At 32.4% G+C, this 57,671-nt stretch carries 51 protein-coding genes and 1 other annotated feature (2 of these 52 cut by a window edge); of the genes, 41 read left to right on the top strand and 10 right to left on the bottom strand.

What is annotated here, in order from left to right; all coding sequences use genetic code 11:
• The 5 genes from pheT to aroA form a co-directional block, all read left to right on the top strand.
• Positions 1-2,084: the 3' portion of a phenylalanine--tRNA ligase subunit beta gene (gene pheT, locus ACQY63_RS03425; RefSeq protein WP_428244724.1), read on the top strand. Its footprint begins 334 nt before the window's first position; only the last 2,084 of its 2,418 coding nucleotides appear in the window; its start codon lies off the left edge, out of view; its stop codon occupies positions 2,082-2,084.
• Positions 2,085-2,293: 209 nt separating this feature from the next.
• Positions 2,294-2,740, top strand: a complete 447-nt coding sequence (gene dtd, locus ACQY63_RS03420; protein WP_302690369.1) for a D-aminoacyl-tRNA deacylase — start codon at positions 2,294-2,296, stop codon at positions 2,738-2,740.
• A 125-nt stretch (positions 2,741-2,865) separates the two neighbouring features.
• Complete coding sequence (queA, locus tag ACQY63_RS03415) at positions 2,866-3,909, top strand: tRNA preQ1(34) S-adenosylmethionine ribosyltransferase-isomerase QueA (protein ID WP_178061767.1); 1,044 nt, start codon at positions 2,866-2,868, stop codon at positions 3,907-3,909.
• Between the two features lie 27 nt (positions 3,910-3,936).
• The gene (locus tag ACQY63_RS03410) at positions 3,937-4,194 is read left to right on the top strand and encodes an NUDIX hydrolase (RefSeq protein ID WP_428244723.1); all 258 of its coding nucleotides are present in this window, start codon (positions 3,937-3,939) and stop codon (positions 4,192-4,194) included.
• A 274-nt stretch (positions 4,195-4,468) separates the two neighbouring features.
• A complete protein-coding gene (aroA, locus tag ACQY63_RS03405) occupies positions 4,469-5,746 on the top strand; it encodes a 3-phosphoshikimate 1-carboxyvinyltransferase (protein WP_428244722.1) in 1,278 nt (425 codons plus the stop codon).
• Between the two features lie 256 nt (positions 5,747-6,002).
• Here the strand turns inward: aroA and ACQY63_RS03400 are convergent, their stop codons facing one another.
• On the bottom strand, positions 6,003-6,407 hold the full coding sequence (locus ACQY63_RS03400) for a MerR family transcriptional regulator (protein ID WP_428244721.1): 405 nt from the start codon (positions 6,405-6,407) through the stop codon (positions 6,003-6,005).
• A gap of 102 nt (positions 6,408-6,509) precedes the next feature.
• Here ACQY63_RS03400 and ACQY63_RS03395 point away from each other — a divergent pair, with 102 nt between their 5' ends.
• From ACQY63_RS03395 to ACQY63_RS03375, 5 genes are all read left to right on the top strand, one after another.
• Entirely contained in the window at positions 6,510-7,397 is an 888-nt protein-coding gene (locus ACQY63_RS03395; protein WP_428244720.1) for an aldo/keto reductase, read from the top strand.
• 970 nt (positions 7,398-8,367) lie between these two features.
• On the top strand, positions 8,368-9,327 hold the full coding sequence (locus ACQY63_RS03390) for a ketopantoate reductase family protein (protein WP_022164943.1): 960 nt from the start codon (positions 8,368-8,370) through the stop codon (positions 9,325-9,327).
• A 209-nt stretch (positions 9,328-9,536) separates the two neighbouring features.
• Entirely contained in the window at positions 9,537-11,546 is a 2,010-nt protein-coding gene (locus ACQY63_RS03385) for a hypothetical protein (RefSeq protein WP_117999462.1), read from the top strand.
• 154 nt (positions 11,547-11,700) lie between these two features.
• The gene (locus tag ACQY63_RS03380; protein ID WP_428244719.1) at positions 11,701-11,853 is read left to right on the top strand and encodes a hypothetical protein; all 153 of its coding nucleotides are present in this window, start codon (positions 11,701-11,703) and stop codon (positions 11,851-11,853) included.
• A gap of 14 nt (positions 11,854-11,867) precedes the next feature.
• Positions 11,868-12,557 carry an MATE family efflux transporter gene (locus tag ACQY63_RS03375; RefSeq protein ID WP_428245275.1) on the top strand — a complete coding sequence of 230 codons (690 nt, stop codon included), beginning with the start codon at positions 11,868-11,870 and terminating at the stop codon, positions 12,555-12,557.
• Positions 12,558-12,876: 319 nt separating this feature from the next.
• On the opposite strand, the gene ACQY63_RS03370 is transcribed toward ACQY63_RS03375, so the two are convergent.
• Entirely contained in the window at positions 12,877-13,983 is a 1,107-nt protein-coding gene (locus tag ACQY63_RS03370) for a prephenate dehydrogenase/arogenate dehydrogenase family protein (RefSeq protein WP_428244718.1), read from the bottom strand.
• Positions 13,984-14,270: 287 nt separating this feature from the next.
• On the opposite strand from ACQY63_RS03370, the gene ACQY63_RS03365 reads away from it, so the two are divergent.
• The 12 genes from ACQY63_RS03365 (at position 14,271) to leuS (ending at position 30,080) form a co-directional block, all read left to right on the top strand.
• Positions 14,271-16,349 carry an elongation factor G gene (locus tag ACQY63_RS03365; RefSeq protein WP_118436408.1) on the top strand — a complete coding sequence of 693 codons (2,079 nt, stop codon included), beginning with the start codon at positions 14,271-14,273 and terminating at the stop codon, positions 16,347-16,349.
• 283 nt (positions 16,350-16,632) lie between these two features.
• A complete protein-coding gene (locus tag ACQY63_RS03360) occupies positions 16,633-17,070 on the top strand; it encodes an Rrf2 family transcriptional regulator (protein WP_428244717.1) in 438 nt (145 codons plus the stop codon).
• Positions 17,071-17,192: 122 nt separating this feature from the next.
• On the top strand, positions 17,193-18,335 hold the full coding sequence (locus ACQY63_RS03355; RefSeq protein ID WP_412334705.1) for a trans-sulfuration enzyme family protein: 1,143 nt from the start codon (positions 17,193-17,195) through the stop codon (positions 18,333-18,335).
• A gap of 12 nt (positions 18,336-18,347) precedes the next feature.
• The gene (locus ACQY63_RS03350; protein ID WP_428244716.1) at positions 18,348-19,535 is read left to right on the top strand and encodes a MalY/PatB family protein; all 1,188 of its coding nucleotides are present in this window, start codon (positions 18,348-18,350) and stop codon (positions 19,533-19,535) included.
• Between the two features lie 65 nt (positions 19,536-19,600).
• Positions 19,601-19,855: a binding site (T-box leader), on the top strand.
• 397 nt (positions 19,856-20,252) lie between these two features.
• Entirely contained in the window at positions 20,253-21,710 is a 1,458-nt protein-coding gene (trpE, locus tag ACQY63_RS03345) for an anthranilate synthase component I (RefSeq protein WP_412334710.1), read from the top strand.
• Positions 21,710-22,288: an anthranilate synthase component II gene (locus ACQY63_RS03340; RefSeq protein ID WP_418261787.1), complete on the top strand. Its 579-nt coding sequence runs from the start codon at positions 21,710-21,712 to the stop codon at positions 22,286-22,288. Before trpE ends, ACQY63_RS03340 begins: the two co-directional genes overlap by 1 nt.
• A gap of 73 nt (positions 22,289-22,361) precedes the next feature.
• The gene (gene trpD / locus ACQY63_RS03335; RefSeq protein WP_428244715.1) at positions 22,362-23,372 is read left to right on the top strand and encodes an anthranilate phosphoribosyltransferase; all 1,011 of its coding nucleotides are present in this window, start codon (positions 22,362-22,364) and stop codon (positions 23,370-23,372) included.
• Positions 23,373-23,381: 9 nt separating this feature from the next.
• The gene (gene trpC, locus ACQY63_RS03330; protein ID WP_412334715.1) at positions 23,382-24,167 is read left to right on the top strand and encodes an indole-3-glycerol phosphate synthase TrpC; all 786 of its coding nucleotides are present in this window, start codon (positions 23,382-23,384) and stop codon (positions 24,165-24,167) included.
• The gene (trpB, locus tag ACQY63_RS03325) at positions 24,160-25,344 is read left to right on the top strand and encodes a tryptophan synthase subunit beta (RefSeq protein ID WP_302689536.1); all 1,185 of its coding nucleotides are present in this window, start codon (positions 24,160-24,162) and stop codon (positions 25,342-25,344) included. The genes trpC and trpB overlap by 8 nt, the downstream gene beginning before the upstream one ends.
• Positions 25,337-26,107 (top strand): tryptophan synthase subunit alpha, encoded by a 771-nt coding sequence (gene trpA, locus ACQY63_RS03320; RefSeq protein ID WP_302689535.1) that lies wholly within the window; start codon positions 25,337-25,339, stop codon positions 26,105-26,107. Before trpB ends, trpA begins: the two co-directional genes overlap by 8 nt.
• 120 nt (positions 26,108-26,227) lie before the next feature.
• A complete protein-coding gene (locus ACQY63_RS03315) occupies positions 26,228-27,550 on the top strand; it encodes an immunoglobulin-like domain-containing protein (RefSeq protein WP_428244714.1) in 1,323 nt (440 codons plus the stop codon).
• Between the two features lie 115 nt (positions 27,551-27,665).
• A complete protein-coding gene (gene leuS, locus ACQY63_RS03310; protein WP_428244713.1) occupies positions 27,666-30,080 on the top strand; it encodes a leucine--tRNA ligase in 2,415 nt (804 codons plus the stop codon).
• Positions 30,081-30,145: 65 nt separating this feature from the next.
• On the opposite strand, the gene ACQY63_RS03305 is transcribed toward leuS, so the two are convergent.
• The 3 genes from ACQY63_RS03305 to ACQY63_RS03295 form a co-directional block, all read right to left on the bottom strand.
• Complete coding sequence (locus ACQY63_RS03305) at positions 30,146-30,436, bottom strand: hypothetical protein (RefSeq protein WP_022165351.1); 291 nt, start codon at positions 30,434-30,436, stop codon at positions 30,146-30,148.
• A 105-nt stretch (positions 30,437-30,541) separates the two neighbouring features.
• The gene (locus ACQY63_RS03300; RefSeq protein ID WP_428244712.1) at positions 30,542-30,907 is read right to left on the bottom strand and encodes a hypothetical protein; all 366 of its coding nucleotides are present in this window, start codon (positions 30,905-30,907) and stop codon (positions 30,542-30,544) included.
• A 195-nt stretch (positions 30,908-31,102) separates the two neighbouring features.
• On the bottom strand, positions 31,103-31,357 hold the full coding sequence (locus ACQY63_RS03295; protein ID WP_117999479.1) for a chorion class high-cysteine HCB protein 13: 255 nt from the start codon (positions 31,355-31,357) through the stop codon (positions 31,103-31,105).
• Between the two features lie 276 nt (positions 31,358-31,633).
• On the opposite strand from ACQY63_RS03295, the gene ACQY63_RS03290 reads away from it, so the two are divergent.
• The 3 genes from ACQY63_RS03290 to ACQY63_RS03280 all read left to right on the top strand — a co-directional run bounded on the left by ACQY63_RS03290 (position 31,634) and on the right by ACQY63_RS03280 (position 35,941).
• Positions 31,634-32,557 carry a S8 family peptidase gene (locus ACQY63_RS03290; protein WP_428244711.1) on the top strand — a complete coding sequence of 308 codons (924 nt, stop codon included), beginning with the start codon at positions 31,634-31,636 and terminating at the stop codon, positions 32,555-32,557.
• Between the two features lie 327 nt (positions 32,558-32,884).
• Positions 32,885-34,096 (top strand): NADP-dependent isocitrate dehydrogenase, encoded by a 1,212-nt coding sequence (locus ACQY63_RS03285; protein WP_428245274.1) that lies wholly within the window; start codon positions 32,885-32,887, stop codon positions 34,094-34,096.
• Between the two features lie 111 nt (positions 34,097-34,207).
• Complete coding sequence (locus ACQY63_RS03280) at positions 34,208-35,941, top strand: ABC transporter ATP-binding protein (RefSeq protein WP_428244710.1); 1,734 nt, start codon at positions 34,208-34,210, stop codon at positions 35,939-35,941.
• Positions 35,942-36,183: 242 nt separating this feature from the next.
• Here the strand turns inward: ACQY63_RS03280 and arcC are convergent, their stop codons facing one another.
• Entirely contained in the window at positions 36,184-37,116 is a 933-nt protein-coding gene (gene arcC / locus ACQY63_RS03275) for a carbamate kinase (protein WP_117999483.1), read from the bottom strand.
• Between the two features lie 450 nt (positions 37,117-37,566).
• Positions 37,567-37,866, bottom strand: a complete 300-nt coding sequence (locus ACQY63_RS03270; RefSeq protein WP_022166017.1) for a metal-sensing transcriptional repressor — start codon at positions 37,864-37,866, stop codon at positions 37,567-37,569.
• Positions 37,867-38,061: 195 nt separating this feature from the next.
• On the opposite strand from ACQY63_RS03270, the gene ACQY63_RS03265 reads away from it, so the two are divergent.
• Positions 38,062-40,323, top strand: a complete 2,262-nt coding sequence (locus ACQY63_RS03265; protein ID WP_428244709.1) for a heavy metal translocating P-type ATPase — start codon at positions 38,062-38,064, stop codon at positions 40,321-40,323.
• Positions 40,324-40,422: 99 nt separating this feature from the next.
• Here ACQY63_RS03265 and ACQY63_RS03260 read toward each other — a convergent pair whose 3' ends face one another.
• Entirely contained in the window at positions 40,423-42,336 is a 1,914-nt protein-coding gene (locus ACQY63_RS03260) for an ATP-binding cassette domain-containing protein (RefSeq protein ID WP_428244708.1), read from the bottom strand.
• Between the two features lie 149 nt (positions 42,337-42,485).
• Between ACQY63_RS03260 and ACQY63_RS03255 the strand changes: the two genes are divergently transcribed.
• The 12 genes from ACQY63_RS03255 to ACQY63_RS03200 all read left to right on the top strand — a co-directional run bounded on the left by ACQY63_RS03255 (position 42,486) and on the right by ACQY63_RS03200 (position 53,490).
• Entirely contained in the window at positions 42,486-43,124 is a 639-nt protein-coding gene (locus ACQY63_RS03255; protein ID WP_117999485.1) for a redox-sensing transcriptional repressor Rex, read from the top strand.
• 13 nt (positions 43,125-43,137) lie between these two features.
• Positions 43,138-44,610 carry an NAD(P)H-hydrate dehydratase gene (locus ACQY63_RS03250; protein ID WP_428244707.1) on the top strand — a complete coding sequence of 491 codons (1,473 nt, stop codon included), beginning with the start codon at positions 43,138-43,140 and terminating at the stop codon, positions 44,608-44,610.
• A gap of 52 nt (positions 44,611-44,662) precedes the next feature.
• Complete coding sequence (gene alr, locus ACQY63_RS03245; RefSeq protein WP_022166012.1) at positions 44,663-45,844, top strand: alanine racemase; 1,182 nt, start codon at positions 44,663-44,665, stop codon at positions 45,842-45,844.
• 70 nt (positions 45,845-45,914) lie between these two features.
• Positions 45,915-46,262 (top strand): type II toxin-antitoxin system PemK/MazF family toxin, encoded by a 348-nt coding sequence (locus ACQY63_RS03240; protein WP_117999487.1) that lies wholly within the window; start codon positions 45,915-45,917, stop codon positions 46,260-46,262.
• 81 nt (positions 46,263-46,343) lie between these two features.
• Complete coding sequence (locus tag ACQY63_RS03235; RefSeq protein WP_428244706.1) at positions 46,344-47,072, top strand: YebC/PmpR family DNA-binding transcriptional regulator; 729 nt, start codon at positions 46,344-46,346, stop codon at positions 47,070-47,072.
• Between the two features lie 12 nt (positions 47,073-47,084).
• Entirely contained in the window at positions 47,085-47,822 is a 738-nt protein-coding gene (locus ACQY63_RS03230) for an HAD family hydrolase (protein WP_428244705.1), read from the top strand.
• Positions 47,823-48,013: 191 nt separating this feature from the next.
• Positions 48,014-48,829, top strand: coding sequence for an ATP-dependent sacrificial sulfur transferase LarE (gene larE / locus ACQY63_RS03225; protein ID WP_428244704.1), 816 nt, complete (start codon positions 48,014-48,016; stop codon positions 48,827-48,829).
• Positions 48,830-48,842: 13 nt separating this feature from the next.
• A complete protein-coding gene (larB, locus tag ACQY63_RS03220; protein ID WP_428244703.1) occupies positions 48,843-49,601 on the top strand; it encodes a nickel pincer cofactor biosynthesis protein LarB in 759 nt (252 codons plus the stop codon).
• A gap of 18 nt (positions 49,602-49,619) precedes the next feature.
• On the top strand, positions 49,620-50,873 hold the full coding sequence (gene larC / locus ACQY63_RS03215) for a nickel pincer cofactor biosynthesis protein LarC (RefSeq protein WP_428244702.1): 1,254 nt from the start codon (positions 49,620-49,622) through the stop codon (positions 50,871-50,873).
• 3 nt (positions 50,874-50,876) lie between these two features.
• Positions 50,877-51,869 carry an energy-coupling factor ABC transporter permease gene (locus ACQY63_RS03210; protein ID WP_428244701.1) on the top strand — a complete coding sequence of 331 codons (993 nt, stop codon included), beginning with the start codon at positions 50,877-50,879 and terminating at the stop codon, positions 51,867-51,869.
• Positions 51,870-51,909: 40 nt separating this feature from the next.
• Complete coding sequence (cbiQ, locus tag ACQY63_RS03205; protein WP_428244700.1) at positions 51,910-52,677, top strand: cobalt ECF transporter T component CbiQ; 768 nt, start codon at positions 51,910-51,912, stop codon at positions 52,675-52,677.
• Positions 52,678-52,785: 108 nt separating this feature from the next.
• Entirely contained in the window at positions 52,786-53,490 is a 705-nt protein-coding gene (locus ACQY63_RS03200) for an energy-coupling factor ABC transporter ATP-binding protein (protein ID WP_428244699.1), read from the top strand.
• A gap of 157 nt (positions 53,491-53,647) precedes the next feature.
• Here the strand turns inward: ACQY63_RS03200 and ACQY63_RS03195 are convergent, their stop codons facing one another.
• Complete coding sequence (locus ACQY63_RS03195; protein WP_428244698.1) at positions 53,648-54,202, bottom strand: hypothetical protein; 555 nt, start codon at positions 54,200-54,202, stop codon at positions 53,648-53,650.
• Positions 54,203-54,341: 139 nt separating this feature from the next.
• On the opposite strand from ACQY63_RS03195, the gene rlmH reads away from it, so the two are divergent.
• Complete coding sequence (gene rlmH / locus ACQY63_RS03190; RefSeq protein ID WP_117999495.1) at positions 54,342-54,821, top strand: 23S rRNA (pseudouridine(1915)-N(3))-methyltransferase RlmH; 480 nt, start codon at positions 54,342-54,344, stop codon at positions 54,819-54,821.
• Between the two features lie 216 nt (positions 54,822-55,037).
• Here the strand turns inward: rlmH and ACQY63_RS03185 are convergent, their stop codons facing one another.
• Complete coding sequence (locus ACQY63_RS03185) at positions 55,038-56,327, bottom strand: polysaccharide deacetylase family protein (RefSeq protein WP_428244697.1); 1,290 nt, start codon at positions 56,325-56,327, stop codon at positions 55,038-55,040.
• A gap of 119 nt (positions 56,328-56,446) precedes the next feature.
• Between ACQY63_RS03185 and ACQY63_RS03180 the strand changes: the two genes are divergently transcribed.
• Both ACQY63_RS03180 and ACQY63_RS03175 read left to right on the top strand, forming a co-directional pair.
• Entirely contained in the window at positions 56,447-57,286 is an 840-nt protein-coding gene (locus ACQY63_RS03180; RefSeq protein ID WP_428244696.1) for a stage III sporulation protein AA, read from the top strand.
• Positions 57,277-57,671, top strand: the 5' portion of a protein-coding gene (locus tag ACQY63_RS03175; protein WP_412622620.1) for a stage III sporulation protein AB. The gene runs 124 nt beyond the window's last position; 395 of the gene's 519 nt are visible here — the first part of the coding sequence; its start codon is at positions 57,277-57,279; the stop codon falls past the right edge of the window. Before ACQY63_RS03180 ends, ACQY63_RS03175 begins: the two co-directional genes overlap by 10 nt.

Here is a 57,671-nt window from a genome sequence, read left to right as displayed (position 1 = left end):
TCAAAATCAAAAAAGGAAAACTTCGTGGTGTTGAATCAAACGGAATGATGTGTTCTATTGAAGAATTAGGTTCAACTACAGAATTTTATCCTGAAGCACCTGAAAATGGTATTTATATTTTTGATGACAGTGTAGAAGTAGGAGCTGATGCTGTAGAAGTATTAGGTTTACATGATACAGTTTTTGAATATGAAATTACATCTAACAGAGTAGATTGCTATAGCGTATTAGGAATTGCTAGAGAAGCTGCAGCAACATTTAGAAAGCCATTTGTTGCTCCTGAAGTTAAGGCTGTTGGAACAACAGGTGATGTAAATGACTACATCAAAGTAGAAGTAAAGGATGCAGAGCTTTGCCCAAGATACTGTGCTAAGGTTGTTAAAAATGTAAAGATTGCTCCATCACCTGAATGGATGCAGAGAAGACTTAGTGCCTGTGGTATCAGACCAATTAATAACTTAGTTGATATTACAAACTATGTTATGGAAGAATTTGGTCAGCCAATGCATGCGTATGATCTTTCAACAATCAAAGGAAACAAGATTGTGGTACGTCGTGCAGAAGACGGTGAAAAATTCACAACATTAGATGGACAGGAAAGAACATTAGACAGAGATATGCTTATGATTTGTGATGAAGAAAAAGCAATCGGTTTAGCTGGAATCATGGGTGGAGAAAACTCAATGATTACAGATGATGTTCAGGATATGTTATTTGAAGCTGCATGCTTTGATGGTACAAATATCCGTCTTTCATCTAAGAGAGTTGGTCTTAGAACTGACGCATCAGGAAAGTTTGAAAAAGGACTTGATCCTAACAATGCAGAAGCAGCTATTAACAGAGCATGCCAGTTAATCGAAGAATTAGGCGCAGGTGAAGTAGTTGAAGGAATGGTTGATTTCTATCCTGAAAAGAAGGAAGAACATCAGATTAAATTTGATCCTGATTATGTAAATAATCTTATTGGATTTGATTTAACAGAAGAAGAAATGATTAGCTACTTCCCAGCTTTAGAATTAGAATATGATAAAGAAACAAAGATGATTACAGTTCCTACATTTAGACAGGACTTAATCGGCATGTGTGATATTGCAGAAGAAATTACAAGATTCTACGGATATGATAAGATTCCTACAACATTACCTTCAGGAGAGGCAACTTCAGGAAAATTATCAGAAAAATTAAGAATTGATGAACTTGCAAGAAGTGTTGCTTTATACTGTGGTTTCTCACAGGGAATGACATATTCATTTGAAAGTCCAAAGGTATTTGATAAATTACTTTTACCTGAAGACAGTGAATTAAGAAAAACAGTTACAATCTCAAATCCTTTAGGAGAAGACTTCAGTGTTATGAGAACAACATCTCTTAACGGTATGCTTACATCACTTGCAACAAACTACAACAGACGTAACAAAGATGTAAGATTATTTGAAATGGGTAATATTTATATTCCAAAGGCATTACCTGTAACTGACCTTCCAGATGAAAGAATGCAGTTTACATTAGGATTCTACGGAAATGGAGATTTCTTCACAATGAAAGGTGTTGTAGAAGAATTTTTAGGACAGGTTGGAATTGACAAAGACATTTCTTATGATGCAAAGGCTGGTAAGACATTCTTACATCCTGGCAGACAGGCAAATGTTGTATACAATGACACAGTTATTGGATACTTAGGAGAAGTTCATCCAACAGTTTGCGAAAATTACAATATGAAAACAAGAGCATATGTTGCTGTTATTGATATGCCATACATTTACGAAATGGCTAACTTTGATAAGAAGTATGAAGGAATTGCAAAATTCCCTGCTGTTTCACGTGATATTTCAATGGTTGTACCAAAAGAAATTTTAGTTGGTGACATTGAAGCAGTTATTAAGCAGCGTGGTGGAAAAATCCTTGAAAGCTATAGCTTATTTGACATTTACGAAGGTGATCAGATTGAAAAAGGATTTAAGTCAGTTGCTTACAATATTGTATTTAGAGCAAAAGACAGAACTCTTGAAGAAAACGATATTGCAGGAGCAATGAAGAAAATTCTTAACGGATTAGAGCGTTTAGGAATCCAGTTAAGAGGCTAGGGTTTGACTATTATCCGATAAATGTTTATAGTCGAATAGTTATATTAAAAATATAAAAAAGATGAGTATTATTTTTTCCATATGAAGTGGGAGAGAAATATTCATCTTTTTTTGCTAGAAGAAATACTTTATTCCACCAACTAATGACAAAAATATAAGAATAGTGTAAAATAGATTAGTTGAAAATAATATGCAAGGAATGGTTTAATATGAAATTTGTAATTCAAAGAGTAAATAATGCAAGTGTAACAATTGATGAAAAAATTGTTGGAAAAATCAATAAAGGTTTTTTAGTGTTTATTGGGGTGTCAAATGATGATACAAAAGAAATCGCTGATAAGATGATTAAGAAATTAATAGGTATGCGTATATTTGATGATGAAAACGGAAAGACCAATTTGGCTTTAGCAGATGTTGATGGAGAACTTTTATTAGTGTCTCAGTTTACATTGTATGCAAATTGTAAAAAAGGCAACAGACCATCTTTTATTAATGCAGGTGCACCTGACATGGCAAATGAAATGTATGAGTACATAATTGAAAAATGCAGGGAAATGGTTAAGGTTGTTGAAACAGGCGAGTTTGGCGCTGATATGAAAGTTAAACTTGAAAATGACGGTCCATTTACAATAGTATTAGATAGTGAACAGCTATAAAAATAGTCCGTTTAATGTTGGAATATATTATTTAAAAAATTTAAAGTTAGTTTAAAAACAAAAATTAGATTTGATAGTTTTAAGTATAGATGAAAAGAGGAACAGTTATGAGTGACGCAGATAAAATGAGTTTACATGATTATTATTATGATTTACCGGAAGAATTAATTGCACAGGATCCATTAGAAGACAGAAGTAGTTCAAGATTAATGGTTCTTAACAAGAATACAGGTGAAGTGCAACATCATATTTTTAAGGAAATAATAGACTATTTACATGAAGGTGACTGCCTTGTTATAAATGACACAAAGGTGTTGCCGGCAAGACTTTATGGTAGCAAAGTAGGTACTAATGCAAAGATTGAAGTTTTATTATTAAAGAGACGTGAAAATGACGTTTGGGAAACTTTAGTAAAGCCTGGAAAGAAGTGTAAGCCGGGAACGGTTATTAGTTTTGGTGATGGACTTTTAATGGGTGAAGTAATTGACGTGGTTGAAGAAGGCAATCGTCTTATTCAGTTTAAGTACGAGGGAATATTTGAAGAGGTGTTGGATCAGCTTGGAGAAATGCCACTTCCACCTTATATTACACACAAGCTTGAAGACAAAAACAGATATCAGACAGTTTATGCAAAGTATGAAGGTTCCGCAGCTGCACCAACAGCAGGTCTTCATTTTACAAAGGAGTTGCTGGAGCAGATTAAGGAAAAAGGTGTAAAGATTGCACACGTTACACTTCATGTTGGACTTGGAACTTTTAGACCTGTAAAGGTAGAAAATATTCTGGAACATCATATGCATTCTGAATTTTATATGGTGGACGAAGAAGATGCCAAAATGATAAATGATACAAAGGCAAATGGTGGACGAGTTATTTCTGTTGGAACAACCAGCACAAGAACTCTTGAAACTGTGGCAGACGAAAATGGTGTGATTCATGCCGGCAGTGGTTGGACACAGATTTTTATTTATCCAGGTTACAAATTTAAGGCAATTGACTGCCTTATTACTAACTTCCATTTGCCAGAATCAACATTATTAATGCTTGTATCAGCGTTAGCTGGAAGAGACAATATCCTTAATGCTTACAAAACTGCTGTAGAAGAAAAGTATAGATTCTTTAGTTTTGGTGATGCAATGTTTATTACTAATGAAAGTGATGTAAAGTAATAGAATAAACTTTATAAGGGTGAAAATATGAGAGGATACAATGTAATAGTAGTATATAATGAAAATGCAGATAAAATATTGATGTGTAAAAGAAAAAAAGATCCGTATAAGGGATTAGCAAATTTTGTGGGTGGAAAAATAGAAAAAAACGAAAATGGACTTGATGCTGCATATAGAGAACTTGAAGAAGAAACAACCATAACAAAAGATGATATTATGCTTTTACATATAATGGATTTTACATATTATATTGAAACACTTAAAGGCGAGCTATTACAATTTTAAAACTAAATAATCAATTAATTAGGCGAAAATATTATAGTATCTTCTTAAATTTAAAAAACTATGATATTTTCGCTTATTTTTTTCATAATATATGTAAATACCACTTTCGAAAATGAAAAAAATTTAAAGTTACGAAAGTGATACCTTGAATAAGAAGTGTATTAAATGATATGATAGTAGCAGTTTGTAGGTTAAACGGATGATAGAAAATATATGACGTTGCAAATAGGTTATTAGAAAACGAATAATTTATCAAAAGAAAGAATAAGAAATTATGGAAAAATATACAGTAAAAAAAGTTATAAATAAGAAAGATATAAATGTTGAGGTACCGGGGTCAAAAAGTATTACAAACAGAGCATTAATGTTAGCTGCAATTTCAAATGGAAAATGTAAGCTTAGTGGCGTTTTATTTAGTGATGATTCAAGAGCTTTTTTGGACTGCCTGGATAAACTTGGCTTTAAACTGGAAATTGATGAAAATGCAAAAACAGTTGTGATTCAAGGGGAGAACGGAAGAATTCCAAATAATGAAGCTACAATAAATGTTAGAAGTGCAGGAACTGCAGCAAGATTTATGACAGTGTTACTTGCCGTATGTGGTGGAAAATATACATTAGAATCTTCTGAGCAAATGAAAAAAAGACCAATGAGTGAGTTACTTAACAAGCTTATGGAAAATGGTGTAGAAATAGAATATTTAGAAAAAGAAGGACATTTTCCTTTTAAATTAAATTCAAAGGGGATAGGTGAAACAAAAATATCAATCGATACCTCTAAAAGTAGTCAGTATGCAAGTGCATTGCTTATGGTAGCTGCAGTTAACGGAATGGAAGTTAATCTGACAGGTTCGAGACCAAATGGTGCTTACATAAAGATTACCCTTAGAATGTTAGAACAGTTTGGCATTAAATTTGAAAAAAATAACAATACATATAACATAAAAAAACAGGAAGTAAAATTGGATGCTTATGAGGTTGAGCCTGATATGTCGGCAGCATGCTATTTTTATGCCATGGCAATTTTACTTAAAGTGAAAAGTGTTGTAAAAGGTATTCATTTAAACTCTATGCAGGGTGATATTAAGTTTTTAACGGTTTTGGAAAAGTTAGGCTGTAAATTAACAGATACATCTGCTGGTGTTGAAGTTGATGGAGCAAGTATTGACAGCTATCCGGGAATCGAAATTGATATGTCTGACTTTTCAGATCAGGCACTTACAATGGCTGTTGTAGCTGCATTTGCAAACTCAAAAACTATTATTAAAAATATAGATCACATTAGAGGTCAGGAATCAGACAGAGTGGCAGTAATTGCAACAGAGCTGAAGAAACTTGGTTGTAAGACAGAAATTATTGAAGAGCCAGAAACGGACGTAGTTATTGAGCCGGGCGTTCTTCATGGATGTGAAATTGACACTTATGAGGATCACCGTGTGGCAATGAGTTTTGCAATGGCAGGGCTTGTAATTGATGGTGTCATTATAGACAATCCAATGTGTTGTAGGAAAACATTTGAGAATTATTTTGACGTATTGGAGAATATTTATTAAAATATAAGATTTAATATAATAGTAGTGCTATGAATTAAAATCAAATTTAATCTTAATATTAAAATTAAAACGTACTAAAGTATAAATAAATTTAAATTATAAGGAATGTCACTGAAACATTTTACATACTGAATGCGTGCTCATTTGCATCTAATTTATATTTGCACTAGGGGGGATTCCCAGTGGAATGTTTTTATGTAATAGAAAAATTAGAGAATTTATTATTATATAGAAATAGATGCGTAAAAATTTGTTGTTATTTTTTGTGCATTTCAGGAATAAGATTACTATAGTATTGAGTTTTACCAGATAAAACTTCGTCATAAAAGTTCTGTTTCCAATCTATATATTCAACTGCCTGTTGAAGCTTATTAATAGATTGAATCAGAGCTTCTTTTTTGTGGTTAAGTATGATTGTTCTCTCTGGAATTGAGGATTCTCCTTTTAAACAAAGTGCAAGATATTCTTTCATTTCAGCAATACTCATGCCACAGTTCTTTAGACAGTTTAAACTTTGAATCCATTTAATATCATGGTCATCGAATATTCGATAATTTCTTTTATCTCTTTTTACATTAGGTACAAGTCCTTCATTACAATAGAATTTTAAAGTCTCGTAGGTCATATCTGTCAATTTGCAAGCTTCTTTCATTGAATACATAAAATCCCTCCAAAAATTTAAAAAAAAACTTGACCGGTAGTAACTACCGACTGCTAGAATTGTATCATGACATAAATAGCAAATCAAGAAGGAGGTCAAAAAATGGAGTATATTACTTTAAGTAATGGTGTAAAAATGCCACAGCTGGGATACGGTGTTTATCAGGTAACAAAAGAGGAATGTGAGAGATGTGTTTTAGATGCTTTGGAAGTTGGCTATCGTAGTATAGATACAGCTCAAAGTTATTTTAACGAGGAAGAAGTAGGTCATGCGATTGAAAAATCTGGTATTGACAGAAAAGAAATTTTTTTAACTTCAAAAGTATGGATTGAACATTTTGGTTATGAAGAGTGTAAAAAATCTGTTTTGGAATCAATGGAGAAATTGCGTACCGACTATTTAGATTTAATGTTATTACATCAACCTTTTGGAGATACTTATGGAGCATGGAAGGCACTGGAAGAACTTTATGACGAAGGAAAACTCCGTGCTATTGGAATTTCTAACCATTATGTAGATAGAATGGTAGAGTTTGCAAACTTTACAAGAGTAAAACCTATGGTAAATCAAATGGAAACACATCCTTTGAATCAACAAAATAATTTAAAAGAATGGGCAGACAAATATGACGTTAAACTGGAAGCATGGGCACCATTTGGAGAGGGTAGAAATGGTCTTTTTGAAAACAAGGTTTTACGACAAATTGGTGAAAAGCATGGTAAAACAACTGCTCAGGTTATGCTAAGATGGCATATACAACGTGGTGTTATTGTAATTCCAAAATCTGTACACAAGGACCGTATGATTGAAAATTTCAATGTATTTGATTTTACATTGGACGAGACAGATATGAATAAGATTGCACAGATGGATACTGCTACAAGTTCGTTTTTCTCTCATCAGGATCCTGCAATGGTTGAATGGTTTGTAAAAATAGTAGAAGAGCGTAAAACACAACACGACAGTAGTAAAGAAAAGAAGAACTGGTAAGCAAATAGTGTATTTATGAAGTTTTTTGATTTTAAATGCTCATAAAGCATAATAAAGAATTTAATATAGACATTCAAATAATATTAGGTATAGAATGTAGGTGTTAAGTAAAGCACCTACATTTTTTAATTAGAAATAAATTGTAGGCATTGGTAAGTTTATATTTAGGAACTCTTTAAATATAAAATTGAGAAAGAAACGAATTAAAAAAATCCAGGGAGTACGACTTGTATTCTCAATATTACTTGCTATCGTTTTAAATCTTGGAGTAATTGGAATTGCCTATGCAATGTGTCTTGACTGGATTACAAGAGGCATAATTTTCTGGATTAGATTTAGAGGTGGAAAATGGAAGCAATTTAAAGTTATATAAATTAAAAGGTGAAAATTATGAAATTTAGAGTTTTAAAAATTTTTTAGCAGTTGCAATATGAAACAAATATTAGGCATTTATGTTTAGTAAATTAAATATTACAAGGAGGATTTGAAATGAGAAAATTAATTATGTTGTTATTGGCAGGTGTACTTATAATATCTATAGTAGGTTGCGGTAATACCCAAAGCAAAAATCAAAAAGTAACTACAGAATCGTCATCAGAATAAACATCAAAATAGGAAAATGCAAAAGATGATTCGACAAAAGATACAATAGCTGAAAATCAGAAAAATGCAAAAGCAGATAAGAAAGATATTGTAGTTTATTTTTCAGCAACGGGAACTACAAAAGGTGTAGCAGAAAACATTAATTTTTGTTCCGGGAATTATTACGTTAATCCCATTTTGTTATTGGTTGTGGATATTGGTATGTATGATGATTTCACTTGTGGTACATACTTTACAATAAGTCATGAGATTAAGTAAATTAAAAATAATTTCCACAAATTAGAAATACGAGATAATATATTTAATAATTTAACCTAGCATTTATATTACGGAATTACGATATAGAAACATTAGGAGAAAACTAGAGATGAAGATTAAAAAAGCAGCAATATTAGGAGCTGGAGCTGTGGGTTCTTATGTTATATGGGGACTGTCAAATAAGGACGGCATTGAATTAGGTGTTGTTGCAAAAGACAAACGAAATAAGAGATTAAAGAGTGAGGGCATTACAATAAACGGCGTTAAGTATAAGCCGAATGTATGGACACCTGAAGAGGCTGAAAATATTGACCTTTTAATAGTAGCTTTGAAATATGGCAATTTACCTGATACATTAGATGATATAGAAAAGATTGTAGGTGAAAACACAATTGTAATGAGCCTTATGAATGGTGTGGATAGTGAGGAGATTATTGGAAAAAGAATTAACCCTAACAATATTTTACATTCTTTTATTAAGGTTGCTTCCCAAAAGAAGGAGGATGGCTTTCATTTTGATCCTGAAACAACAATTGGGATAATTTTTGGAGAATTACAGCCACCTTATGAAAGTGAGCGAATAAAAGCAATAAACCATCTTTTTGATAATACGGGAATTCATTGGAGAGTGACAAAATTTATACAGGAAGAAATATGGGGAAAATTCAGACTTAATGTTTGCAACAACTTACCACAGGCAATTCTAGGTGCAGGTGTTGGCTGTTATCACGACAGTGAGCATATGAGTTTTATTAGAAAAGCCTTAAGAAGAGAAGTTGAAAGTATTGCAGAGGCTAAGGAAATAGATTTAAGCGTGATTGATGATTCCTCAGGTCGTGGAAGTGCAGTAAAAGCATCGGCACGTTATTCAACATTGCAAGATATAGATGCAGGCAGGCACACAGAAATTGATATGTTTTCAGGGGCGTTGGTTCGTATGGGAAAGGAACTTGGGATTCCTACACCGCACAATGAGTATACTTACCACATAATTAAAGCATTAGAAGAAAAAAATGACGGTATGTTTAATTATGAGGGTGATAATGACAAAGTTACATGGTCAAAATAAAAAATAAGTCAGAAATATTTTGAGTTAGATATTACTTTTCTTACCGGTTTGTCCGGTAAAAAATTTACTTATCAAGCATATAAAATATTTCTGATTTTTTTAATTTTAGCTCTTTTTTAATTTTATGCAATAAAAATTATTTTTTGTGAGTATAACAATTGAATAAGAAAAACTTACAAAAGTATTAGGAGAAAAGGGAGGAGTTTATATTGAACAAAAAATTATTAAAGTTATGCATTTCAATAGGGGTACTTTGTGGGATTATATTTATATCAAGTGGTAACGTACAGGCAAAAAATCAAAATTATTATGTGAACGGGAGTACGTTAACAGTGACAGGAAAAATTCCTAAAAATGCAAAATTTAAAAATGCAGGGAAAATTAAAAAGGTTGTTGTGAAAAAAGGGGTGAAAAAACTTCCAATAGAACCTTTTAAGAGTTGTAAAAAAGTAAAAGTGTTAGAAGTTCCGGGTGATTTGAAATTTTATGAATCATATTATACTCATTATTATCCGATAACAGTGAATATGGTAAAGTTTAATTCACCATTAACGTCTGAAAAAATGGTATGTTATTACAAAACAAAGACATACAAGGTTAGTAGTAAAGACAAAAAATACAAAAGTTTTAAAGGGATAATATACACAAAAAATGGCAAAAAATTCGTAGCAATGCCAACTGAAATGAAAAAATTAACAATACGAAAAGGGTGTAAAATAATAGATGTGAGCGGAATGACATATGAGTGTAATAATTATGCTAAGTATAATGATTGTGATGATGAGGGAGAAGATACTTCGTGTAAAAAGTTAAAGAAGATTGTATTACCTTCTTCTGTAAGTAAGTATGTTGGAAATGTTGAATTTAATCACATTATACAAGATGCAAAGGTAGTAATGAAAAATAAAAAATTAAAGCATGATAGCATACAGGTATTATTTAACTTTTTAGGTAAGGATAAATTCTTTTCAACATTAAAAAAGTACATAATTAAAAAAGGAGACTTTTATATTTACAACAAAAGTATATTGGTGGGATATACCGGTTGTATGTCAGTGGTTAATATTCCAGAAGGAGTTAAGTATGGAATCTGTCAGGCGCTAGGAAAACCATATGCAACATATGTAGTTTATGACCCAACGTATGCTATGATAAAGAAAGTAAATTTCCCATCATCGTATAAAGGAAAAAAATCTGATATTTGGAAAAAAAATAAGGATTGTTATGATTTTAATAATGAAATTGTAAAATGTGATCCTAAGCTATTTAAAATAGAAAGAGAATTATATTATTGCAAACATTACAAATCAAAAAAGGTAAAATTTGTAGCAACGAATGATTGTATAATGTCGTTTGACACAGGTGGAGGTATAAAAGTTTATGACATAAATGGTAATCTTTTACCTGATGCATCTTATTATAGTATAAAACTCAAAGAAGGTGAAAGTTTTACAGTACAGGTACCAGGGGATAAATTCTTTAAAAAATATGATTTTTTTGAAATTGGCGAAGTTGAAATGAAATTATATAATCAAAAAAATATATTTGAGTTTACTGATACGTATGACGAATTAATTATTGGTACAGGAGAACCACAATATTGGAATTTTTCTGTAAAAAAACAAAGAGCATATGTATCTCTAGTTTTTGGAGAAAACATAACCGGTAAAAAAATAAATGTTAATGTTAAATTACAAAAAAAGGAGAATAACAAGTGGAGCGATGTTACACATAATATAGGTAATTGGGAAGAAAATAAAAAATTAATAGAATGTGAATTACCAAAAGGTGAATATAGAGTTTACTTAGAAAGTCCTCTTGATTCTCAATACGAAATAAATACTCATCTGTATGGTATTAATAGAACACCAATATGCAAAGACAGGGGAAAGGCTGCTGATATAAGCGGTAATGATTATAACGAATTTCGTTTCTCATATAATGACGGAAAAGATGCATGGTTTAAATTAAAAAATAACAAAAAGAAGAAAATAATTATTAGTATTAATTCTATATGGGATGGTAAAGTTAAAGCTGAAGTGTTTAAGAAAGGTAATAATGTTGCAGAAAAGACAGTTACTCTTGATTGTACAAATCAGCCTGATAAATCAATTTCTAAAAGTATTACAATAGATAAGGGTGAATATTATCTTAGAATCCAGAGAGAAGATGTCTTAGATTATACTAAAGTAGGAATAGAACAAAATTCAATAAAGTAATCTTGAAAGCAAGTAACAAATTATTAATATAGTTGTTACTTGCTTTTCTTGATATATAAGTAAATAAAGAATAAAATAAATATGTTTATTAATAAATATGTTTATTTTATTATATTATGGAGGAAAAGAAATATGCCTGCAAAAAAGAAAATTTGTGGAACAGTTTTTACTAATGTTTGTTGGTATAGCTGACACTTTTGTTGTAAGTTTTTCCAGTGAAGCAGACATTTCAGGTGTGTCATTAGTTACATCGTTTAACACAGTGTTGATTTTTTGTTTACAGCAATATCATCAGGTGGTGCTGTAATTATTAGCTAATATATAGGAAGTAGAAATGAAAAGAAGGCTTCTCAATCATCAAGTCAGTTACCTTTAATTTCAATAATTATATCAGTGGTTTTGTCAGCATTAATTATAATATTCCATTCTCAATTATTAAGACTGCTATTTGGGAAAATTACAAAGGAAGTAATGAGTGCATGTGACAGTTATCTTATAATTACAACATTTTCTTTACCGGCATTAGCAATTTATGATGCAGGAGCAGCTTTATGCAGAAGTATAAAGAAGACTAATGTAACTATGTATATTTCCGTAATATCAAATGTACTTAATGTGGTTGGAAATTGTGTTGGGGTATTTGTTCTGCATATGGGAGTTGCAGGTGTTGCATATCCATCTCTTATTACAAGAATTATTTCAGCAGTTGCAGTGACAATTTATTGTTTTAATGGTAAATTGCCAGTAAGTTATCGTCTGAAATATATCGTTAAATGGATGGGATCATACCAAAAGAAAATTATGCGGATAGCAATTCCAAATGGAGTAGAAAATGGTGTGCATCAGTTAGTAAAAGTAGCCCTTTCAAGTATGGTTGCATTGTTTGGTTTAGTACTTGATATGGGGGTAATTGGCATAGCTATTGGCATGAGCATGGATTTAGTATTTAGAGGAATAATTTTTATTGGAAGATATAAATCAAAGAAGTGGACTCAATTTAAGTTAATATAATTCTTTAATTTTAAATAAAATTTGTGGAGCAATACAAAAGAACATGAATAGAAATAATAAAAATAAATATAATAAATAATTAAAAAACCATCAATACAAAAATAGTTTAAACAATTATTTTGTATTGATGGTTTTAATTTACATAATTAATTAACAACCAATGTTAAAGAAATTACAAATAGCGTTAAATAATTGAGTACAGTTACTAAATTTAAAACACATAGTTATGTCCTCCTTATTTCAAATTTGTCTTGGCCAATTACAAAAAACAGTGTAACAATTTTGTAACATTTAGACAATAGGAGATTACTGGAAAACATTAGTGTTTAAAAACTTTGTATCTGTGTCTTTCTAACTGTTCCATAGCTTTCTCTGATGAAGCCTGGTCATAAAATGAAATCTTTAAAACGCCTTCTTCATATTCACGGTTATGAATAATACCGATGTTCTTAATACTAACACCATTTGTAGCAAGAATTGTAGCAATAGTGGCAATGGCACCTGATTCATCAATAATATCGCAGAATATGTTGTAACTTCTTTGAATTATACTGTTGTTATGCTCGTCAATATTATCTCTATAATCTCTACTTTCTGCAATCATGTGATTAATAGCTTGTCCGTTCTTTGTGTCTAACTCATTCTTAACTTTTTCTAAGTCTTTTATGTATAAATCAAGGATTTCACTTATGTTATTATTGTTTGTCATGCATATCTGCTCCCACATTTCAGGAGAAGAAGAAGCAATTCTTGTAATATCCTTAAAACCGCCGGCTGCTAATGTTTTCATGTATTCTTTGTTACTGTCATTATGTTTTACCAAATTAACAAGGCTTGAAGCAATTAAATGTGGCAAATGACTAATGGCTGCAACAACTCTGTCATGTTCCTTGTATGAAATTCCTACAGGAATTGCACCAATGTCAGAAACAATTTCAGTGTATTCTTTAACATATTCCTGTTTAACTTTTTCGGTAGGAGTAATGGCATAGTAGGCGTTTTCAAGCAAACGGTCACTTGCATGTTCGTAACTTGTTTTTTCTGAACCTGCCATTGGATGGCCACCTATGAAATTATCTTCTAAAGAAAGAGCCTTAACTGCTTCGTGTATATTTGTTTTTACACTGCCAACATCTGTAATAATGCATGTTGGTTTTATTATATCTTTTAAAATAGTTAAGTATTCTACATTACGTTCAACGGGTGTACACAGAAAAATATAATCGCATTCAGAAAATCTTTCATCAACAGTATCTAATGCAATGTTTGCTGTGCCGTCATTTATTGCTAAAACACGAGGTTTCGCCCCTCTATTATAAACTATGATTTTGCAACTTGGATAGACACGTCTTAAAGACTTTGCAACCGAGCCACCAATTAGTCCAATACCTACAAAACCAAATGTTAAATCATCTTTTCTTCTCATTATGTTCTCCTGTCATGTATAAATTGCTTAGTTAAGTCTAATATAGATAATTATGTTAAGCAAGCTTAAACTTAAAAACTTTAAGGTGTAAAACTTCAACGCTTTAAAGTTTAACACTTTAAAGTAAATATAGCAACACTTTGTTAAAAATATAACCTTTCTTGTATTACGTTTATAAGTAAAGTAAAATAGTATTTAAGTAATAAAACCTTAATAAAATATTAAATAAGGAGGAAAGTTAAGAGGTTTTAGTTCGGTGAAAAGACAATTGAATAAGGAGGCTTGTTATGAAGATTTATGAAACACAGAATATTAGAAATGTTGTTTTTTTAGGACATGGCGGAGCCGGAAAAACAACATTTGCTGAGGCAGTAGCTTTTGCTACAAAGACTATTTCCAGAATGGGACGCATAGATGATGGAAATACAATTTCAGATTATGACAAGGAGGAAATCAAGCGTAAGTTTTCCATAAGTGCATCTGTTATACCAATAGAGTGGAACGGATTGAAAATTAATATATTAGATGCACCGGGATATTTTGATTTTGTCGGTCAGATGGAAGATGCCATGAGTGTTGCGGACGCTGCTGTAATTGTGGTTAATGGAAAGACAGGAGTAGAAGTAGGAACGGTTAAAGCCTGGGAAACATGTGAGCGTAGAAAAATCCCATGTATATTTTTAGTTACCAATATAGATGATTCCAATGCAAAATACATGGAAATTGTAGAACAGTTAAAGTCAAGATTCGGCAAGAAGATAGCACCATTTCATTTGCCAATTATGGAGAATGACAAATTAATTGGTTATGTAAACGTAGTGAAAATGGGTGGTAGAAAGTTCATTGATAATTTGGGTAATTATGATGAAATGGAAATTCCTGAATCAGTTACAAGTAAATTAGTTCCGGTTAGAGAGCAGTTAATGGAGGCTGTTGCAGAATCTGATGAAGAATTAATGGATAAGTATTTTTCAGGTGTAGATTTTACATACGAGGAAATATCAAAAGCATTAAGAAAGAGTGTAATTAATTGTGATATTGTTCCCGTACAAATTGCATCAGGAGTAACCTGCCAGGGTGTAAATAGTTTCTTACAGACCTGTGAAAAATATTTTCCATCAGCAGATAAGGCAGAAGTTTTGAAAAAAGCAACAAACATAGAAAACGATGAAGAAGTGGTTGCAGATTTTGACAACTCAAAACCTGTTTCTGCTTATGTATTTAAAACAATAATGGATCCATTTGTTGGAAAATATTCTTTAGTAAAAGTAAGAACAGGCATATTAAAAACAGGTGATGTTGTTTACAATCCAACAAAAAATATAGAAGAAAAATTAAACAAACTGTATGTTATTTGCGGAAAGAATGTTACTGAAGTAAGTGAATTGCACTCAGGAGATATTGGGGCAATAGGTAAGCTTACAAGCACAAGAACAGGAGATACTTTATCAACGAAACAGTGGCCAATTGTATATCATCCAACAACAATGTCAAAGCCTTATGCGTATATGGCATATAGAGCTGAGAAAAAGGGGGATGAGGACAAATTAGCTCAGGCACTTACTAAATTATGTATTGAAGACTTGACTTTGAAGTCAGTTATTGATGCGGAAAATAAACAATCTCTTCTTTACGGAATCGGTCATCAGCAATTGGAAGTTGTTGCATCTAAACTGAAAGACAGATACAAAGTAGATGTTATTTTAGAACGACCAAAAGTTCCATTTAAAGAAACAATAAGGAGTAAGGCACAGGTTCAGGGTAAACACAAAAAACAGTCAGGTGGTCATGGACAATATGGTGATGTTGTAATTGAGTTTGAACCATCAGGTGACTTATCAAAACCTTATATTTTTGACGAAAAAATATTTGGTGGAGCTGTGCCAAAGAATTATTTCCCGGCAGTTGAAAAAGGAATTCAGGAATGTGTAAAAGAGGGGCCATTGGCAGGTTATCCTGTTGTCGGCATTAAGGCTACATTAACAGATGGTTCATACCATCCTGTTGATTCTTCTGAAATGGCATTTAAGATGGCAACAATAATAGCTTTTAAGAAAGGCTTTATGGAAGCTAATCCTGTACTGTTAGAACCAATTGCTATGGTTACAATTACAGCACCGGAAAAATATTCAGGTGATATTCTTGGAGATTTGAATAAAAGACGTGGTCGTGTATACAATATGAATTCTGATAATGGAAAACAGATTATAGAAGCTGAAATACCATTACTTGAAATGTATGAATATTCAACTTCACTTCGTTCAATGACAGGGGGAAGTGGTGAATTTGAATATGTTGTATCCAGATACGAACAGGCACCACCTGATGTACAGGAAAAAGAAATAGCAAAATCCAAACAGGGTTAAGATTTTAAATAGAAATTATATAATCACTCCTTAAGGGCAGGGGATTAGTTGTATTGATTATAGTTGCAAGGCAGCAATGATTAGTGCAATTAACCTCCTGTTTTTTTTGTAATAAAGTATATACTTGGTATCTGGAGTGTTACAAGCAGTATTTTATAATTAAAATATTTAATTCATATAAAAATAGTATGTTTTAGTTGACATTTATATAAAATAAAGGTAATATACTTCATATCCTACTAAAGATATAGGATTAATTCAAAAAAAGGAAAAGAGATGTAATATGAAGTTATCAAAGAAAAGCAGATATGGAATAATAGCATTAATAGACTTATCTATTAATTCAAAAAACGGTCATGTGAAACTTAGCAGTATTGCAGAAAGAAATGATATATCTTTACAGTATCTTGAACAGGTTTTTGCAGGACTAAGAAGACATGGAATTATTAAAAGTATTAAAGGTGCCCAGGGTGGATATTTATTAAATCAGAGTGCTAAGGACATTACTGTGGCATTAATTATTGAAGCACTTGACGGAACTTATAAGATTGAAAAAGAGTATGAAGGCCAGGGCAATATAGCAGAACAGGTTATTGAAGAATCAGTAATTGATAAAGTAAATGAAAAACTTGATGAAGTATTACTTAATATTTCATTAGAAGACTTAGAAAAAGATTATTTACAAAGTAACGATTTTAGTCAGTACATGTATTACATTTAAGCTTATTTAAAAATCACAGTTATTAAAAATGAACACATAACACCAATGTGATTAAGTTGGAAGGTTCCACCCCCCCTAGTATATTTAACTAGAAAACAAAATAAGAAATAGGAGAAAGAAGGATGAATTACAATATAGCAACAAAATGCATACATGGAGATAATGAAACCAATAAGGACGTATTTGGTTCAGTGAATGTTCCAATATATCAGACTGCAACTTTTGCACATCCCGGAATTGGAGAATCAACAGGTCATAACTATACAAGAGAAAGCAACCCAACAAGAGATACATTAGAAAATATTGTGTCTTCTTTAGAAGGGGCAATTGATACTGTAGCATGTTCCAGCGGTATGGCAGCAATAAGACTTTGCATGGAATTATTTAGCAGAGGGGATCACATAATATGCACAGAGGATTTATATGGTGGCTCAGTTAGAATATTTGACACTATAGGGACTAATCAGGGATTGGAATTCTCATATATTGACACATCAGATATTGAAGTTTTGAAAGAAACAATAAAAGAAAATACAAAGGCAGTTTATATAGAAACTCCAAGTAATCCTACAATGAAAGTAACTGACTTGCACGAAGTTGTTAAGTTGGCAAATGAAAAGAATTTAATTGTAATAGTAGATAATACTTTTTTAACACCATATTTTCAAAAGCCACTTCAGCTAGGTGCTCATATAGAGATTCACAGTGGAACAAAATTTCTCGGTGGTCATAACGATACTTTGGCAGGTTTTTTGTCAACTAATAATAAAGAAATTGCAGAAAAAATACGTTTTGCATACAAGACTACAGGATTTTGTCTTTCACCATTTGACAGTTTTTTAATTATACGTGGAATTAAAACTTTATCAGTAAGACTGGAAAGACAGCAGGAAAATGCAATCAAAATAGCTAACTGGTTAAAGAAGCAACCAAAGGTAAAAAAGGTTTATTATATTGGTTTAGAAGAGCATCCGGGATATGAAATCAACAAAAAACAGGCAACAGGTTTTGGCAGCATGATTTCATTTAAAGTTGATTCAGAAGAAACAGCAAGAAATATTTTGGAAAAAGTTAAGGTCATAGCCTTTGCTGAAAGTTTAGGTGGTGTTGAATCATTGATAACATACCCAATGTTTCAAACACATCCTGATGTTCCAAAAGAAAAAAGAGAACAGTTAGGAATTACGGAAGACTTTTTAAGAATATCAGTAGGAATTGAAAATGTTGATGACTTAATAAGAGATTTGGAACAGGCATTTCAATAGTTTGGAGGAAAAATGAAATACGATTTTAATAAAATAATAAATAGAAATAATACAAAAAGTTTAAAATATGATTTTGCAAAAGAGAGAAACATGCCAGAAGATTTGTTACCTTTATGGGTTGCAGACATGGATTTTCAAACTTCACCTGAAATTATTGAGGCATTAAATAAAGCAGTAAGTCACGGTATATATGGCTACAGTGAAGGTAAAGAAGAATATTTTGATGCAGTATACAATTGGTATAATGATAATTTTAATTGGCAGGTAAAAAAAGAATGGCTAATAAAAACACCGGGTGTAGTATTTGCCATAGTATTGGCAATTAATGCACTTACTAATGAAGGTGATAGTGTATTAATTCAAAATCCTGTATATTACCCATTTACTGAAGTAATTATTGATAATAATAGAAAATTAGTGAACAATTCTTTAGTTAGAAATGGCAAAAAATATGAAATTGATTTTGAAGATTTTGAAAAGAAAATAATAGAAAATAATGTTAAGTTATTTATTTTATGTAGTCCACATAATCCGGTTGGTAGAGTCTGGAAAAAGTGGGAGTTAGAAAAGATAGGAAATATTTGTCTTAAACACAATGTAAAAATTGTAAGTGATGAAATTCACAGTGACTTTGTTTATCCTGAAAATAAGCATATTGTATTTTCATCATTAGATGAAAAATATCAGAATATAACAATTACATGTACAGCACCAACCAAAACATTTAATCTTGCAGGACTTCAAATTTCAAATATTTTTATTCCTAATCTTGAAATTAGAAAAAAAGTATTAAAGCAACTGGATAAGGTTGGTTACAGTCAGGTTAATTTAATGGGACTTGTAGCATGCGAGGCAGCATATAAATATGGTAGACAATGGCTGAATGAATTGAAAGAATATTTATTAGATAACCTTAATTTTTTAAGAGATTATCTAGAAACAAATATACCACAGATAAAATTAATTGAACCTGAAGGAACATATCTGATTTGGCTTGATTGTAGTGCGTTAGGTTTTGAGGACAAAGAACTTGAAAAGTTTATCGTTGAAAAAGCCAAACTGTGGCTTGACTCAGGACATATCTTTGGAAAAGAAGGAGAAGGCTTCCAGAGAATCAATATTGCATGTCCAAGAGAAACATTGAAAAAAGCATTAGAACAGCTAAAAGAGGCAGTTGATGAAATAAAAAGCATAAAATAAATCAAGAATACATTAAATATGTGGGTTGACATTAACGCTTTAGTAAACTAAAATCTTAACATATTGTGAAACCGTTGATTAAGAGTAAGTAATCGTATGGGACGTTTTTCAGAGAGTTGTCGGTTGGTGTGAGACAACAAACTAACAGCGATGAATGGACTTAAGAGGGCAGCTTGAAACCATATTATTAGGTAGTAGACGCTGACGGAGACTCACCGTTAAAAGAGTAAGCATATGATGGTATGCTGTTGAGAGAATGTGTTATACATTAATTTGGGTGGCACCGCAGAAGTTGAATTTATAAGGCTTTTGTCCCTTTACGTTATATACGTGAAGAGACAGGAGTCTTTTTTTTGTTACTGTTTAGAACAGCGTTTTCGTATAAGTGAATATTTTTTTGAAGCTTGCTTATAAAAAAATATTCACTTATACGAAAACATTGAGCGGTCAGCTCAAGTGAGATGAAGTACACAAAGTGTACGGAATCGAACTGTTCTAAACATAGATGAATTTCTAAAAGAAATATTTTTGAAGCTTGCTTATAAAAAAATATTCACTTATACGAAAACATTGAGCGGTCAGCTCAAGTGAGATGAAGTACACAAAGTGTACGGAATCGAACTGTTCTAACAAGCGAAGACCAACTTTAACAGCCGGAAATCATAGGCGCTATTTAACTGAAATAATTAAACAGTCAGATATGCGAGAGGAGAACATATGAAAACACAAAGCTTTGAAGAAATCGAAGAATTAACAAAGGACTATAGCATGATTCCTATTTGCAAGGAAATATATGCTGATGTTATTACTCCAATTTCACTTTTAAGAAAAATGGAAGAATTTGGTAAAAACTTTTTCTTGCTTGAAAGTGTAGAAGGTGGAGAAAAATGGGCAAGATATTCTTTTTTAGGTTATGAACCTGTTTTGCACATAACATGCAAGAATGGAAAGGTAACCCAGAAAAGTGGCGAGATTGAAACTACTGTAACAATGGATCCAATGGATGCACTAAGAAAACAGTTAGAAAAATATAAGTCACCTAAAATTGAAGGAATGCCAACTTTTACCGGTGGTTTTGTTGGATATTTTGGATACGAAATGATTGGCTATGCTGAACCTAAATTAAATTTAAAAGAAAGCAATGTTGATGATTATCATTTAATGCTTTTTGACAAGGTAATTGCTTTTGATCATTTAAGACAAAAAATATTATTAATTGCAAACATGAAGTCAAAAGATGGTCATCAGGGATATAACGGAGCTTTACTTGAAATTGAAAAAATGATTTCACTTATAAATGAACAAAGTCCATTACCTGAGTATCATGCACAGGAAAATGTAGATTTTAAATGTAATGTTTCTAAAGAAGAATATTGCAACATGATTGAAAAAACAAAGGCATATATCAGAGAGGGTGATATTTTTCAGGGCGTTATTTCAAGAAGATTTGAAGCTGAATATAACAGCAGTTTAATGAACGCCTATAGAGTTTTAAGAACTACTAATCCTTCGCCTTATATGTATTTTATCCAGTCAGAAGATATGCAGATAGCAGGTGCCTCTCCTGAAACAATGGTTAAATTAGTAGATGGCAAATTAACAACATTTCCTGTTGCCGGAACAAGACCAAGAGGTAAAAATCAGGAAGAAGATAAAGCTTTAGAAGAAGGTCTTTTAAAAGATGAGAAAGAATTAGCAGAACATAATATGTTAGTTGATTTGGCACGTAACGACATTGGAAGAATTGCAAAATATGGAAGTGTTTATTTAGAAGATTATATGAAGATTCATAGATTTTCAAAAGTAATGCATATTGCTTCAACTGTATGTGGAGAGTTAAGAGAGGATAAAGACAGTTGTGATACAGTTTCAGCACTTTTACCGGCAGGCACATTGTCAGGTGCACCAAAGTTTAGAGCCTGTGAAATTATTGATGAATTAGAAAAAGAACCAAGAGGTGTATACGGTGGAGCCATTGGTTATATTGATTTGTCAGGAAATTTAGATGTATGTATTGCAATTAGAACAGCAGTTAAAAAAGGAAATAAGGTATATGTTCAGGCAGGTGCAGGAATTGTTGCAGACAGCGTACCTGAAAGCGAATATATGGAATGTGCTCATAAAGCAGGGGCAGTAATAGATGCAATTAAACGAGGAAGTGAGGTAAACAAGTAATGGTTTTATTAATAGATAATTATGATAGTTTCTCTTATAACCTTGTTCAATTATTTGGAAAATTAACTGACGGAAAAGTTAAGGTAGTAAGAAATGATGAATATAAAATTGATGACATTAGAAAATTAAATCCTACACATATTATTTTATCTCCGGGACCTGGAAAGCCGGAAAATGCAGGTATATGCGAAGAGGTGGTAGAAAAGCTTAAGGGCGAATATCCAATTTTAGGAGTTTGCTTGGGACATCAGAGTATTTGTGAGGTATTTGGTGCACAGGTTACTTACGCAAAACAATTGATGCATGGGAAACAAAGCAACATGACAATTACAAATGACAGTCCGATTTTTAAAGGGATGGATTCACCATTTAAAGGTGCAAGATACCATTCGTTGTCGGCTAATCCTGATACAATACCCGAGGAATTGGAAGTTATAGCTATTGATGAATGTGACAATGAAATAATGGCTGTCCAACACAAAAAATATAAAATTTACGGTTTACAGTTTCATCCGGAATCAGTTATGACACCTGAAGGAGAAAAAATCGTAGATAACTTTTTAAAGATTAAAAAATAAATTAAAAAGATTATTATTTATAGATAAGTATACGAAATTAAATTCAATAAATAAAAAAATTGGAGGTTTAAGTATGATTAAAGAAGCCATAGATAAATTAGTGAATAAACAGGACTTAACTTTTGATGAAGCAAAAGAAGTTATGAATGAAATTATGAGCGGTGAAACACCTGATACATTAATTAGTGCTTATTTAGTAGCACTTAGAATGAAAGGGGAAACTATTGAAGAAATATCAGGTTCAGCGAAAGGTATGCGTGATAATGGAACAAAATTGTCACATGACATGGAGGTCCTTGAAATTGTAGGAACAGGTGGAGATAAGGCAAATACATTTAATATTTCCACAACATCAGCATTTGTAGCGGCAGCGGCAGGTTGTAAAGTGGCAAAGCATGGTAACAGAGGCGTTTCAAGTAAGTCAGGTGCTGCAGATGTTTTGGAAGCCTTAGGGGCAAACATAACAGTAGAACCTGAAAAGAGCAAAGAGTTGTTAGACAAAGTTGGTTTTTGCTTCTTATTTGCACAGAAATATCATCCTGCAATGAGATTCGTTGGTCCTGTTAGAGGAGCCTTAGGACTTAGAACAATTTTCAATGTTTTAGGACCTTTAACTAATCCGGCAGGTGCATCAATGGATATTATTGGTGTGTATGAAGAAGAATTAGTAGAGCCGGTTGCACAGGTACTTATAAATCTTGGAGTTAAGAAAGGTATGGTTGTTTTTGGTCAGGACACAATGGATGAGATTACACCTAGTACAAAAACAACAGTTTGTGAAATTAGAAATGGTGAAATAAAATCTTACGAAATCAATCCTGAAGACTATGGAATCTCAATTTGTAAGAAGTCTGATTTGGAAGGTGGAGACGGAACAGAAAATGCTCAGATTACAAAAGACATTTTAAGTGGAAAACTTCAGGGACCAAAGAGAGACGCAGTTTTATTAAATGCAGGTGCTTGTATTTATGTTCAAAATGACCATTTAACATACGAAGAAGCAATTAATATTGCAAGAGAAACAATTGACAGCGGAAAAGCATACGAAAAATTACAGGCTTACATAGAAGAAAGCAATAAGTAAAGGAGTTATATGATTTTAGATAAACTAGCACAATCAACAAGAAAAAGAGTTGAATTGGAAAAAGCAAACATTCCTTTAGAATTAGTAAAAGAGAAGGCTTTAAATATGCCAAAAGGAAATTTAGAATTTGAAAAAGCTTTAGCCAAAAAAGGCATTAATTTTATATGCGAAGTAAAAAAAGCCTCACCATCAAAAGGAATTATTGCCGAAGATTTTCCTTATATAGAAATAGCAAAGGAATATGAGAAGGCAGGAGCAAGCTGTATTTCAGTTTTAACAGAGCCTGAGTATTTTAAAGGTGATAAAAAGTACTTAAAAGGAATAAGCGAAAATGTATCAATACCATTAATTAGAAAAGATTTTGTTGTTGATGAGTATATGATATATGACGGAAAAATTCATGGTGCATCTGCTGTACTCTTGATTTGTTCATTGCTTGATGAAAACACAATAAGAAAGTACATAGAAATCTGCGACAGTCTTGGTATGTCAGCATTAGTTGAAGCCCATGATGAAGAAGAAATTGAAAAAGCAATAAAAAGCGGTGCAAGAATAATCGGTGTAAATAACAGAGATTTAAAAACTTTTACAGTGGATATTGGAAATAGCGAAAGATTAAGAAAGCTTGTGCCGGATAATATTTTATTTGTTGCTGAAAGTGGTATTAAAAGCAATATAGAAATTGAAAGATTAAAAAAAGCTAACGTAAATGGTGTGCTTATTGGAGAAACATTTATGAAAGCTGAAAATAAAAAACAAATGTTACAACAATTAAAAGGAGGAGACCATGAGTAAAGGAAGATTTGGTATACATGGTGGACAGTATGTTCCGGAAACATTAATGACAGCGGTAAATGAAGTTGAAGAAGCTTACAATCATTACAAAAATGATTCGGAGTTTAATAAGGAATTAACAGACCTTTTAAATAATTATGCAGGAAGACCTTCATTATTATATTATGCAGAAAAAATGACAAAGGATTTAGGTGGTGCAAAAATCTATTTAAAGAGAGAAGATTTAAACCATACAGGTTCTCATAAAATTAATAATGTTTTAGGTCAGGTTTTACTTGCAAAGAAAATGGGTAAAACAAGAGTTATTGCAGAAACAGGAGCAGGTCAGCATGGTGTGGCAACAGCAACAGCTGCAGCACTTATGGATATGGAATGTGAAATCTATATGGGAAAAGAAGACTGTGAACGTCAGGCTTTAAATGTGTTTAGAATGGAACTTTTAGGCGCTAAGGTTCATCCTGTTACAAGTGGTACAATGACATTAAAAGATGCAGTAAATGAGGCAATGAGAGAATGGACAAATAGAATGGATGATACATTATACGTATTAGGTTCTGTTATGGGGCCACATCCTTTCCCAACAATTGTTAGAGATTTCCAGAGTGTTATTAGTAAGGAAATTAAAGAACAGATTATGGAAGCAGAAGGTAGACTTCCTGATGGGGTTATTGCCTGTGTAGGTGGTGGCTCAAATGCCATGGGTGCATTTTATAATTTTATTGAAGACAAAGATGTAGCATTAATCGGATGTGAAGCAGCGGGCCTTGGCATAGATAATCCTAAAAATGCTGCAACTATCGCAAATGGTACAGAAGGGATTTTCCACGGAATGAAATCTTTATTCTGTCAGAATGATGATGGACAGATAGCACCTGTTTATTCAATTTCAGCAGGATTAGACTATCCGGGAATTGGACCAGAACATGCAAATTTACATGATACAGGAAGAGCAAAATATGTTCCAATTACTGATGTGGAAGCAGTTGAGGCTTTTGAATATTTATCAAGAACGGAAGGTATAATTCCAGCAATTGAAAGTTCACATGCCATTGCTTATGCAATGAAGTATGCAAAGACACTTGATAAGGACAAAATTATTGTAGTAAATGTTTCAGGTCGTGGTGACAAGGACGTAGCAGCAATAGCAAGATATAGAGGAGTACAGATTTATGAGTAAAGTAAGTGATGCATTTAAGAATGGAAAAGCTTTCATAGCTTTTGTAACAGGAGGAGATCCTGATTTAGAAACAACACAAAAATTAATTATAGAAATGGAAAAAAGCGGAGCAGATATCATTGAAGTTGGTATACCTTTTTCTGATCCAATAGCAGAAGGACCTGTAATTCAGAAAGCAGATTTAAGAGCCCTGCAGGGTGGATGTACAACAGACAAATTGTTTGATGCCATAAAGGAAATAAAAGAACAGGTAAATATACCTTTAGTATTTATGACATATGTAAATGTAATTTACCGTTATGGAACAGAAAAGTTCATGGCAAGATGTGTTGAATGTGGAATTTCAGGTGTTATCGTACCTGACTGCCCATACGAAGAAAGAGATGAGTTAGCACCTTTCTGTAAGGAAGCAGGTATTGACTTAATACCACTTATTGCTCCAACTTCAGAAGAAAGAATTACAAAAATCGCAAAAACAGCAGAAGGTTTTGTATATGTTGTATCATCTCTTGGGGTTACAGGTATCAGACAGAATATTACAACAGATTTAGGGGCTATGACTAAACTTGTAAAAGAAGCAACAGACGTCCCTTGTGCAATTGGATTTGGTATTGCCAAGCCTGAGCAGGCAAAAAATGTATGCCAGTATGCAGATGGTGCAATTGTAGGAAGCGCCATTGTAAAAATTGTTGCAGAACATGGAAAAGAAAGTGTTCCTTATGTTGGGGAATATGTTAAGAGCATGAAGGATGCAATAAGATAGAAACAATAAAAACAATATAATGAAAGTCACCTTGAAAAATGCTTACAATGTTGTATAATAAATTAGTATGCATAGGCTCAAGGTGGCTTTTTGCGTATAAAAATAAAATGGAGTACGAAATTGGATATTAAAAAGATTGTCAAAGAAAAAAGATTTAAGAATACAGTTATTACTCTTCTTGAAATTTTAATTGTTGCAGGTATTATTTTTGGTGGTCTTATGTTTATTCAAAATAAGGTTACGTCAGAGGCTGACAAAGCAAGTAAACTTTCAGGAAAAGGTGTAGAAGAAGAAACAGAAAATAAAAAGACAGCTTTTTCAGATAGGTATTATATAGAAGTAAATAAGAAACTTAAGGCAGTAATTGTTTATCAGTATTCAAAGGATAAGAAAACAAAAGTGGCTGTTAAGTCTTTTAGATGTTCAGTTGGAAAGAGTCTTCCTAATGGAAATTTTAGAATTAAGTCCAAATATACATGGCTTAATAAATACAGTGGTTGGCACAAGTATAATTCATATTTAGATAAGAATGTATGGATTCAGTCACCATCATACTCAGGTAAGGAAGATTACAAACTGGTCAAATCATCTTATAGAAGCATTGGAAAAAAGAAAGCTTCAGGAAAGAATATTGTTTTAACAGCAAATGACGCTAATTGGATATTTGAAAATTGTAAGAAAAACACATTGGTATCAGTAAAAAAAGGCAAGAAAAAAGATACATTGCCTATAGATTTTTCACCGGTTGTAAAAGTATCCGGAAAATGTGGCTGGGATCCTACAGATCCAAGTGAGAACAATCCTTACAAGAAGATAAAAAACGGTACTGTTGTTAAAGGTTCTCAGACAGTTACTGTTGAAAAAGGACATCAGTTTAATTATTACTGTAATTTAATAGCCTTTGGAACAAAGGGTAAAGATATTACCGGAAGATTGAAACATAATACAGTAGATACTTCAGCAGTTGGAAATTATACTGTGAAATATAAATACAAGTCAAAAGACGGTAAGAAGTACAGCATTTCACAGAAAGTAAAGGTGGTAGATACTACACCACCGGTAGTAAGTTGTAGTAAACAGGTATTTACATTAGAAGTAAAAAGTAAAAGTCCAAATGATATTAATACAAAGAAGAATGTTCAAAAAATCATAGACATGGTTAAGTCTACAGTAACCTGTAATGAACCTACAAGTGAAATAAAAGTATATACACTTGAAAAGGAACAGCTTCGAGAAAGCGAAAAAACACCTGTTGTTGTTAAGGCAAAAGATCTTGCAGGAAATGTTGGCTCATGTCAGGTGCTTTGTGAAATAAAAGTAAAAGAAGATACAGTAAAGAAGAATTTCAAAGTCAATAAGAAATTAGAACAACAGAGAAAAAAGAAAGCAGGTATTGAGCCTGAAACAACCAAAAATAAAAAGAAGTCATCTAAGAAGAAATAATTAATATTTATGATTTTTAGGGACTGTTTATTGAAATTATAAAAGGTAATTATTTAAAGTGCTTATAAGCGCAATTAAGTTTAATTTACATATAAATCTAGGAGGAAAATAAGTTATGGCAACACCTTATAATCATAAGGAAATTGAGAAAAAATGGCGTCATAATTGGGATGTAAATCCTATTAACGCTGACAAAACAAAACCAAAGTATTATTGTCTTGACATGTTCCCATATCCATCAGGATCAGGACTTCATGTAGGACACTGGAGAGGATATGTTATTAGTGATGTTTGGAGTAGATATAAGATGCTTCATGGATATCATATTATTCATCCAATGGGCTGGGATGCATTCGGTTTACCAGCTGAAAACTATGCTATCAAAATGAAAACACACCCATCAATTTCAACAGCAGCAAATATTAAGAATATCAAAAGACAGATTAATGAAATCGCTGCACTTTATGATTGGGACATGGAAGTAAACACAACTGATCCTAACTTCTACAAGTGGACACAGTGGATTTTCGTTCAGATGTTCAAAAAAGGACTTGCTTATCAGAAGCAGATGCCAATTAACTGGTGTCCTTCATGTAAAACAGGTCTTGCAAACGAAGAAGTTGTAAACGGCTGCTGTGAAAGATGTGGAGCAGAAGTTACAAAGAAGAATTTAAATCAGTGGATGTTAAAGATTACAGCATATGCTGACAGATTATTAGCAGATTTAGATAAGCTTGACTGGCCTGAAAAAGTTAAGAAGATGCAAAGTGACTGGATTGGAAAGTCATATGGTGCAGAGGTTGACTTTAAGGTTGAAAATACAGAAGACGTTATTACAGTTTATACAACAAGACCTGATACACTTCACGGGGCAACATTTATGGTATTAGCACCTGAACATGAAAAGGCTTTAGGTCTTGCTACACCTGATCAGAAGCCAGCTGTAGAAGAATATATTCAGATGGCAGCAAACAAGTCATCAGTAGACAGACTTCAGGGAAAAGAAAAAACAGGTGTATTTACAGGTAGTTATGCAATTAACCCACTTAATGGTGCAAAGGTTCCAATCTGGCTTTCAGATTATGTATTAGCTGATTACGGAACAGGTGCTATTATGTGTGTACCTGCTCATGATGATAGAGACTTTGAATTTGCAAAGAAGTTTGATATTCCTATTATTCAGGTTATTGCAAAAGACGGAAAAGAAATTGAAAATATGACAGAAGCTTATACAGAAGCTGTTGGAACTATGATTAATTCAGGCGAATGGAATGGTATGGAATCATCAGTTCTTAAGAAGGAAGCTCCTCATATTATTGAAGAAAAGGGCTTTGGTAGAGCAACTGTTAATTACAAATTACGTGACTGGGTATTCTCAAGACAGAGATATTGGGGGGAACCAATTCCAATTATTCATTGTCCTGACTGTGGTCCTGTACCGGTACCTGAAGATCAGTTACCATTATTATTACCTGATGTTGAATCTTATGAGCCAACAGGTACAGGTGAATCACCACTTGCAGCAATTGATGAATGGGTAAACACAACATGTCCATGCTGTGGAAAGCCTGCAAAACGTGAAACAAATACAATGCCTCAGTGGGCAGGTTCATCATGGTATTTCTTAAGATATGTAGATAACAAAAATGATAAAGAACTTGTTTCAAAGCAGAAGGCTCATGATAATTTACCTGTAGATATGTATATCGGTGGTGTTGAGCATGCAGTTCTTCATTTATTATATTCAAGATTCTACACAAAATTCTTATATGATATAGGTGTAGTTGATTTTGAAGAGCCATTTAAGAAGTTATTTAACCAGGGTATGATTACCGGTAAAAATGGTATCAAGATGAGTAAGTCAAAAGGTAACGTTGTTTCACCTGATGATTTAGTAAGAGATTACGGTTGTGACTCATTAAGACTTTATGAAATGTTCGTAGGACCACCTGAACTTGATTCTGAATGGGATGAAAGAGGTATTGATGGTGTTTATAGATTTATCACAAAATTCTGGAAATTAGCAACTGACAGCATCGAAAAAGATGTTAAGGCTACAAAGGAAATGATAAAGATTCGTCACCAGATGGTTCACACTATTACCAAACGTCTTGAAGACTTTAGTTTAAATACTGTTGTTTCAGGATTCATGGAATATAATAATAAGTTAAATGAAATTGCAAAGAGAGAAGGTGGAGTTGATAAAGAAACTATTCAGACATTTACAACTCTTATTGCTCCATTTGCACCTCACATAGCTGAAGAACTTTGGGAGAAACTTGGAAATACAGGTAGCGTATTTGAAAATAACTCATGGCCTGAAGCTGACCAGGAATTAATGAAAGATGATGAAATCAAGATTCCTGTTCAGATTAACGGTAAGACAAAAGAAGTTATTGAAGTACCTGCGGATATTTCAAAAGAAGATGCAATTGCTGCCGGAAAAGAAGCTATTGCAGACAAGATTAACGGAAACATTGTAAAAGAAATCTATGTTCCAGGAAGAATCATTAACTTAGTAGTAAAATAAAATAACAGTGGCAATTAAATCAGTTGTTATTTTGAAAACTATATATTATAAAAGAGAGAAAGCCTTTAGTGCTTTCTCTTTTTACTTAAAGAATTTACAATTTGTTTTACCATATCAACCCGTTTGATTTCTTCAGGAGACATATCTTCTTTTAATACATTAAGAATCAATTCGGTTTCGGCATTTGTGAAATTAATGCCTTGTTTTCCAGCCATGTTAGATTGTCTGATAAAATATGTAAACATATCCTTAGGCTCCATACCTTTTGCCCCTTCGATAATATTAGTAAGAACTTCCAGACGTTCTTTTGATATGCCATCTAACACAGGATCATCCATCCATTTGTTGTTGCTCATAAAAACTCCTTAAATTTATTATTTATTTTTATTCTTTAAATAGTATTCAGTTTTATATTGAAAAATACCATTATAATATTATTAATCGTAAAATTACTAATTTAATTAATTTGAACTTGAAAAGTCATCCATAGTTTGGAAAATATCTGCCGTATCCATATCTTTAAACATATCCATCATTTCCATCATGGATTTAATATTTTCCATAGATTCTTTTGTATCCTCATCCATAAACTCCATAATATCACTTAGCATGTTTTCGGTAGATTTACTATGATTTTCATTCATTGTGGTTATTGCTATATTGGAATTAATAAAGGAGGCATTTTCCAATTCTTTAAATTTTATCATTATTCCAAGAAGATTACTTATAGGACCGTCAATGTAAGGAATTACAGCCTTCATAAGCTGCATGGTTTCGTTAGTGACCATACAATCAAATTTTGTTTGTTTATACCTGTTTTTGCACATAAGACTGTAACTCCTTTTGGTTTATTGAAACATAATTATATTGGTAAATTTTATGCCATATAATTAACAAAGATTAATCAATGGCAACAATTATTATAAGCAAAGTAAAAAAATTGCCGTTATATAAATTTAGACTGTTTAATGATTTGTTTAACAGGCAAAATAAATCATATTCGTAATAATCACTATTATTAACTAACAGCCACAACCGCAACCATTACCGCCGTTTCCACCAAAGAAATTTCCGTTTCCACAACCACAACAGCTAAATAAAATAAATAACCAGATTATGCTTGAACAGCAGTCATTTCCGCCGAAGAAGCCATTGTTTCCACAGCCATTACCGCATCCACCGCAGAATAAGAGAATAAGAATAAGGAAAAGGCAGTTGTTGTTTCCTCCATCATTACCGCATCCGCATCCACAGTTTGTTGCTGCTAAATCACTCATGTTAAATCTCCTAAAATTTTTACTTACACTAAATAATATGACCTAATGCCTGTCATGTTTACAAAAAAATCAAAAAAGTATTAATGTTCTATTTAATATGATTGTGATGTTATAGCTCCTAAATATTTATTACAGATATTGTTACAAAATGATTATTCATAATTGTGAGAGTATGGGCGTGATGAACTTTGGGAAAGGCAATCTCCATAGACAATTAAAATGTATACGCATATATTAAATTAGAAATAATTAGAAAAAAATAATCTAGGATTTAATATGAATATTGTTAGGAATAAATTAAAAATAAATATAATACATGAAAAGAAAATTATGGGCGAAGATATTGTTGTAGCAGTTTTGGATAGTGGAATTGCCAATCATCCTGATTTTGAAAATAGAATTGTTCTATTTAAAGATTTTACAAAGGAAAGAAGTTTTGATGAAATAGCAGAAAACAAAGTGTATGATGATGAAGGTCATGGAACTCATGTGGCAGGAATAATTGGTGGCAATGGCAATTTGTCAAAAGGTGTGTTCAAAGGTATTGCTCCAAAATCAAACTTAGTATCTTTAAAAGTATTAGACAAAACAGGTAGAGGAATAGAAGAAAATGTAATTGATGGTATACATTGGATTATTGACAATGGAAAAAGTTATGGCATAAAAATTGTTAACATTTCTTTTGGTACTTTGGGTAATGAAAAGGATGAAAACAAAAGACTGCTAAAAGAAGTGGAACTTTTATGGGATTTAGGTTATATAGTAGTGGCTGCCGCAGGTAATAACGGGCCGGGACCAAGTTCAATTTCCACGCCTGGAGATTGTGGCAAAATTATAACTGTAGGTGCAGAAAATGATAATGTACAGATGAAAGTTAATGGAAAAATTATTTACAACTATTCAGGGCGCGGTCCTACAAAACAATGTATAGTAAAACCTGACATTGTAGCACCGGCAAACAATATTATTAGTTGTTGTAATTTGTGGAGAAAAAAATATTTGTATGTGAAGAAAAGTGGCACATCTATGGCTACACCAATTATTACGGGCATTATAGCTTTAATGTTAAGTTATAATAATAATCTTACAAATACGGAATGTAAAAAAATCCTAAAAAGCAGTGCAACGGATATGTTTATGGACAGAAACAGACAGGGGGCAGGTCTTGTTAATGTATGTGAAATTTTTAAAATAATATAGGGAAAAAATAAGCCTAATTTATCATGTGATAGCGTAAAGGGCATGTATGGAGATTCTTTACTAGTTACTAAAACAAGTGTAACAATTAAAAAAATTGAAGTCTAAAAAGAAATATTACTTCAGAGTAAAAGCTTATAAAAAGTATGGAAGTAGAAAAGTTCTTTCAAAAAAATTGAGTAATGTTAAGAGGGTAAAAATAAAATAAGATTCTTTGCGACAAATAATGTTTTGTTTAAAGAATTACTGTGAAGTCTCTTTGACTTTACATTCCTGTTGAATTTAGATATAATCTACAAGGATACTACAGTAGATTTAGGAGGACTTATGATGGAAAAAATTAAAATGACTACTCCATTAGTAGAAATGGATGGAGACGAAATGACAAGAATTCTTTGGAAAATGATTAAAGATGAGTTATTGTTACCATTCGTAGATTTAAAGACAGAGTATTATGATTTAGGTTTAAAGTACAGAAATGAAACTAATGATCAGGTTACTTTTGATTCAGCAGAAGCTACAAAGAAATACGGAGTAGCTGTTAAATGTGCAACTATTACACCAAACGCAGCGAGAATGCCTGAATACAATTTAAAGGAAATGTGGAAGAGTCCTAACGGAACTATCAGAGCTATTTTAGATGGTACAGTTTTCAGAGCACCAATTATTGTAAAAGGTATTGAACCTTATGTAAAGAATTGGACAAAGCCAATTACTATTGCACGTCATGCATACGGTGATGTTTATAAGAGTGTTGAAATGAAAATCCCTGCTGCCGGAAAAGCAGAACTTGTATATACAAATGAAGCAGGAGAAGAAACAAGAGAATTAATTCATAACTTTGAAACACCTGGTATTATTCAGGGTATGCACAATATTAATGAATCAATTGAAAGCTTTGCAAGAAGTTGTTTTAATTTTGCCCTTGATACAAAACAGGATTTATGGTTTGCTACAAAAGATACTATTTCAAAGAAGTATGACCATACATTCAAGGATATCTTTAATGATATTTTTGAAGCTGAATATAAAGAAAAATTTGATGCTGCAGGAATCGAATATTTCTATACACTTATCGATGATGCAGTAGCACGTGTTATGAGATCAGAAGGTGGATATATTTGGGCTTGTAAGAACTATGATGGTGACGTTATGTCAGACATGGTTGCTACAGCATTTGGTTCACTTTCAATGATGACATCTGTACTTGCTTCACCAAAGGGATATTACGAATATGAAGCTGCTCATGGTACAGTTCAGAGACATTATTACAAATACTTAAAGGGAGAAGAAACATCAACAAACCCTATTGCAACAATTTTTGCATGGTCAGGTGCTCTTAGAAAGAGAGGCGAAATTGATAATCTTCCTGAACTTATGGCATTTGCAGACAAACTCGAAAAAGCTTGTATCGACACAATCGAAAATGGTGAAATGACAGGTGACTTATATTTAATTTCAACATTAGAAAACAAGAAGAAATTAAATACAGAAGAATTTATTTTAGCAATTAGAAAAACATTAGAATCATTAATGGACTAATTATACATAATAAATAAAGTAAAAGAACTCCTTTGCCGTATAAATTAATTTTATATGACAAAGGAGTTTAATTGCGTTTTACAATATAGAAATATTTTAGAGGACAATATTATGAAAGAAAATCTTAAGAAAATGATTAGCTACTATAAACCGTACAAAAGAGTGTTTTTTGCAGATACTCTTTTTGCAATTATAGCATCTATAGTAGCTCTGATAATACCTTTGGTAGTTAGATATATTACTTCAACAGTTGTGCATATGAACCCACAACAGGCATTTAAACAAATTATGTACATTGCAATAGCTGTTTTTGTATTAATAATAATTCAAATTTACTGTAATTATTTTATATCAAATTATGGGCATGTAATGGGGGCAAAAATAGAATATGACATGAGAGCAGAAATTTTTGCACATTTTCAGAAAATGCCTTTTTCATTCTTTGATGACCAAAAAGTAGGTCAGTTAATGTCCAGAATCACATCTGACTTATTTGACATAACAGAATTACTACATCATGGACCTGAAAACGTAACTATTTCAGTAATAAAAATTATTGGTGCTTTATGTATTTTATTAAGTATCGATAAAAAACTTGCATTAGCTGCATTTGCTTTAGTTCCATTTATGATTGTCTATGCATATTTCTTTAATAAGAAAATGAAGCAGACATTTAGAATCAACAGAAAGAAAATAGCAGCCATTAACGAGCAGATAGAAGATAATTTGTCAGGTATCAGAGTAGTAAAATCTTTTGCCAACGAACAGCTTGAAAATGAAAAATTCAAAATTGGTAACAAGGCTTTCTTAGAGGCAAAGAAAAACAACTATAAATACATGGGTGGTTATAATGCCGGTCTAATAGGTTTTAATACCATGATTAACTTGGTGGTTATAGTTGCAGGTGGCATTATGTTTACAAAAAATATGGTTAATGTAACTGATTTTGTAACATTCCTTCTTTATATAAATATTTTTACTGATCCTGTTAAAACATTGATTGATTTTACAGAGCAGTTCCAAAATGGATATTCCGGCTATGAAAGATTCAGACAGATTCTGGATATGGAACCTGAAATTAAAGATAAAGAGGGGGCTAAGGAACTGACAAATGTTGTAGGGAATATTAAATTTGATGATGTATCTTTTAGATATAATGATAATGATCATAGAGTTTTAAAGCACATTAATCTTGAAATTCCGGCAGGCTCCTATATTGCCTTAGTAGGTTCGTCAGGTGCAGGCAAAACAACACTGTGTAATCTTATACCGAGATTTTATGATGTAACAAAAGGAAGTATATCTATTGATGATGAAGATATAAGAAATGTGAAATTAAAATCTCTTAGAAACAATATTGGTATGGTACAACAGGATGTTTACCTTTTTGCCGGTACAATTTACGAAAATATTAAATATGGTAAGCCTACGGCAACAAAAGAAGAAGTAATTGCTGCTGCAAAAGAGGCAAATGCATACGACTTTATAATGTCACTGCCAAATGGTTTCGACACAGACATTGGACAACGAGGTATTAAACTTTCAGGTGGTCAAAAACAGAGATTATCAATAGCAAGAGTATTTCTTAAAAATCCACCAATTCTAATTTTTGATGAGGCAACATCAGCCCTTGATAACGAAAGTGAAAAAGTAGTTCAGGAGTCAATGGAGAAACTTGCAAAGAACAGAACAACTCTTGTAATTGCCCATAGACTATCAACTATTAGAAATGCTGAAAAAATCCTTGTTCTAACCGAAAATGGTATAGAAGAGCAGGGAACTCATAATGAACTAATAAATAAAAAAGGCATATATTACGATTTGTACAACATGACAGAAGTATAAAATAATAAAGTGTTTTTTAGGGCCTTCTAGTAAATAAAAGTGGTCATTCACAAATTAACGAAAGCACGCTCCCGCTGCCAAACGCTGGTAGTGGTTCTATCAAGCCAGCTACGCTGCCTTAATGAACCAACCGCGTTAGAGCACTTTCTTTTTAATTTGTGAATGACCACTTTTAAGCTTGTATAGAACAAAAAATACTCTCGTTACAAAATAGTAATGAGAGTATTTTTTGTTCTATGAATTTATTTGATTATTGTACCAATTTTTCCACGAATTCCTTCTTTAGCTTTTGAAAGATTTGTGATAATTGCTTCACGGCCTTTACCGGCCTGAACAAATGATAATGACGCATCAATCTTAGGAAGTGAAGTTACAGGATCAAAATAGCCTTCTTCAATTAATTTCTCTGCATCAGAAGCAGTAAGTTCTTTTAATTCTTCTGTGTGACCGTCTTTTTCAATTGTAAGATAGTCGCTTGATGTAAGAATCATAAGAGTAGAAGCGTCTAACATGTCTGCAAGTTTTGCTGCTGTGTAATCTTTTTCAATGATACCGCTGGCACCCTTTAAACCTGTACGCTGCTGTAAAACAGGGATACCGCCGCCACCTGCTGCTATAACTAACTGGTGAGCATCAACTAAAGCCTTAATGGCATCAATTTCGTAAATATCAATTGGCTTTGGACTTGCAATAATTCTTCTGTAGCCGTCTTCGCCTTCTTCATATTCAACGTAGTTTCCTTTTTTCTTTTCGTTATCAGCTTCTTCCTTAGTCATTAAACGACCAATAACTTTTGAAGGTGCGTTAAATGCCTTGTCAAAAGGATCAACTCTAACCTGTGTAATAATTGTACTTACAGGTTTGTAAATGCCACGTGATAATAATTCTGTGCGAATGGCATTCTGTAAATCAAAACCAATATATCCCTGACTCATAGCACCACAAATTGACATTGGTGCAACAGTTCTGTTTTCGTCAAGTCTTGAATATTCAGTCATGGCTGTCTGAATCATTCCTACCTGTGGCCCGTTACTATGAGTGATGATCACTTCATATTTTTCTTCAACTAAATCTGCAATAGCTTTTGCAGCGGCTTTAACTCTTTCCTGCTGCTTTGGAAATGACTCGCTAAATGCGTTTCTTCCAAGGGCAACAACTACTTTTTTGTTATCCATAATACTGTCTCCTTATCCGTTAAAATCAATATATATAGTATAAGATAAAATCACTTAAAATACAATAAAAGACATTAATTTAACAGGATTAAAAGATAAAATTATCATGCTTTAGAGGCATATTTAGCTTATGAATTAAAGTATTTGTTATTTCTGGATAAAAAGACTAGCTTAATGTAAGCAAAAAAATATTTGGAGGCATTATGAATTATTCCTTTGATAAAGTAGTAAATAGAAGAAATCCCCTAGAAGGTCCTTTGAAATATAATGGAAAATATGAAATGAATTTTGCAAAATTTAAAAAATTCCATACAAAAACTACACAAAAAATAAGACAGCAACGCCCGCTGTCTTATTTTTGCTTTAAATGAAACTTTTTTAGAATTTCTTACTAAATCACCATTACTTAAAATAATTTTAGAATGCCAAGTGACATAAAATGTAGTTAAATTATTTAATGATTTTCTGGAGAAGGGCAAGTAGTTCTTCAACCTTTTCATCTTCACCATTTCTAATGTCGTCAACAATACATGTTCTAATATGATTATTTAAAAGTTCTTTATTGAAAGCCGTTAAAGCTGCAGATACAGCAGAGGACTGTACAAGAATGTCAACACAATAAGTGTCATTTTCAACCATACCTTTTATGCCTCTGATTTGTCCCTCAATACGACTTAATCTGTTAATTAATTTTTTTCGTTCATCATCACTTCTGTGTTTAGTGTGACAGCTACAACAATTATCTGACATATACAATACCTACCTTTACAAAGTTATACTAAAAACGTATAAAATTTTACATAATTATAAATAGTATATAAAAGGAAAATGAGAGTGTCAAATATAAACTTGACAAATACCCCTAGGGGGTATAATATAAAGGTGAAAAATGAAAGGAAAAGGTATGTTGTGCTCAAAATAGGGCAGGCATATCAGGTAAATATAATGAAACAATATAATGTTACAGGAATGCACTGCGCAGCCTGCAGTGCCAGGGTAGAAAAGGCTGTATCAAAAGTAGAGGGAGTGACGTCCTGTTCTGTTAGTCTGCTAACAAACTCCTTAGGGGTTGAAGGTGATGTTAGTGACAAGGAAATAATTAAAGCTATAAAAAAGGCAGGCTATGGAGCATCAGTTAAAAAGAAAGACAAAAGTGAAAAAGCTGTAGAAGAAATCGATGATTCTCTTGAAGACAAGGATACACCTGTTTTAAAGAAAAGATTAATATGGTCTTTATTCTTTTTAATTATTTTAATGTATTTTTCAATGGGTCACATGATGTGGAATTGGCCACTGCCTTCGTTCTATGACAACAACCATGTTGCAATAGGCTTAACTCAGATGTTACTTACAATAATTATTATGGTTATTAATCAACAGTTTTTTATTTCAGGTTACAAAAGCCTGTTTCAGTTAGCACCTAATATGGACACCCTTGTGGCGTTAGGTTCATCGGCAGCTTTTGGTTATAGTATAGTATCATTATTTTTAATGACATCTGCACAGGTTAAAGGCGATGAGGCGTTGGTTATAAAATATATGATGGAATTGTATTTCGAATCGGCAGCAATGATTTTAACATTAATTACAGTTGGAAAAATGCTTGAATCTCACTCTAAAGGTAAGACTACGGATGCATTAAAAAGCTTAATGAAACTTGTTCCTAAAACAGCAAATGTTATACGTGACGGTAAGGAAATAAATGTTAATGCATCAGAAGTTTTAAAGGACGATGTATTTGTTGTAAGACCGGGAGAAAACATACCCGTTGATGGAGTTGTAATAGAAGGTCATAGTGCAGTAAATGAATCTGCCTTAACAGGAGAAAGTATTCCTGTTGACAAAGAAGAAAACAGTATGGTTTATGGGGCAACAATAAATCAGTCAGGTTTGTTAAAATGCAAAGCAACCAAGGTTGGTGAAGATACAACTTTATCTCAAATTATTCAAATGGTAAGCGATGCTGCGGCAACAAAGGCACCAATTGCAAAAGTAGCTGATAAAATTTCAGGTATATTCGTACCGGCAGTTATTTTAATTGCAATTGTTACAATGATTGGCTGGCTAATACTTGGAAAAGAAATAGGTTTCGCTCTGGCTAGAGGAATTTCAGTTTTAGTTATAAGCTGCCCATGTGCATTGGGACTTGCCACACCTGTTGCCATTATGGTTGGAAACGGTAAGGGTGCAAAAAACGGGATTTTATTTAAAAACGCAGTAGCATTAGAAGAAACAGGAAAAATCAATGTTATAGCATTAGATAAAACCGGCACAATTACTGCAGGAACTCCAAAGGTTACAGACATTTATCCAATGGAAGGGATTACTGATAATGAATTACTTCAAATGGCATACAGTCTTGAAATAAACAGTGAGCATCCTTTGGCAAAAGCTGTTGTGGAAAGAGCAGAAGGTGACGGTATAATTTCAGAAGAAATAACTGATTTTCTGGCTTTAACGGGTAATGGCTTAACAGGCACATTAAATGGTGAAAAGTTATTAGGCGGTAGTATTAAATATATGGATGAAACTATTGGTTTAAATGAAAAAGCCAAAGAAATATCCCAAGAGTATGCAAGTCAGGGTAAAACACCATTATTGTTTGCAAAGAATAATAAATTAATGGGTATTATTGCAGTTGCTGATATTATAAAAGAAGATAGCGCTCAGGCAATTAAAGAATTACAAAACATGGACATAAAAGTTGTAATGGTAACAGGTGATAATGAAAGAACAGCCAATGCAATTAGTAAGCAGGTTGGAACTGATGATGTAATTGCAGGCGTTTTACCGGATGGTAAGGAAGAAGTTATCAAACAGCTTAAATCAGGTGGAAAGGTTGCTATGGTAGGTGATGGCATTAATGATGCACCTGCACTAACCAGAGCTGACATTGGAATTGCCATAGGAGCAGGAACAGATGTAGCAATAGATGCAGCTGATATTGTATTAATGAAAAGCAGTTTAATGGATGTACCGGCTGCCATAAAGCTAAGTAAAGCAGCACTTAGAAACATTCACGAAAACTTATTCTGGGCATTTATATACAATGTTATAGGCATACCTTTAGCCATAGGTTTGTTTATACCATTTGGAATTACATTAAATCCCATGTTTGGGGCAGCGGCAATGAGTTTAAGTAGCTTCTGCGTTGTATCAAATGCATTAAGATTAAATTTTGCTAAGATTTATAGCAAAGAAAAGTAAAAAAATAAAAAACAAACATAAAACAGAAAGGGGACAAATTACTACTTAACAGTAGAAAATCTTGTCCCGTTTTTGTAATAGAAAAATCTTTAGTGATTCTTATAACTGATCAGAAAGAATTTCCCATTCCTCCATAAGCTTATCTAGTTTATCACTGATTTCATTTTGCTCTTTGCCGATTTCATTTAACTTGGCTGAATTGGTTGAAACACTTGGATCAGCAACCATTTCATCAAGTTCATTTAAGCGGTCTTCGTATTTTTTGATTTTTTCTTCTACTTTTGAGATATCATTTTTCAATTTTCTAATCCTTGCGGCTTCCGCCTTCCTTTCTAAATAATCCTGTTTGTTGCTGGAAGTAGTTTTCTCAGCATTTGCTTTTTCTTCCTTAGGAGCAAAAGTAGCAGTAAGTTCTTCCTTTTTCTCCTCATAATAATCATAGTTACCAAGGTAATTAATAAGTTTTGTGTTTGTTAATTCAAGTATACGACTGGCAGTCTGGTTTATAAAATATCTGTCGTGCGATACATACAAAACTGTTCCTGTATAATTATTTATTGCATTTTCCAAAATTTCTTTTGAAGCCATATCCAAATGGTTTGTGGGTTCGTCCAAAATAATAAGATTAGCTTCCGATAACATTAATTTGGCAAGGGAAAGGCGTCCTTTTTCACCACCACTTAAATCTGATACACGCTTGAAAACATCTTCCCCTGTAAACATAAAAGCAGCCAGAGTGTTTCGGATTTTTGTATTAGTCATATTTGGATATGAATTTGCTATTTCTTCAAATAAAGTATTTTCATCTGTAAGATTGTGTTGTTCCTGGTCATAATATCCAATATGTACATTTGTGCCCAACTTAATCATACCTGAGTCTGCATCAACTAAGCCGTTTATTATTTTTAATATAGTGGTTTTTCCTGTGCCGTTATCACCAATAATTGCTACATGTTCACCACGTTTTATTTCAAAACTTATATTCTTAAAAAGAAGAGTATTATAAGATTTTTCAAGGTTCTCAACAGACAAAACATCGTTTCCACTGACAATGTCAGGCTCCAATTTAATGGTCATGTTATTTTTTAACTCTTCAGGCTTTTCAATTAGATCTATTTTTTCTAATTGCTTTTCACGGCTTTCTGCACGCTTATAAAATTTTTCCTGTTTGTAAGAGCGAAGTTTGGCAATAACTTCTTCCTGATGTTTGATTTCACTTTGCTGTTTTAAATAGGCATTCATTGTAGCAACTCTTAATTCCTGTTTTTTTACAGCAAAGTCAGAATAGTTACCACTGTATACATGTGCTTTATGGTTTTCAATTTCTATAACTTTAGAAACTATCTTGTCTAAAAAGTAGCGGTCATGGGCGATTATTAAAACAGCCCCGTTATAGTTAAGCAAATATGTTTCCAACCATTTAATTGAATTTAAATCAAGGTGGTTAGTAGGCTCGTCCAACATAATAATATCAGGTTTTTCTAACAAAAGTTTGCAAAGGGCAACACGAGTTTTCTGACCACCTGAAAGATTACCAACAGACTTATTAAAATCATCTTCCGTAAATCCAAGACCTTTTATTACACCCTCAATTTCACTTTTGTATGAATAGCCATTTAATAACTGAAAACGATGTTCCAGGTTAGTGTAAGTTTCTATTAATTTAGAAAGTTCATCACCTGAAACCTTTGCCATTTCTTTCTCGTATTCCAAAAGTTTTTGTTCCATGTCAATTAAGTTCTGTTTAACAGATTTTACTTCTTCGTAAATAGTAGTGTCTGAACCTAAATCCTGATACTGGGCAAGGTAACCGATAGTTTTATCCTTGCCAATAATTACGTTTCCCTCATCAGGTGAAAGTTCCCCCATTATAATCTTCATAATGGTAGATTTGCCGGCACCGTTATTTCCAACAATGGCTGCTTTTTCATTATCATTTATGAAAAAAGAGCAGTCATTTAAAATTGTTTCAACACCGTATGATTTGCTTATATGATTACATGATAATATCATGAGAATCCTCCTGTTTAATTGAATTTCACTAATTAACTAGTTTATCATAAAATGCTGAAATTTAAAACAAAATATAGAATGACAAATATTTGACAATCTTTTGCTATATCCTTATAATTAACCATATATATATAAGGTAGGAGAATGTGATGAATAAAATCTCAAAAGCGGTAGTTTCAAGACTACCACGTTATTATAGATATTTAGATGAGTTAAAAGCTCAAAACATCGAAAGAATCTCGTCAAAAGAGCTAAGTCAGATGATGAATGTTACAGCATCTCAGATTAGACAGGACTTAAATAATTTTGGTGGTTTCGGTCAGCAGGGATATGGGTATAATGTACAATATCTTTATGACGAAATAGGAAAGTTACTTGGTCTTAATGTACCCCACAAAATGGTTATTGTAGGAGCAGGAAATTTAGGTCAGGCTATTGCTAATTATGGCAACTTCAGAAACAGAGGCTTTGAAATAACAGCATTGTTTGACAAAAATCCTGATTTAATTGGTAAGAAAACACAGAATGCGGAAATTTTAGATATTTCTACACTTTATGATTATGTTAAGGAAAATAATGTTGAAATTGTTGCGTTAACATTACCAAAAGGACCGGCTAAGGAAGTTGCTGAAAAATTAGTAGAATGTGGAGTAAAGGCTTTTTGGAACTTTGCTCATACAGATTTAGGCTTTGGCGGGGACATTTTAGTTGAAAATGTTCATTTGTCTGAAAGTTTAATGAAGCTTACATATAGAATATCAGAAAAGAATAAACAGGAGAGTTTATAGATAGGAGTGGCCTATGAAAAATATTCTTACAAGCAGTGAAATGAAAAAAGTTGATACTGAAACAATTGAAAGAATCGGGATTCCGGGAATTGTTTTAATGGAAAGAGCGGCTTTAAGTGTTACTTCTTTAATTATGGAAAATGAGCCGGTAACAAAAACTGTTCAGGTTATAGCCGGTGTAGGAAATAACGGAGCAGATGGTCTTGCTATATGTAGAATGCTTCATTTGAAAGGCTACAATACATGTACATGCGTTATTGGTGACATTAATAAGGCAACAGAGGATTTTAAAACACAGCTTAGAATAAATGAAAATCTTGGCATAAGTATTGTTGAAGATTTTGCTGATTGCGATATTTTTGTTGATGCAATTTTTGGCGTTGGTTTATCCAGAAAAGTAGAAGGTAAGTATAAGGATGCCATTGAATATATAAATAATCAAAGGGCAAAGGTTTATGCAGTGGACATTCCATCAGGCATTGACGGAAGTACAGGAGAAGTTCTTGGAGTTGCGATTAAGGCGGACTATACTGTGACTTTCGGCTTTCATAAAGTTGGTACGGTATTGTATCCGGGAGCAGATTATTGTGGGAAAGTCATTGTAAGCGATATTGGATATGAATCATGGGAAAACAGTGATTTTATAAAATATGCTACAAGAGAAGATTTAAAATATCTGCCAAGAAGAATTAATTATTCTTATAAGGGTAATTACGGTAAGGTTTTAATTATTGCAGGCAGCAAAGAAATTTCAGGTGCCGCGGCACTGTCCGCTTTGGCTGCTTTTAAAACAGGTGCAGGTATGGTTCGCATATTTACACACGAAAATAACAGAAATATTTTAGGGAAGCTTTTACCGGAAGCAATGATTAATACTTATACAATTGATAAATTTGATATTAAGTCATTACAGGCAGCAATTAAGTGGTGCGATGTAATAGCAGTAGGTCCCGGAATGGGAACCGGTGAAGTTCAAACAGAAATTGTTAATGAAGTGTTAGAATCAAAAATACCTACAGTTATTGATGCTGATGGTATTAATACAATATCAAGACATAACGAAATAAAAGAAAAACTTCATGATAAAGTTATTTTAACACCTCATCTTGGAGAAATGAGCAGATTCCTTGCAGTACCGGCTAAAGAAATTGCACAGGATTTAATTAAATATACAAGAAAAGTCAATTATAAATATGGCGCCACAGTTGTTTTAAAAGATGCAAGAACTGTTATGGCTAATAAGAAAGGGACTTATATTAATTTAACAGGCAATAGTGGTATGGCCACAGCAGGAAGTGGAGATGTTCTAACAGGTATTATGGTAGCTTTGCTTGGTACAAAAACAGATTTTGAAAAAGTTCCGGCACTGGCTACGTTTTTGCATGGAGTAGCAGGTGATTTGGCAGCCATGGAATCAAGTAAGGAATCCATGATGGCAGGAGATATTTGTAATAATATTACAAAAGCTTACAACGGCGATTTTTAGAATTAAGATTAGAAGACAATGAAAGGTTGTGGAAAAAGTGGAAACAGTAGATATGGATAAAAAATATTTTAGAGTTTATGCAACAGTTGATTTAGACAAAATTCACAGAAATGTTGAATTAATGAAATGTAAAATGAAAAAGGAAACAGGAATTGTTGCAGTAATAAAAACAGACGGTTATGGACATGGAGCGGTTCCAATTGCAAAAGCATTAGATGATATTTGTTATGGTTATGCAGTTGCTACAGCTTACGAAGGACATAATTTACGAAGACATGGAATAACAAAACCAATATTTATTCTTGGTTACACACCTGAATGTACTTACGAAACTGTTGTTAAGGAAGGTATGATACCGGCAGTTTTCTCAATAGAAGATGCTAAGAAATTGTCTGATATAGCAATTAGCTTAGATAAACATGTAAATATTGATATAGCAGTAGATACAGGTATGAGCAGAATCGGCTATATACCAAGTGATGAAGCTGTGAAGGAAATTGTAGCCATTGACGCACTGCCAAATGTAAAAATCGAGTCGATTTTTACTCATTTTGCAAAGGCTGATTATGTTGACAAAAGTGTAGCTTACAATCAGTTTAAGGAATTTAATGATTTTGTGGAAAAAGTAGAGTCAAATGGTGTAAAAATACCGGTTCACCAGTGCGCTAACAGTGCAGCCATTATGGAAATGCCTGAAACATCATTAAGCCTTTCAAGAGCAGGAATTTCAATGTATGGTCTTTATCCATCAGATGAAATGGACCATGAGGCAATGAAACTAGAACCTGCAATGAGTATATATTCACATGTAATATATGTAAAAGAAATTCCGGCAGGCAGAGGTGTAAGTTACGGTCATACTTTTGTGTCTGATAAGCCGATGACTGTTGCAACAATTCCTGTAGGTTATGGTGACGGCTATCCAAGAAACTTAAGCAACAAAGGCTATGTTTTAATTAATGGTAAGAAAGCTAACATCATTGGAAGGGTATGCATGGATCAGTTTATGGTTGATGTTACAGGTATGGATGTAAAAGTTGGCGATAAAGTTACATTAGTAGGTACTGATGGGGACGAAACAATATTAATTGATAAATTAGCCGAAGAAGCAGGTACTTTTAATTACGAATTTATTTGTGATTTAGGAAAAAGAGTGCCAAGAGTTTATTTAAAAGATGGAAAAATAGTTGGCACAAAAGATTATTTTGAAGATGATTATAATCTTGAATTTTAATTTATAAAATTGAATACACATTCCAAAAAGTGGAATACTATAGTTATTATAATAGATTTGGAGTGTGGAAATGATAATAAAAAGAGGCGATATTTTTTATGCTGACTTAAGACCGGTTATTGGCTCTGAACAAGGTGGTATAAGACCGGTTTTGATTATACAGAATGATACAGGAAACAGACATAGTCCAACAGTTATTGTCGCAGCAATTACATCTAAAATGTCAAAGGCAAAACTGCCAACTCATATTAGAATAGACAAAAATAAATGCGATATAATTAAGGATTCGGTTATTTTACTTGAACAGTTAAGGACTATAGATAAACAAAGATTAAAAGATAAAGTCTGTCATTTGGATGAAGAAATGATGGGGACGATTAATAAGGCATTGTGCATTAGTCTGGAATTAGATACATAGATGTGCAAGTTGACTATTAAAATATAAAATGTTACACTTTAGAGTGCGTGTAAAATAAGAAATACAAAGGAGTGGAATTTTATGTCAGGACATTCAAAATTTGCGAATATTAAACATAAGAAAGAAAAAAATGATGCAGCAAAGGGAAAACTTTTTACAATTATCGGTAAGGAAATTGCTGTAGCAGTTAAGGAAGGCGGAGCTGATCCGGACAATAACAGTAAGTTACGTGATGTTATTGCAAAGGCAAAAGCTAACAACATGCCAAACGATACAATTGACAGAGGTATTAAGAAAGCTGCAGGTAACGCAGCGGCTGTTAATTATGAAACAGCAAGATATGAAGGATATGGACCAAACGGTACAGCTATTATTGTTGATGCCTTAACAGATAATAAAAACAGAACAGCAGCAAATGTTAGAAACTGTTTCACAAAAGGTGGCGGTAATGTAGGAACACAGGGTTGTGTATCATATATGTTTGACGAGAAAGGACAGATTATCATTGATAAGGAAGAATGTGATATGGATCCTGATGAACTTATGATGGTGGCATTAGATGTAGGAGCTGAAGATTTTTCAGATGAAGGAGATAGTTATGAAATCTTAACTAATCCTGATGCTTTCAGTGAAGTTCGCGAAGCTTTAGAAAAAGAAGGAATTAAGATGGCAAATGCTGAAGTAACAATGATTCCTCAGAATTATGTTACATTAACAGACGAAGAAGCTATTAAGAAAATGAACATTATTATTGACAGATTAGATGAAGATGAAGATGTTCAGCAGGTTTACCACAACTGGGACGAATAGGATTAGATATTAATGAACACAGTATTATTTGATTTAGATGGAACATTACTTCCAATGGACATGAAAGAATTTACCGACATGTACATAAAACTTTTAAGTAGTAGACTGGAATCATCCAATTTTGATTCAAAGAAAATTGTTGCCGGGCTTTGGGTTGGCGTGAAAGCAATGGTTGCAAACGACGGTATTATTACAAATGAAGAGTACTTTTGGAAAGCTTTTGCTAACTTCATGACAGGTGGCGGTGGAAAAATGGATTCCAAAGAAAAACGTAAGATTCAAAAAGAAATTACGAAGTTTTATAAAGAAGATTTTTCCATAGCAAGATATGTTACAAGCCCTCTTGAAACAGTAAATGAATGTATAGAAATTTTAAAAGAAAAAGGTTATACATTAGTTGTTGCAACAAACCCTATATTTCCGGAAGTGGCAATTTTAGAACGTTTGTCATGGACAGGATTATGTCAGGATGATTTTTCATTAATAACTACTTATGAGAATTCATGTTTTGCAAAACCTAACATTGAATATTATAAACATATATTAAAGGTTCTTGATAAGGATGCTGAAGATTGTTTAATGGTTGGAAACGATGTTACAGAAGACATGTGTGCTTCTCAAATAGGAATGGATGTATTTCTTTTAGAAGGTAATGTTATAAATGAAAATAATATTAATGTATCAGAAATAAAAAAAGGAAATTGGAATGTATTTAAGCAGTATATATCCAATCTTCCTACTTTAAAATAAAAATATAAAAAGAAGAAAAGTTGTTAATAATGACTTTTCTTCTTTTTACGTAATAGGAAATTGTTACAGCTAATTCATGCTTTTTAGGCATAAAATTGTATATAATATAGGCATTTGCAACAGATTTATATATATTTTAAAATATAAAATAGTTTAATAAAAAATATGTCTATTGGAAGGAACTGATTAATATGGATAAGGATTTAGAGGTTAAATACAATAATTTAAAAGAATATTTAAAATCATTAGGAAGCGTGGCAGTAGCATTTTCAAGTGGAGTAGATTCTACATTTCTTCTGAAAGTTGCTCATGATGTATTAGGAGATAAGGCAATAGCCATAACATTAAATGCGGTGGCTTTTCCTGAAAAAGAAACTAATGACGCAAGAGATTTCTGTAAGAGTGAAGGCATTAAGCACATAATATGCGGTTATAATCCTTTGGATATTGAAGGCTTTGCCGACAATCCACCTGACAGATGTTATATTTGTAAGAAAGTAATTTTTTCTGAAATAAAGAAACTTGCAAAAGAAAATAATATTGCCTATGTGGTAGAAGGCTCAAATATGAGTGATAACGGCGATTACCGACCGGGCTTAAAAGCTATAGAGGAGCTTAAAGTAGAAAGCCCACTTCAAAAGGCAAATTTATATAAATCAGAAATTAGAGAATTGTCTAAAATTTTAGGTTTAAAGACTTGGGATAAGCCAAGTAAGGCGTGCTTAGCATCAAGATTTGCATACGGCGAAAAGATTACAGAAGAAAAACTTATGATGATTGATAAGGCTGAAGATGTTATAATTAGTAAAGGTTATGTACAATCAAGAGTAAGAGTCCATGGAAATATTGCCCGTATTGAAATTCTTCCTGAACAAATAAATGATTTTATTGTAAATGACAGGGAAGAAGTAGCTACATTGCTTAAAAAAATCGGCTTTTCATATGTAACCCTTGATTTACAGGGCTATAGAACAGGTAGCATGAACGAAATTTTAAATGAAATATAAAAAGAGAGTTAGTATGGATACAAAGGAATTATTACAGTTAGTTGCTGAAAAAAAGGTTTCTGTAGATGATGCATTATTAGAATTAAAGAAAGAGCCTTTTGAGGACTTAGGTTTTGCCAAGCCTGATTTTCACAGAAAACTTCGACAGGGAGTTGGGGAAGTGATTTATGGCACCGGTAAGACACCTGACCAAATAGCAAAGATTTCAGAAAGCTTCATAAAAAATAATCAAAGCAATATTCTTATTACTAGAATGAGTAAGGAAGCGTCAGATTACGTAGAGAAGTATTTAGAAGCTTTGGAAGTTACATATTTTTATGATGAAACATCAAAAGTTGGTATTGTTGGAAATTTGGTAGAAAAGGATGGCCTAGGCAAAATTGTTGTTGCAACAGGTGGCACAAGTGATATGCCTGTGGCAGAAGAGGCGGCTCTCACGGCAGAATTTTTAGGAAATCATGTTGAAAGATTATATGATGTAGGTGTGGCAGGTTTGCATCGTTTGCTTGATAATGTGGATAAAATAATGGAAGCGAAGGTTATAATTGCCATTGCAGGTATGGAAGGGGCACTTGCCAGTGTTATAGGCGGTTTGGCAGATTGTCCGGTTATTGCCGTACCTACAAGTGTAGGTTACGGGGCAGCTTTTGGTGGTATAACCCCACTTCTTTCAATGCTTAATTCATGCGCAAGTGGTGTAAGTGTTGTTAATATTGATAATGGTTTTGGAGCAGGCTATATGGCAAGTCTGATTAACCATATAACAAAATAATTTATAAGGATGATGAAAATGAAAACATTATATTTGGAATGTAATATGGGAGCAGCCGGCGATATGCTTATGGCGACTTTAGTTGAGTTACTTGACCAACCAGATGAATTTGTAAATGAATTTAATAATTTGAATATACCTAACATTAAATTAATAAAAGAAGAAAGCACAAAATGTGGAATTGTTGGTACTCACATGCGAGTAATGGTTAATGGTGAAGAAGAAGTAAGTGAAGATGTTAACGTACAGGAAAACAATGATTTACATGAACATGAGCACGAGCATACCCATGACAATGAACATGACCACGACCATAGTCATGGACACCACTCACATAGTAGTCTTTCTCATATTGAAGAGATTATTAATGGGTTAGACATTCCTGCTAAAGTGAAAAAAGATGCAGTTAATGTATATGGTTTAATTGGCGAAGCAGAAGCTAAAGCTCATAATAAAAGTATCAAAGAGATACATTTCCATGAAGTAGGTACAATGGATGCCATTGCCGATGTAGTTGGTGTGTGTATGTTGATTGACAAAATCAATCCTGACAGAATAATGGCATCACCTGTTCATGTAGGCAGTGGTAATGTTAGATGTGCTCATGGAATTTTACCTGTGCCCGCACCTGCTACAGCGTATATTTTAAGAGAGGTTCCTTCATATTCAGGTAACATAAAGGGTGAGTTGTGTACACCAACAGGGGCAGCTTTACTTAAATATTTTGCAGATGATTTTGATGCAATGCCTATAATGAAAACTCAGAAAATAGGCTACGGTATGGGAAATAAAGATTTTCCAGTGGCAAATTGCATTAGAGCTTTCTTAGGAGAAGAAGAGCAGAAAATGGATGATGTTCTGGAGTTGGTATGTAATATAGATGACATGACTGCTGAAGAAATAGGTTTTGCTACAGAAATCTTAATGAATAATGGTGCCTTAGATGTGTACACTACAAATATTAATATGAAAAAAAATCGCCCGGGAACAATGATTACATGTATGTGTAAAAATATAGACAAGGAAAAGTTCCTTAAATTAATTTTTAAATACACAACAACATTAGGCGTTAGAGAGTATATTTGTAAACGTTACGGACTTACAAGAAATGTTAAAACAATTGAAAGTTCATTAGGTGACATTTCATTAAAGGAATCTTACGGCTATGGAATATCAAAAGAAAAATTAGAATATGAAGATTTGGCTAGAATTGCAAAAGAGAAAAATCTTTCATTAAAAGAAATAAAAAAAGAAATATTAAAGGAGATTTAATAGATGCATATGGCAGATGGTTTGTTGTCACCTGAAGTTGGCGTAGCAATGTGGGCTGTAACAGCAGGGGCAACAGCGTATGGTATAAAGAAAATAACAGACAGCGATTTGTCTGAAAAAAAACTACCGGTTATGGCTGTGTCAGGCGCGTTTGTTTTTGCAGCCCAGATGATTAATTTTACCATACCGGGGACCGGTTCAAGTGGTCATATAGGCGGTGGAATTTTACTGGCAATGTTACTTGGAGAATTTCCTGCTTTATTAACTATTGCATCAGTTTTAGTTATACAATGCCTTATTTTTGCTGATGGAGGTTTGCTTGCGCTAGGAGCTAATATTTTTAATATGGGTGTCATTCCATGTTTAATAGTATTTCCAATTATAAGAATGTTTTTGAAAAATAACATATCCAAAACAAAACTTTCAGTATCGGCATTTTTAGGACCTGTGGTTGCACTTCAAATAGGTGCTTTTGGTGTTGTAATGGAAACACTTTTATCAGGTATAACAGAGTTTCCATTTAAAACATTCGTGGCGTTAATGTTACCAATTCATCTGGCAATTGGAGTAGGTGAAGGAATTGTAACAGCTGCAGTTGTTTTATTTGTTTGGAAAATGAGGTCTGAAATAATTAATTCGGCTTTATTTAAACAAAAAATAGACAAAAAAGTATCTTTAAAAAAAGTTACAGTGATTATTGGTATTGTTGCTGTTATAACAGGTGGTGTTTTATCTCTTTATGCTTCTTCTAATCCTGATGGATTGGAGTGGTCAATGGAAAAAACAGCAGGTACTTCAGAGCTTAAAAATAGTGATAAAACTCATAGTGTAATGAATCAGATTCAGGAAAAATTGTCAATACTGCCTGATTATGATTTTAAGTCGCAAAAAGGAAATGGAACATCGGCTTCAGGTATTATAGGAGCGGGTATAACTTTTTGCCTTGCGCTAGGAGCAGGTGGAGTAATAACTTACGTTAAGAAGAAAAATAAGTAATAGGAGATAGCTGTTACGGAAGGGGTAACCTATAAATTTAATGAGTGGTATAAGAAGTAAAGTAAATGAAATTTATTCGTTAGAACAGTTAAGTATAAAAAATACTATAATACATAATATACATCCATTAATAAAGATGATAGTTACAGTTGTCTATATTGTTTGTATACTTAGTGTCAGACGTTATGATTTACTTAGATTTTCATATTTTTTGTTTTATTTGATAATCACTACAGCCTTAGCAGAATTACCTTTAAAAATTATTATAAAAAGAACAATGATTGCTTTGCCTTTTGTACTTTTTGCAGGTATAAGTAATCTAATTATAAACAGGGAAACAGCATTTTTTATTGGAAGAATTGCTATTACTTATGGTTTGATTTCTTTTGTTGTTTTGATTATTAGAACTATGTTTTCGGTTTGGGCTTTATTAATACTAATTGCTACAACGCGGTTTTCTGATTTGACAAAGCAGTTAATAAGATTACATATACCACCATTAATCGTTAATTTAATGGAAATGATATATAGATATATTGGGGTTTTGGCTGAAGAAGTTTCAACAATGCTTGTATCCTATAGGTTAAAGAATCCGGCATACAAGTGGCCACATATTAAGCACATGGGCCCCTTTGTTGGAAATCTGTTTTTAAAAAGCATTAACAAGGCAGAAAGAATATATAACGCCATGAAATGCAGAGGTTATGGAACCAAACAGGTTGCATATCAGAAAGAAAAGATTGCATTGAAAGATATAGTATTCTTTTTGGTATGTACTGTGTCCAGTGTGATTTTTGTTATATTATAGAGAAAATGCTTTTGCATTATAGTATTGAATTTTGAGTGTTGAATTTTTAGTATTTAAATTTAAGTATTTAAGAGTTTGCTATTATATTTGAAAACAAGAGGAAGAAATATGCTTACAATTAATAATGTTACAGTTGAATATCCTGACGGAACAAAGGCAATAAATAATTTATCCCTGAATGTTAAGTCCGGGGAAAAACTTGCACTAATAGGAGCTAACGGTGCCGGTAAGTCTACATTAATGTTAGCCATTGAAGGAATATTAGATAGTACAGGAGAAATTAAAATAGGTGATTTAGTTGTGAACTCAAAAAACATTGTTAAAGTAAGACAGCAGGTGGGGATGCTTTTTCAAAATCCTGATGATCAGTTATTTATGGCTACTATATATGATGATATTGCTTTTGGCCCTAGAAATGCAGGTTTAGATGAAGAGTCTGTAAAATATAGAGTAGAAGACAGATTAAAATTATTGAATATTGAACACTTGAAGGACAAAACAGCCCTTAAATTATCAGGTGGCGAGAAAAGAATGGCAGCCTTAGCTACTGTTTTGGCAATGAAACCAAGTGTTATGTTATTAGATGAGCCAACAGCTTTTTTAGATCCTAAGGCAAGGCGTAATCTCATTAATGTCTTAAATTCCCTACCACATACAATGCTTATAGCCACTCATGACTTAGCCTTTGCAAAAGAGGTTTGCAGAGAAGCCGTTGTTATTAAAGATGGTAATTTCTTTGCAAAAGGAAACTGCGATGAGATTTTGTATAATCAGGAATTAATGGATGAGGGTGGCATAGAAGCAATTATGTAAATAAAAGAAAAGACGAAAAAAGAGATTGTCTATTACTAAAAATAGACAATCTCTTTCATTATGTTTATCAAAAAATTCTGTTACATTAAAAGCATTCCACTAGGGATATGCATATTTGCTCCAATTATTGGAAAAGCCACTAAAAAATTTCAAAACACTATTCATAAATATTTTGATAAATTTGTTCAGTGTATTCATAAATTAAAGCTTCGTCAGCGTTTTCAAACTGATGCATTAATAAATCTTTAATTTTGTCAGCACGACTAAAATATAATATTTCTTCAGGTTCCCTTAAATCTAAACCTTCATCTAAAAGTTCTTTTGAAATATTGTCTTTTGCCCAAGCTAAAATTTCTTCAATTAACTTATCTTCGGCTTCAGCATCGATTTTTACCTGCTTTGCATGCATAAAAGAAACAATGCCTGCAATAATAAATATAATGAAAATTCCACCCATTACAGAATCAAACAACCATGCCGTAGATGCGTTGATTGGAAGTGGTATAATATCAGCAAAAACTAAAATCATAAAAATAATTCCTACGATACCAACAATAAGCATTGTTAAGGCTGATGATGTAATGTCCTTATATTTATCTGATAGTCGTATAAAGGAATGGACTTTGTTATCTGTATAATCGTACAGGCTTTCAGGCAATTTGTTTTCCTGCACATCTGAAGTATTGTTGTTTTTGAAATTGCTATCTTCCATATTGTGCCTCCTTAAAAAGTAACTGATATTCATAAACTAACACTATTATAAACTATTAAATGGTTATAAACAAGTAAATGATATTTATTTTTGCTTTCAAATAGAGTACAATAAGTCTATTGCAAATAAGGAGATACAGATGAAAATTACATTATTAACAGTAGGAAAAATTAAAGAAAAGTTTTATGTGGATGCAATAAAAGAATACAGCAAAAGATTATCAAGATATTGTAAATTAAATATCATTGAAGTTGCTGATGAGAAAACAACAGAAAATTCAACGGAAGCAGAAATCAATATTGTAAAAGAAAAAGAAGCAGCAAGACTTAGCAAGCATATATCGGAAGGGGCTTTTGTCATAACTCTTGAAATCCTTGGTAAACAGTTGGATTCAGTGGAATTATCAAAGAAAATTAATCAGTTAGGAATAGAAGGAAAAAGCCATATTATATTTATAATAGGCGGTTCCCTTGGATTACATGAATCAATATCAAAACGGGCTGACTTCAAATTAAGCTTTTCAAAAATGACATTTCCACATCAGTTAATGAGAGTTATTCTTTTAGAACAGATTTACAGAAGCTATAGAATAATAAATAATCAGCCATATCATAAATGATGGTGTGGCTGATAAAATAATAGTGTGGTTGATAATTTGTAATGATTTAGCAGATTACATAGAACAAGAGATAATAATTGATTTATATTGGAATGGATATTCGTAAACAGTTATATGAAAATAGTCATAAAAAATAGAGGTGTAAGTTCACAAATTGACTTACACCTCTATTTTCTATTTAATGTAAATTTTAATATTTATTCGAAATAATATCTTTTAATAATTTGGTCCAAAATACATAATACCATTCTTCATGGTCTTTCCTTTAATCTTGTAAAGTTCACTAACGGTAACAAGCTCGTAACCTTTTTTTCTAAGCTCCGGTAGGGCTTTGATAAATCCGTTAACAGATGTTGGATGAATGTCATGTAACAAGATAATTTGGCCATCGCCTGCATGATTTATAACATAATTTTTTATGTATTTAACATTACGATGTTTCCAATCTTCTGTATCAACAGACCAATAAATCATAGGTGCTTTTGCATTCTTGCTAACTATGGAGTTGTAATTTCCATAAGGTGGTCTAAGTAATGTTGGATATTCTCCGGTTACATTTTTAATATCATTTCTTGCATAAGAAATTTCTTTCTTAACATTTTTCTTAGATAAAATCTTTAAGTTCTTATGTGACCATGTATGTGAACCAATCTCCATGCCAAGATTATATTCTCTTTGTAACTGTTTTTTAAATGAATTAGCACGATTACCTAATACGAAGAAAGTAGCTTTGCTTTCGTACTTTTTCAATGCTGATAAAAGTTTGTCTGTGTATTCACCAGGACCGTCATCAAAAGTATAAGCTACATATTTAAGTTTCTTTACAACCGTAACTTGGCATTTTGCAGTTTCATTTGTGTATTTAGAACGAACCTTAATATAAGCTGTACCTGTTTTTTTACCTTTAATAACACCGTTTTTTACTGTTACAACTTCGTTGTTTGTGCTTATCCAAACAACAGGTTCATTTTTGTATTTTTTATTTTTATCATAAGTTGTCTTTAAGTCTAAAAATCTTTTTTGATTTTTACCAACACGCAAAGAAGTAGATGTTAATTTTAAAGTCTTAATCTTGTTGTAAGGATCTCTTACTTCAATTTTGCATCTTGCTTTTATTTTGCCGGTTTCACCTTTGCAGACAATATATGTAGTTCCTGCTTTTAAAGCTGTAATCTTGCCTTTGCTATTAACACTTACAATGGAAGTGTTTTTGCTAACCCAGACAACAGGTTCTTTTGGTGAAGATGAATCCTGTTGGTATTTTAAACTGGCTTTGATAATTGCTTTCTTTCCTTTAGTTATGGAAAGAGATAACTTGTCTAACTTTATGCTTTTCAACAGTTTGTAATTAGTTGTAGCTGTGTTAGGTTTTGGATTAGCTGTTGTTTCATTTTCTTTTGCAACTGTATTAATCATGTGATTTGTCGTCCCTAAAAAAGTATATCCGAGACTACAAAACAGACCTAGCACAAGAAAAACAATTAATGCTTTCTTTAGTTTCTTCATATAAGTTACCATCCTTTTTGTTTAATTATTTTTTTCATCTCACTAATTGTAACACATATAAAAATAAATAGAATATATTTTTTTATCTTTCATATATTTTTTTAAGGAGAATTATAAAAATGGAAAATATATACAGATATTTTAATTGTAAAATAAGACAAGTTTTAGAAAAATATGAAATAAAAAACATATATGAAATTAGAATCAGAGTAAACAAAAATGTGATTTTAAATACAGGTATGGGTGAAATTATACTTGATGTTATATGTAATGAAAAAGATGTTATTGATACTTTTAATTTGATTACAGAATATTCTGCCTACGCATACGAGCAGAATATGGCTGAAGGGTTTATTACAATTCCAGGCGGACATAGAGTAGGCATTGGTGGTTATATGGCAGGAACTATTTATGATAAGCCCATTGTTAGAAATATTAGATTTATTAATTTTAGAATAAATCATCATATAAAAAATTGCAGTGAAATGATTTTTCCTAAATTATACAAAAATAATCACTTGTGTAATACATTAATAATTTCACCACCGGGACTTGGCAAGACAACATTACTTAGAGATTTAGTTTATAAAATTAGTGAAAATTTCGCTGGTACAAGTTTATGTGTCATTGATGAGCGAAATGAAATCAGTGGTTGTTATAAAGGCGTGCCAACAATGGATTTAGGAAAAAGAACAGATGTTATAAGCAACTGTTCCAAATCAAAGGGGATACTTATGGCAATAAGGTCAATGGCACCAACATTAATTGCAGTAGATGAAATAGGAACAGCACAGGATATTGAGGCGTTAGAATATGCTAATTCGTCAGGAATTTTTATAATCGCCACAGTCCATGGAAAAAATCAGGCGGATGTAATAAAAAAGCTTGGAAAAGATTTTGTAGATTTGTTCGAAAAAAAGATTTGTATATTAAATATTGGAGAGTACCTATGTGTTTAAAAGTAATTGGAGTGCTTATTGTTGTAACAGCGTGCAGCTTAATGGGTTTTGCTCTGGCAAATGAGTATATAGCAAAAATAAATAACTTAGATGCATTTAAGAAAAGTTTAAGAATTCTCAAAGGGAAAATTAAATATGATAATTTATCAGTTTTTGAGGCAATGGAACTTATAAAAATAAATAATAATGTAATAGAAAACTTTTACCATAAAGTAAGCGAAGTTTATTTTATGGAAGAAAAAACATTATTTGAAAGCTGGAAAATGGCAGTTAACAAATATTTGAAAAAAGAAATTAAATTTGATAAGCAGGAAACGGACGTAATACTTACTTTTGGAACTAATCTTGGTGTAACAGATAGGGAAACACAACTAAGTAACATTGA

Origin of the sequence: Eubacterium sp. Marseille-QA0814 (assembly GCF_965119675.1) — a bacterium.
Taxonomy (GTDB): Bacteria; Bacillota; Clostridia; order Lachnospirales; family Lachnospiraceae; genus Eubacterium_G.
This window is presented reverse-complemented; position numbering and strand designations above follow the sequence as displayed.

What these genes read in the sequence shown, in the direction of transcription:
- arcC (WP_117999483.1), bottom strand. Translation starts at nt 37,116, where the DNA reads ATGGATAACAAAAAAGTAGTTGTTGCCCTTGGAAGAAACGCATTTAGC.
- ACQY63_RS03255 (WP_117999485.1), top strand. Translation starts at nt 42,486, where the DNA reads ATGAATAAAATCTCAAAAGCGGTAGTTTCAAGACTACCACGTTATTAT.
- ACQY63_RS03400 (WP_428244721.1), bottom strand. Translation starts at nt 6,407, where the DNA reads ATGTATTCAATGAAAGAAGCTTGCAAATTGACAGATATGACCTACGAG.
- trpD (WP_428244715.1), top strand. Translation starts at nt 22,362, where the DNA reads ATGATTAAAGAAGCCATAGATAAATTAGTGAATAAACAGGACTTAACT.
- ACQY63_RS03395 (WP_428244720.1), top strand. Translation starts at nt 6,510, where the DNA reads ATGGAGTATATTACTTTAAGTAATGGTGTAAAAATGCCACAGCTGGGA.
- leuS (WP_428244713.1), top strand. Translation starts at nt 27,666, where the DNA reads ATGGCAACACCTTATAATCATAAGGAAATTGAGAAAAAATGGCGTCAT.
- cbiQ (WP_428244700.1), top strand. Translation starts at nt 51,910, where the DNA reads ATGAGTGGTATAAGAAGTAAAGTAAATGAAATTTATTCGTTAGAACAG.
- ACQY63_RS03235 (WP_428244706.1), top strand. Translation starts at nt 46,344, where the DNA reads ATGTCAGGACATTCAAAATTTGCGAATATTAAACATAAGAAAGAAAAA.
- ACQY63_RS03180 (WP_428244696.1), top strand. Translation starts at nt 56,447, where the DNA reads ATGGAAAATATATACAGATATTTTAATTGTAAAATAAGACAAGTTTTA.
- ACQY63_RS03185 (WP_428244697.1), bottom strand. Translation starts at nt 56,327, where the DNA reads ATGAAGAAACTAAAGAAAGCATTAATTGTTTTTCTTGTGCTAGGTCTG.
- ACQY63_RS03295 (WP_117999479.1), bottom strand. Translation starts at nt 31,357, where the DNA reads ATGAGTGATTTAGCAGCAACAAACTGTGGATGCGGATGCGGTAATGAT.
- ACQY63_RS03410 (WP_428244723.1), top strand. Translation starts at nt 3,937, where the DNA reads ATGAGAGGATACAATGTAATAGTAGTATATAATGAAAATGCAGATAAA.
- ACQY63_RS03260 (WP_428244708.1), bottom strand. Translation starts at nt 42,336, where the DNA reads ATGATATTATCATGTAATCATATAAGCAAATCATACGGTGTTGAAACA.
- larE (WP_428244704.1), top strand. Translation starts at nt 48,014, where the DNA reads ATGGATAAGGATTTAGAGGTTAAATACAATAATTTAAAAGAATATTTA.
- ACQY63_RS03355 (WP_412334705.1), top strand. Translation starts at nt 17,193, where the DNA reads ATGAATTACAATATAGCAACAAAATGCATACATGGAGATAATGAAACC.
- trpB (WP_302689536.1), top strand. Translation starts at nt 24,160, where the DNA reads ATGAGTAAAGGAAGATTTGGTATACATGGTGGACAGTATGTTCCGGAA.
- ACQY63_RS03210 (WP_428244701.1), top strand. Translation starts at nt 50,877, where the DNA reads ATGCATATGGCAGATGGTTTGTTGTCACCTGAAGTTGGCGTAGCAATG.
- alr (WP_022166012.1), top strand. Translation starts at nt 44,663, where the DNA reads ATGGATAAAAAATATTTTAGAGTTTATGCAACAGTTGATTTAGACAAA.
- ACQY63_RS03280 (WP_428244710.1), top strand. Translation starts at nt 34,208, where the DNA reads ATGAAAGAAAATCTTAAGAAAATGATTAGCTACTATAAACCGTACAAA.
- dtd (WP_302690369.1), top strand. Translation starts at nt 2,294, where the DNA reads ATGAAATTTGTAATTCAAAGAGTAAATAATGCAAGTGTAACAATTGAT.
- trpE (WP_412334710.1), top strand. Translation starts at nt 20,253, where the DNA reads ATGAAAACACAAAGCTTTGAAGAAATCGAAGAATTAACAAAGGACTAT.
- ACQY63_RS03350 (WP_428244716.1), top strand. Translation starts at nt 18,348, where the DNA reads ATGAAATACGATTTTAATAAAATAATAAATAGAAATAATACAAAAAGT.
- ACQY63_RS03200 (WP_428244699.1), top strand. Translation starts at nt 52,786, where the DNA reads ATGCTTACAATTAATAATGTTACAGTTGAATATCCTGACGGAACAAAG.
- ACQY63_RS03390 (WP_022164943.1), top strand. Translation starts at nt 8,368, where the DNA reads ATGAAGATTAAAAAAGCAGCAATATTAGGAGCTGGAGCTGTGGGTTCT.
- ACQY63_RS03305 (WP_022165351.1), bottom strand. Translation starts at nt 30,436, where the DNA reads ATGAGCAACAACAAATGGATGGATGATCCTGTGTTAGATGGCATATCA.
- ACQY63_RS03270 (WP_022166017.1), bottom strand. Translation starts at nt 37,866, where the DNA reads ATGTCAGATAATTGTTGTAGCTGTCACACTAAACACAGAAGTGATGAT.
- ACQY63_RS03360 (WP_428244717.1), top strand. Translation starts at nt 16,633, where the DNA reads ATGAAGTTATCAAAGAAAAGCAGATATGGAATAATAGCATTAATAGAC.
- ACQY63_RS03365 (WP_118436408.1), top strand. Translation starts at nt 14,271, where the DNA reads ATGAAGATTTATGAAACACAGAATATTAGAAATGTTGTTTTTTTAGGA.
- larB (WP_428244703.1), top strand. Translation starts at nt 48,843, where the DNA reads ATGGATACAAAGGAATTATTACAGTTAGTTGCTGAAAAAAAGGTTTCT.
- rlmH (WP_117999495.1), top strand. Translation starts at nt 54,342, where the DNA reads ATGAAAATTACATTATTAACAGTAGGAAAAATTAAAGAAAAGTTTTAT.
- queA (WP_178061767.1), top strand. Translation starts at nt 2,866, where the DNA reads ATGAGTTTACATGATTATTATTATGATTTACCGGAAGAATTAATTGCA.
- ACQY63_RS03240 (WP_117999487.1), top strand. Translation starts at nt 45,915, where the DNA reads ATGATAATAAAAAGAGGCGATATTTTTTATGCTGACTTAAGACCGGTT.
- trpC (WP_412334715.1), top strand. Translation starts at nt 23,382, where the DNA reads ATGATTTTAGATAAACTAGCACAATCAACAAGAAAAAGAGTTGAATTG.
- aroA (WP_428244722.1), top strand. Translation starts at nt 4,469, where the DNA reads ATGGAAAAATATACAGTAAAAAAAGTTATAAATAAGAAAGATATAAAT.
- ACQY63_RS03340 (WP_418261787.1), top strand. Translation starts at nt 21,710, where the DNA reads ATGGTTTTATTAATAGATAATTATGATAGTTTCTCTTATAACCTTGTT.
- ACQY63_RS03195 (WP_428244698.1), bottom strand. Translation starts at nt 54,202, where the DNA reads ATGGAAGATAGCAATTTCAAAAACAACAATACTTCAGATGTGCAGGAA.
- ACQY63_RS03300 (WP_428244712.1), bottom strand. Translation starts at nt 30,907, where the DNA reads ATGTGCAAAAACAGGTATAAACAAACAAAATTTGATTGTATGGTCACT.
- ACQY63_RS03230 (WP_428244705.1), top strand. Translation starts at nt 47,085, where the DNA reads ATGAACACAGTATTATTTGATTTAGATGGAACATTACTTCCAATGGAC.
- larC (WP_428244702.1), top strand. Translation starts at nt 49,620, where the DNA reads ATGAAAACATTATATTTGGAATGTAATATGGGAGCAGCCGGCGATATG.
- ACQY63_RS03370 (WP_428244718.1), bottom strand. Translation starts at nt 13,983, where the DNA reads ATGAGAAGAAAAGATGATTTAACATTTGGTTTTGTAGGTATTGGACTA.
- ACQY63_RS03265 (WP_428244709.1), top strand. Translation starts at nt 38,062, where the DNA reads ATGAAACAATATAATGTTACAGGAATGCACTGCGCAGCCTGCAGTGCC.
- ACQY63_RS03250 (WP_428244707.1), top strand. Translation starts at nt 43,138, where the DNA reads ATGAAAAATATTCTTACAAGCAGTGAAATGAAAAAAGTTGATACTGAA.
- ACQY63_RS03285 (WP_428245274.1), top strand. Translation starts at nt 32,885, where the DNA reads ATGGAAAAAATTAAAATGACTACTCCATTAGTAGAAATGGATGGAGAC.
- trpA (WP_302689535.1), top strand. Translation starts at nt 25,337, where the DNA reads ATGAGTAAAGTAAGTGATGCATTTAAGAATGGAAAAGCTTTCATAGCT.
- ACQY63_RS03290 (WP_428244711.1), top strand. Translation starts at nt 31,634, where the DNA reads ATGAATATTGTTAGGAATAAATTAAAAATAAATATAATACATGAAAAG.